The following is a 55,797-nucleotide window of genomic DNA, read 5'->3' on the forward strand; positions in this document are numbered from 1 at the left end:
CGCAGAACGTGCCGCATATTACCGCCGGCTGACGCTACAGCGCTTTAATTCCGCCGGAATTGAGCATTTAGTGCGCCGCGGACGCCACGTGTCCGGGCTCGCCGAGACCCGGCTGGCGCGCGCCGCCCTGCGGAGTGCGTGTTCCGCGTCTCCTAAAACCGAGGTTGTAGCTCAGTGGTAGAGCGCCCGGGATACCGGGAGGTCGGGGGTTCGATTCCCTTCAACTTAACCAGCGACTAGCTCATTGGTAGAGCACAAGACTTTTACTCTTGGTGTAGTGGGTTCGAATCCCACGTCACTCCCTTTCCAGGGACGCCCGCTCCGGCGGGCTCAACAATTGGGGAAGCTGGCCAGCTTCCCGGCCCGCGAGGGCGAGCGCAGCGGCGCCTTGTGCCGGAGCGGATACCGCCCGGCCGCAAAGCCGGAGCCCGGGCACCGGCACTCCCGTCTCCGGATGGGAGTGGACGCAGCCCGGCGTGTAAGGTGGCGCGGCCCGGCTGAAGCTGCGGCCCGCGTTCGCGGTGTGGGCGGCGGCCGGCGACCTTTTTTATGCGTGGAGCGCGTGATGCGTAAGTATGGATTTTGGTTCGACGTCGTTGTTAGGGACGACGAGCGCGGGTTTTTGAGCCGCGATGGCCGCTTTACACGCCTGCTGGCGCCCGGCCGCTTCATAGCTTTCGACCCCGGCTGGCAGCTCGCCGCGGAGGTGGTCAAGGTCGTGCGCGCCGAAATCGCGCCCGAGCGCGCGCTGCTCTTGCACCGTACGCACCGTCCCGTCGCGGAGCAGAACTTCGAGATCGTGCAGACGAGCCCCACCGAGGTTGCCATCGTCTCGTTCGACGGCGAGCCCAAGCACCTCGTCCCGCCGAACACGTCGCGCGCCTACTGGAAGACGCTGACCAGCGTCGACGTCGAGCAGATCGATACCGAGAACGAGCTGCGCGTCGCCAAGCGCTACCTCGACAAGCTCGATCCGGCCCGCAGCGCCGGCGTGATTGCCTTCGCGGTCGTCGAGGCGCACGAGGCGGGCCTGTTGATGATCGACGGCGAGCTGAAGGAGCGCCTGCCGCCGGGCCGGCATGCTTTCTGGCAGGTCGGCCGCACGGTGAGGATCGTCAAGGTCGACCTGCGCCCGCAGCCGCTCGAGGTAACGGCGCAGGAAATCCTTACCAAGGACCGCGTCGGCATCCGCGTGACGCTGACGGCCTTCACCAAGGTGACCGACCCGGAGAAGGCGGCGCTGGCGACGGCGGACGTTCCCGGCACGCTCTACCGGCTAGTGCAGTTCGCCATCCGCGAGGCGGTGGCGACGCGCACGCTGGATGAGATCCTCGCCGCCCGCGACACCATCGATCAGGAGGTGCGGGCGTTCGTCTCCGAGCGCGCGCGAGCGCTCGGCGCCGAGGTGGGCGAGATCGGCGTCAAGGACGTCATCCTGCCGGGCGACGTGCGCGAACTCTTGAACAAGGTCGTCGAGGCCGAGCGCATCGCCAAGGCGAACCTCATCCGGCGCCAGGAGGAGACGGCGGCCACGCGCTCGCTGCTCAATACCTCCAAGCTGATGGAGGACAACCCGCTGCTGCTGCGCCTAAAGGAGCTGGAAGCGCTGGAGAAGCTGGTCGAGAAGGTCGGCCGCATCGACCTGCACGCCGGCTCGGGCGCCGGCGGCTTCGAGGCGCTGCTGCAGAACCTCTACAAGCTCGGCCGCGACAAGGACGAGGCCAGCGGCTGATAAGATGGAATCAGCCCGACAGCATTTGCCGGGCTGATTGGTTTCACATCCTCAGTGAACCGGGAGCGGGGCTACGGCGCCGGCCTGCTTGGCGGGTTCGGCCGGATGCTTCGCCTTCACCGCCGTCTTCGCAACATCGGCAACCTCTCCCTCCAGCGCATCGGCCATCATGCGGCCAAGGCAGCGGTAGCTGAGATCGTTGGGATGAAACTGATCCGCCGCAAGCAGCTGTTGGGGTGTGTACTGCGCGCTGGTGACGAAATGCTTCATGATTGCGAAGCGCTGCAGAATAGGAATACGGCGCTGCTCGGCGATCTGGCGCATGGCGACGAGGAAGCGCGGGAAGTCGCGCACCTTTTCGGCCTTGGGGAAATACTGCATGTCGAGCAGCACCACATCGATGCCGGCGCGCTGAAGCAGGTCGATACCGGTAACAACGGTCTCGCGGAACTTGTCGACGGGAACGAAGCGCAGGGCGTCGTTGACGCCGGTCTGCCAGATCACCAGCGTCGGCTTGCGCGGGATCACGTCCTTCTTGATGCGCTGGAGCATATCTGAAGCGAGCTGGCCGCCGATGCCGAGGTTCTCGACTAAAATCTTGTTCTGCGGGAAGCGCTGTTGCAACTCGGCCTGCAGCTTCACGGGATAGCAGGCCTTGGGGCTCGAGGCCCCGATGCCTTGGGTGCTCGAGGAGCCGAGCGCTACGATGCGCACCGGGCGGCCAGCGGCGAGCGCGGCAGAGAACTTCGGTAGGGGGGCGTCAAAGCGCAAAAGCGCAGCCGGCGCCTGGCAGCGCGGGCTGGCTTCGGCTGAAACCGAGTTTAGAACGATAGCTAGGCCTGCAACTGCTGCACACCAGCACGCCGCTCGGCCAAGAACTTGCGCACCGACTGCGCAAGAGCCCAATCCGTGCCACGCCTGCGCAGAGCCAGTGCCCATGCCACCCCCAACAGAATCCCGATTCCAACCGAATTGACCAGGATCTGTAGTGCGAGTCCGGCACCGGCTTCAACCATGACAATCCAGCCGACGAACGAGAGCATCGTCCCGAGGCAGAAGATTTCCAGGGAGTGCCGGCCGCAGCGCCCTATTCCCGTGGCCCAGGCGCGAGTAAGCCACGGACTTTGGGGCGACAGTAAGATCATTGCCAGGTAGCCGAGCGCCATGACGTGAACAAGTCGCCAGGGCGACAGATAAGTCTTGTCGACGTTGCCGAGCAGGTCGGGGGCGAACAGGCGAGCCTTCTCCCAGCCGGGCACCTGGGTCCAGGGCGCCGCGAGTAGGAAGGCGAAGGCGACGTAGCCGATCGCCACCCACATCAGGGTGCGCGAAGCCGGGATCGCCCCCTTGCGACTGAAGTGAGCAGTCAGCGCGCCGATGGTGATCAGCAGCTGCCAGGCGAAGGGATTGAACACCCAGCCCTTCGGATGCTGCAGGCTCGGCAGGTTGGCGGCAAGCAGATTGGCGGCAGCCCACAGGCCGACCGACAGCACGAGCGCCTGCCAGGGGTTGCGCGGCATTAGCCACAGTACGAACGGCAGCCAGAACATCAGCAGCACGATATACAGCGGCAAAATGTTGAGCATGTTCGGCTGGTTGATAAGCAGGGCGGCGAGCACCGTCGATCGCGCCGGGCTATCGGCGAATACGTGCACGCCGATATTCTTCACGTAGGCGATATCGCCGAAATAGGTGGCAGCGAACGTCAGGCCGACGCCGCAGATGACGACCAGCGCCAGGTGCCAGAGATAGATGTCGCGCACGCGGTCGAAGACGCGGGCGACACCGGCCTTGAAGCCCTGCGCTTCGAACACGCGCCCGTAGGCAAGCGTGGCCGAGAACCCAGCCAGCAGCACGAAGACCTCGGCCGCATCCGCGAAGCCGAAATTGCGCAGCGTAAATCTGGCGAGCACGTTGTCGGGAACGTGATCGATGAAGATGAAGAGCAGGGCCAGACCGCGGAAGAAGTCAACTCGCAGATCGCGCTGTGCACCGGAGCTTGCAACGCTCATCGGCATTTCTTTTTCACCTGCCACTAGTGGGACATTAGGATGGCAAACGTGCCAATTTGCACGTTCTGACGCAGCGAACAACGCGACATGACAGTCGGCAGTTCCTGCATCGAAATGCGGCACGACGGGGGCTTTGGCATGCTTTTGCTTCTGCCTGCAGAGCGTTGCCGCCAGGATTCCGACTCGCCCTGGCGTCTTGGCCACACAGAAGCATCGGCCGCATGAACTGAAGCTGAACCTTACCGCGACACGTAGGACGCGCGGTGCTCAGAGGCCATAGACGACGGCTCCCCCGGTGAGGCCAGCACCGGCCGCACACATCAGCAGCCGCTTACCGCTCGTGATGCGGCCTTGGCCTGCCGCTAGAGACAGCGAGAGGGGAATGGTCGCCGCCGAGCTGTTGCCGTACGCCGCAACCGTCGAAACGACCTTCTCGGGTGGCATGCCGAGCTGCTGAGCAACCGCCGCGATGATGCGCCCATTGGCCTGGTGCGGGATGAAACAGTCGATATCGGAGACGCCTAGACGCGCCCGGGCGAGTGCGGCGCGCGATGATGCCACCATCATGTCCACGGCCCGCGAGAACACGGCTTGCCCATCGGCGATGGTCATCTGCGTATCCTCGACGGGGACGTCGGGTCCGAACGGCTGGCGACTGCCGCCAGCGGCAATTTTGATGAGGTCGTAGCCGCCACCATCGGCGGAGAGCTTGGCGCCGAGCACGCCCATGCCAGGATCCGAGCCAGGGGCCAGCACCACCGCGCCGGCGGCGTCGGCAAACAGGATGCAGCTCCCCCGCTCGGCCGGATTAATGCGTCGTGACAAGATGTTGGCGGCTACGACCAGCACCGGAACAGCGTGCGTGCGCACGAATCCGTCGGCCAGCGTCAGGGCATAGAGGAAGCCAGCGCAGGCCCCGGCGAGGTCGATGCCCCCCGAGTTGCGCAGGCCGAGGCGATGGGCGAGCAGTGGCGCCGAGGGGGGAAGGAGGTGGTCGGGCGTGCTGGTCGCCAGCACGGTAAGGGCGATGTCGCCGCGCTCGATGCCCGAACTCGCCAGAGCCATTTCGGCAGCCGGCGCAGCAATGTCCGTCAGCGCCTGATCGGCGGCGGCGTAGCGGCGCTCCTCGATGCCGGTGCGCCGCACGATCCAGCCCGGTTCGAGGCCGAGACGCTGCTCGATCTCGGCGTTGGCGACCCGCCGCTCGGGTACGTAGTGGCCGCAGCCGATGATGGTCGATCCGACAGCACTGCTCATGGCGCCTCCCGTGCCAGCGCATCGGGCGCCGCGGCGATGGCGGAATAAACGAGGTCGAGCTCGGCGGGCGTGATGCAATAGGGCGGCATGACATAGATGGTATTGCCGAGCGGGCGCAGCAGCACCCCGCGGTCGATGAACAACTGCATGAGGCGCGGGCCGACCGAGGCGAGGTAACCCGTCTCCGGGACCTCGAGATCGAGCGCCGCGATGGCGCCGAGCTGCCGCACGTTGGCGAAGCGGGCATCGGCGCGGAATGGCGCCAGCCGCTCGGTGTGCGCCGCAGCCAGCATAGCAATCCGCTCCGCGACCGGCTCGCTCCACCAGACCTCGAGGTTGGCGACGGCGGCGGCGCAGGCGATGGGATTGGCCGTGTAGGAGCTGGAGTGAAAGAAGGTCTTGGCGCGGTCGGTAGAACGGTGCGCCTCGAAGATCGGGGACGTGCAGAGGGTAGCGGCCAGCGGCAGCGAGCCGCCGGTGATCCCCTTGGCGAGACATAGAATATCCGGGGAGACCCCCGCCTTATCGCAAGCAAATAGCTTGCCCGTGCGGCCCCAGCCCGTCATCACCTCGTCGGCGATGAGGAGGGCGCCATGCGCTGCAGCGACCCGCTTGAGCTCGCGCAGCACACTCGTTTCGTAGATCAGCATGCCGCCAGCGCCGAGGATCAGCGGCTCGAGGATCAGCGCCGCGACCGGCGCGGCGGCGCACGCAGCGTCGAAGGCATCGATGGTCGCCTGCTCGCGTCCGGCGGCCGGGAAGGGGATGCGCACCACATCGAACAGCAGCGGCTCATAGGCGGCGCTGAATACGCCGCGCGCGCCGACCGACATGCCGCCAACGGTATCGCCGTGATAGCCATGCTCGAGGGCGACAATACGTTGGCGCTGCTCACCGATGTTGCGCCAGTATCCCAGCGCCATCTTCAGCGCCACTTCCACCGAGGTCGAGCCGCTATCGGAAAAGAAGACGTGTGCAAGGCCGGCCGGCGCGACGTCGATCAGACCGCGCGCCAGCGTCTCGGCCGGCTCGTGCGTGAAACCCGCAAAGATCACCTGGTCGAGCCGGCGCGCCTGGTCTTCGATCGCCCGCACGATACGCGGGTGGCAATGCCCATGCGTGACGACCCACCAGGAAGCGATGCCATCGAGGATGCGGCGGCCATCGGACATCACCAACCAGGCGCCCTCCGCCGACGCGATAGGAAGCATCTCCGGCTGCAGGCCATGCTGAGTGAAGGGATGCCAGACCGGGCTGCCGGTGCCCGTCGTCATGTCGGCACCGGAAGGAGAATGTCGGCGGCGCGGAAGTTGGCGGCGAACGCCGAGCGCAGCGAGTCGGCATCGAGGCGATCCAGATGCGGCAGCCGCCCGAGCCGGCGCACGCCACCCATTTCGGCAATCGTGCGCTCGGAATCGGCGTTCTCCTCGCCAACAAAAGCAATGCCGAGGAGCGGAATCTGCCGCCGCTTCAGCGCCTCGATGGATAGAAGGCTGTGGTTGATGGTGCCGAGGCGCGTCGATGCGGCGAGCACCACCGGCAGCCTCCAGCGTTCGAACAGCTCGATCTGCAGGACCTGGCGCGTGAGCGGCACCAGGAGCCCCCCGGCCCCCTCGATGATGAGCGGTGCGCCGCCAGGCACGGCTGGCAAGCGGGTCAGACGCTCGACATCGATCGCAATGCCGTCGCGCTCGGCGGCCAGGTGCGGAGAGGCCGCCGTCGTCAGCCGGTAAACTTCGGGCAGGATGCGATCGCTGGAAACGCCCGCCAGTCGGCGCACGACCTCGGCGTCGGTCTCGCCGGCAAGACCTGCCTGCACAGGCTTCCAGTAGCAACCGCCGAACGCTGCGACGAGACCGGCGGCGAGCACGGTCTTGCCCACATCAGTATCGGTGCCGGTGACGACAACAGCCGCGCTCATGTGTCGAGCCTTTTCATCTCCTCGGCGAGCACCGTCGCCATCGCTGCCACTTGCGCCTGATCGACGTTGAGCGTCAGAGACAGGCGCACACGCGCCGTGCCTTCCGGCACCGTCGGCGGACGCACCGCGCGGATGTCGAAGCCCCTTTCCTGCATGACAGCGGCCAGCCGCGTCGCCCGCTCGTCGGAACCGACGATGACGGGCTGGACGTGCGAGCCCGAGGCCTGCAACCCGCAGCTCTCCGCCAGCTGGCTGGCGGCGAAAGCGACGAGCGCCCGCAGCCTGTCGCGCCGCGCCGCGTCGAAGCGGCAGATGAGCAGAGCTGCGCGCACCACCGCCGCCACGAGCGGAGATGGCGCCGTCGCGTAGATGAATGGACGCGAGCGGTTGACGAGGTAGTCGCACAATACCTGCGGGCCGGTGAGCAGCGCACCCATGGCGCCGAGGGCCTTGCCGCAGGTATGCAGGGCAATGATGTTGGCGCGGCCTTCCAGATGCGCACCGAGGCCGCGACCCAATGGGCCGAGCACGCCGGTCGCGTGCGCCTCGTCGATGGCCAGCACCCCATCATGCCGGCTGGCAATAGCGGCGAGGTCGTCGAGCGGAGCGCGGTCGCCGTCCATGCTGTAGAGGCTTTCGACTGCAATCCACGGCGTGCCAGTCCCGCCAGCCGCACGCCAATCGGCTATGACGTCCTCGAAGGCCTGCGCATCGTTGTGCCGCGCCTCGGCGCGCTCGGCTTTGCCCATGCGCATGCCGTCGTGCACCGATGCGTGGATCAGCGCGTCATGCACGACGAGGTCGCCGCGCTGCGGCAGCGTCGAGAACAATGCAAGGTTGGCGATGAAGCCGCCACCGAAGAACAGCGCGCTCTCGGCCCCGAAGAAGGCCGCGGCTTCCGATTCCAGCGCCTCGTGCTCACGATGATTTCCACGCAACAGCCGCGAGCCGCCGGAGCCGATGGGCACCCCGCGCTCGATCGCAGCGCGGGCGGCATCCTTCAATTCCCGCGAGGAGGCGAGGCCGAGATAATCGTTGGAGGTGAAATCGATACCCGAGAAGGCGGTCAGCGCCCGGCGGCGGCCGCGTCGCGCCAAGGCCTCGAGGGCGCGCTCATGGCTCTTGTACATCATCCTGCTCGCCCGAGCCGGTCGCGAGCTCGAGCGGCCTCAGGCCGAGCTTATCGAAAAGGATGGCGTCGCTGTCTTCGCCCGGGTTATCGGCGGTCAGCAGCGTGTCGCCGACGAAGATCGAGTTGGCACCGGCGAAGAAGCACAGCGCCTGCGTTTCGTCGCTCATCTGCGTGCGCCCGGCGGAGAGCCGCACATACGAGGCCGGCATGAGAATGCGGGCGAGCGCGATGGTGCGCACGAAGGCGATACCATCGATCTTCTCGGCGTCGGCGAGCGGCGTTCCGGGAATGGCGATCAGCATGTTGATCGGCACGCTCTCGGGATGCTGGGGAAGATTGGCCAGCGTGACGAGCATGTCGACCCGGTCCTCGGGCTCCTCACCCATGCCGACGATGCCGCCGGCGCACACCTTGATGCCCGCTTCGCGCACGCGCGCCAGCGTCTGCAAACGGTCGGCGAAGGTGCGGGTGGTGATGACCTTGCCGTAGTAGCGCTCGGAGGTATCGATGTTGTGGTTGTAGTAGTCGAGGCCGGCGTCTTTCAGTTTGCCGACGTCGTCGTCCGATAGCATGCCGAGCGTCATGCATGTCTCCAACCCTAGCGCCTTGACGCCCTCGACCATGGCGCAAAGCACACCCATGTCCCGCCCCTTGGGCGAGCGCCAGGCCGCGCCCATGCAATAGCGGGTGGCGCCGGCGTCCTTGGCCCTGCGCGCCTCGGCGAGCACACGCTCCACGGCCATTAGCTTGCTGGCGGTCAGCCCCGAGGAATGGTGTGCCGACTGGCTGCAGTAGCCGCAGTCCTCGGCGCAGCCGCCGGTCTTGATCGACAGCAGCCGGCTGCGTTGCACAGTATTGGGCTCGAAATAGCGCCGGTGAATGGAGTGCGCCCGAAACAGCAGATCGTTGAACGGCGCGTCGTAGAGGGCCTGGGCCTCCTCGCGGGACCAGTCATGGCGCACGGAGCGGTCGGCCGATTGGCCTGTGGCGCCCGACCGAGACGTCCGCAACTCCATCATATGCAAAGGCTCCCTCACTGTGCGGCCATCGCGGCCGGCAGCCCGATGTTTGCACCGGCGCGGGGCGGCGCCGCAAGGCCTAACGGCGCGCGTATGCTCGGCTGCGAAAATCGAAGCCCCGCCAGGAAGGGGAGGATCTCCCGGCGGGGCTGGCTGACCAAGGGCTTGCGGAGGGGGGCAACGCGTACCGTGGCCAGGTTAATCAGCTCGGCGCTTGCTAATAATTAGCCCGCTTCTTACGTAATTCGCCTGCGGCTCGACATGACCATCATGCGCGCCCATGCCGCAGATTGAAGTGAAGCTGTGAAATAAGCGTGGACAAAGGGGCGGCCCACTTCGCCCAATCGTGCTATAGTTAACCAGTATTATTGTGCTCTACTGCGGAGTATCGACATATTTGAAGAAAGTGGCGTGTGCGTCATATGCAGTGCAAAGCATTGCTAGTGGGCACAGGTCCGACTGGCACGCGGCGAGGTCGGGTCGAGGCGGCAAGTCCTGGTTTCTCGGCGTGAAGGTGAGGTCTCCAACCTTCGAGGGCTCCCATGACAGCGGTAGGACGATTTTCCACTCGCCCCCTCTATCTTCAGGTCAAAGACATGCTGATCCAGCGCATCGCGGCGGGTGCCTGGAAGCCGGGAGCAGCGATCCCCAACGAGATTGAGCTGTCGCGGGAGCTTGGCATCAGCGTCGGCACGGTCCGCAAGGCACTCGACGAGATGGAGAGCGAGCGGCTGATCTCCCGCCGCCAAGGACGCGGCACCTTTGTCATCGACCAGACCTCCAACGAGTACGCGGTTCGCTTCAGCAATATTCGTGACCCCGACGGGATCAGGATTGCCGGCGACACCGAGAGCTGCACCGTGGTGGCGGCAGCGGCGAACGAGACTGAGGCGCGTCGGCTGCAGCTACGCAGCGGCGAGCCGATCTTTCGCATTCATCGTGTGCGCACCCACAACGACGTGCCGTTGATGGTCGAGGAATCGACCGTTCCGCAGGCGCGCTTCCCAGGGCTGGCGCAGGAAGGCGACGTATCGCCGAGCATCGTCGTGCTCGCCCATCACTACGGCGTGCTGCTGGGGCGTGCCGAGGAGAGGATTGGGGTGGCGGCGGCGAAGGGCGAGGTCGCTAAATCGCTCAAGGTAGCGGAGGGCACCCCCCTGCTGACCCTCGACTGCGTGGTCTATGCCATCGACGGACGGCCGATCGAGTGGCGCCTGGCGCGCTGCCACCTGCGCGAGAACCACTACCTGGCCGAGATGAACTGACACGAGGCGGTCGCCGCAGGCCTCGGCGCCGAGAAGCTCACTCGCGACCGTCGCGCGGCACAACGCCTCGCAGTAAGCCCTCGACAAAGCCGGCGGCGGCTGGCGCATCGGCGCCAAGACCGAGCGCGCGTGCCATGGCGCGAAACACGAAGGTGTTATCGACACGCCCGCGGAATACGTCTGCCCCCGGACCGGATGCCGTCAGCACCACGTCGTCCGCTGCGTGCACCCCGTTGCGTGCCGTGAACGGCAGGTTGCCGATCTTTCTCGCCGCGCCAGGCTTGCAGTAAGCCTCGTTGGCGACCGCAGGCTGTCTCTCGCCCTCCGACGCGGCCGGTGCCGTCAGCTGATTCTCACCCTCCATATATGGCTTGCCCGGGTCGCAATAGTCCGGGTACGCGGCGAACACCATGGCGAGCCGCCGCGTGACGTCGACCTTCCCCGGAAAGCCCTCGGCGTCCGGCGGCGGATAGTTGGGGAACCCGGCGGCTGCATACGTCTGCAGCCGATCGCGCAATTGCTCGCCCTTGGCGTCGTCATAGGTGCCGATGATCGACACGGGATGGGCGTGGTCGGGTACCACGACGATCAGCGTGTCGTTGCGTTTTGCCGCGAATTCCTTGGCCAATCTGACGACATTGTCGAACATGATCGTATCGTAGGTGGCGCGCTCCCAATCGAGCGAGTGACTATATTTGTCGATGCGGCCGGCCTCGACCATCAGCAGGAAGCCGTGCTCCGCGCGCGCCAGAACTTCCAGCGCCGCACGCATCTCGTCGGTGAGGTCGGGCTGATCGGCGAACTTTCCGACCGTGCCCTTCTTGAGAAGCTTGCGGTCGAGCGCGCCGTCGATGTTCTTGTCGTTGAAAAGCCCGAGCAGCTTCGTCGTTTCGGGCCTGGCTGCCGCAGCAGCGAGCTGCATGGCCGTATCGACGAACGTGTATCCCGCCTCCTCGAACTTGCTGATGTAGTTCTGATTGTCCTCCCGCTTGGCACGCGGTTCGCCCTTGGGGAGAAAGTGCGGCGTGCCGCCGCCCAAGATCACCTCCGGCTGCACCGCGTAGAACATGCTCACGATATTGTTGTAGTCGGTGCGCCGCCGCGTATGCGCCACCATGCCGGCGGGCGTAGCATCCTCGATCTCCGTGTCGGTCACGATGCCGACCGCCATGCCCAGCCGCCGCTTGGCGAGCTCGGCGATGGTCTCGACCTTGGGATGCCCGAGCATGCCGCTGTTCTGCGCACAGTAGATGCCGAGGGCATTGACGCACGACTTGTGCCCGGTCGTGTACGCCGTCATGGCGTTGGCGCTGTCGGTGACGATCGAATCCGTGCCGGCGGTGGAGACGAGCGCCATATGGGGCATGTCGTCCATGGCGAGATCGCCGCCGTACGTGCCTTGCGCGATACCCTTCGACAGCATGCGCGCGGCAGTGCGGTGCGCCAGCGATAAGCCGTCGCCGACGAGCAGGATGACGTTCCGTGCCAGACGCCCCTCGGGGGTGCTGTAGGCGTCCCACACCACGCTGGCGAGTGCCCCGCCGGCGCGAGCTTCGACCGTGAGGCTGCCGGGCCGCGAAAGATGCGCACCGCGAATCCAGTAGGCCGTGCGTTCGACCCCGTCCTCGCGCTCGATGATCTGGGGTGCCTTGCCGAGCACCTTGGCGGCGTCCTCACCGTTGATCGTCACCTTGATGTCGGCAGCAGGTGGCGCGCCGGGGAACTCGACCTTCAAGTCGAACGTGGCACCGGTGAGGATCTGCGCCCGGTCGATGGGATAGATCGTCTGGCCGACAGCGGCAGTCGCTAGAGCGCTCAGCGCCAACACGGCGCGAATGATCGACGGCATGCAGCTCGCCTGTCCTAAAAAGTCTGTGCAGGCGATGGCCTTAGCGTCGGGTCGTGAAGTGCATGTGACAGCATGCACCCGCGGCCTGCACCGGCCATGGCAAAAAGTCCGTTAAGAGGGAAGACGGCCGAGTGGACCGTGGAGTATTCGAGTAGCATTTTGCTAACGAATAGTACCGGCAATTATTGAAATTGTGCTTGTTTCATCTCAACTCTTGCACATCGCGCCAACGGGGATTGGGCGCGACGTTCGAACTGCAGAAGCAGGCGTTGAGCCAGGGATCCGTTGCTGATGTGCGTGGGGGCTACGATGAAAGAGGCACAGAATCGTCAGTTGTTCGGGCTTCTAACGAAGAATCCAATACTTAAGACAAAGGGCTACTCGCTCGCCTACGATCGGAATGGCGGCATCGTCATCGATCGCGCTGGCCATGTGCACGGCATCTGGAACCACGACTCTCGCAACTATACATGGGTCTCGCCGGGCAGCAGCGAGCCCAAATTCCGAACAGAAGACGTGAAATCTGCTGTTCTCTATACTGTCGTAGTCTTGGCGCAGGACTGAGATCGCCGAAAACTAGTTGGCGTCTTCGGGCAGGCGGGGCAGGGCCATGATCTCGACGCCCTCCTCGACCAGCGCGCGCGCCTCGTCCGGCGAGGCGGTGCCGCGAATAGCGCGCTGCTCCACCTCGCGGTAGTGGATTTTGCGCGCCTCTTCCGGGAAGCGGGCGCCGACGTCCTCAGACCCCGAGACCAGCACCCGTCTCACCTCGCGAACGAGGTTGCGGTAGCGCGCCGGCGCTTCGTCGTCGGGGATGGCGACTTCGCCGCGCGCGCGCAGGGCCACGTTGGGCGCCATGATCGACTTGCCGACCTCGCGGCTGTTGCACTCCGGACAGGTGATATGGCCGCCTGCCGCCTGCGCGTCATACGACGCGCTCGAGGCGAACCAAGCCTCGAACTCGTGGGCATGTGCGCATTGCAGGCGGTACCTGATCACGACGCGACCTCATCTGGCAGCGTATCAACGGCATATACCACGTCGAACGGCCGATCGTGCCGTAGGGACGGGACCTGGCGACGAACATCCTCCAGGCGTTGCAATTCAACATCGGCGAAGGTGACTGCAGGCTGAACGCCGCCCTCGGCCAGAACTTCGCCCCAGGGCGAGATGACGAGGCTATGGCCGAAGGTTTCACGGCCGATCTCGTGGCGGCCGCCCTGGGCGGCGGCGAACACGTAGCACTGGCATTCGATGGCCCGGGCGCGCAGCAGCGTATGCCAATGCGCGGTGCCGGTCGGCTTGGTAAACGCCGCCGGCACGGCCAGGAACTGTGCCCCGGCCTTGGCCAGCGCCCGATGCAGGTGCGGAAAGCGCAGGTCATAGCAGATCGTCATGCCGAGCTGGCCCCACGGCAACGTGGCCACGACCGCCTCGCGGCCCGGCTGATAGTTGGCGCTTTCCCGGTAGGTCTCCCCGCCGGGAAGGTCGACGTCGAACATATGAATCTTGTCGTAGCGCGCGGTGATGCGCCCCTCGGGCGAAATGAGCAGCGAGCGGTTGACGGGCTTGCCCCCTTCGCCGAGCAGGGCCAGCGAGCCGACGTGCAGCCACAGGCCAAGCTCGCGGGCCAGGAAGCGGAACTGCGTCACCCCCGGATCGTCAGCTTCCAGCCGCAGCGCCGGCAGCAGCCGCTCCCGCTCGAGCTCGAGGATGTTGGTCATCTCCGGCGTCTGCACGTACTGGGCCCCACCGCGTGCCGCCGCGCGGATCAGCTCGCTTGCCGCGTCGATGTTGCGCGCGACGCTGCGCCCGGCGCACATTTGCACCAGGCCGACGCGAAACGACTTTGGTGCGTCCGCCATTCTGGATGCCACCTCTCTGAACAGCCTGGCGCGTCGGGCGTGGCCGGCCTACGCGGCAAGCAGAAGATCGAGCTTGCCTTCGCGGTCAAGGGCGTAGAGGTCGTCGCAGCCGCCGACGTGGCGGTCGCCGATCCATATCTGCGGCACGGTGTGCCGGCCACCCGCCTTGGCGCTCATTTGGGCGCGCAGCTCTCGCTGGCTGACGTCGATCTCCTCGAAGGTGGTGATGCCCTTCTTGCGCAGCAGCTCTTTGGCCATGTGGCAGTAAGGGCAAAATCGCGTGGTGTAGACCGTAATCTTGGGCATGGATGTAAGGAACGTCCCCTTTCCCGCGTCCCGCCTCAGCCGCGGCGGCGCAACGTCATAACTTAATGCCTCCTGAGGGCGGAGCAAAGTGTAGCGACGGCGCAGCGGGCCTTATTCACCGCGGTTTTCAAGGCGACAGGAAGGCGGCGTCGGTAACCAAAGCCAGCGCCAGCACGTCGACGCGAGCGGCGCCGGCACGCTTGAGGACGCGCGCACAGGCCCGGGCCGTCGCGCCGGTGGTAATCACATCGTCGACGAGCACCACCTTGGCGCTGGCAAGCTCCTGGCGCTTGCCGTCGGCGATGGCAAAAGCGCCAGCGACGTTGTCGCGCCGCTGCGCGCGGCTGAGCCCTACCTGGGGTCGCGTGCGTCGCCTACGCAGCAGGGCCAATGGCTCATAACGCCGACGGCTGAGCTGGGCCACCTCTTGGGCCAGGATGGCCGACTGATTGAAGCGACGGCCCGCGAGGCGGGTGCGGGTCAGCGGCACCGGCACGACGATATCGGCATCGGCGAGAAGCTCACCGCCGGCATCCACCAGCCACTGCCCGAACAGACGCCGCCCGTCGTGGCGGTCGCGGAATTTCAGATCGTGCACCAATTCGCGCATGACGCCGTCGAAGCGGGCGACGGCACGCGCGCGATCGTAATCCGGCGGATCGGCGGCGGCTGCGGCAGAGATCATCGGGCCGCCGATATCGAAGGGAAGCGGGATGCCGAGGCAGTCGCACAACGGGGCACGGATGAAGTCGATCTCCGCCCAGCAGCGGGCGCAGATGGCGCTGTGCGCGGCCAGTGGCCGATGGCAGGCAAGGCACAGCGGCGGCATGATGAGGTCCGCCGCCGCGACAGCGGCCGCTCGCATGAGCCCGGCGGTGTATTTCCCCCACGGAAGCATGTCACTCGATCAGCTGGCCAAGAGCCGCCTGAACGAGCATGTTAGCGCGCTCCTACGGCCGCCGCGAGCATACACCCTGCAGGAAGACCTCGGCTTGTCTGCGACGCCCGACCCCCTCCGCATTTTCGACCGCGCCCTGCTGGCACGGCGGCGTCGTCGCGTTGCCGCCACGGCGGTGGAGCACGACTTCCTCTTGGCGCGCGTCGCCGACGAGCTCGCCGAGCGGCTGGAGATCATCAAGCGCCGCTTTCCGCTGGCGGCCAATGTCGGCGCCCACCACGGACTCCTCTCGCGCCGCATCCGCGGCTTGGCGGGCGTCGAACGCATCATCGACGTCGATGGCACGGCAAGGCTTCTCAGCGATGCGGGGGATATGCGTGTCGTCGCCGACGAGGAGGCCCTCCCCTTCGCCGATGCCTCGCTCGATCTCGTCGTCTCGGCGCTGGCGTTGCAGCTCGTCAACGACCTACCCGGCGCGCTGGTGCAGATCCGCCGCGCCCTGAAGCCCGACGGGCTGCTGCTGGCCTCGCTGCTCGGCGGCGCGACGCTCCAGGAGCTGCGCGCGGCGTGGATCGCAGCTGAATCCGAGATCAGCGGCGGGGCCTCCCCGCGCGTTGCCCCGTTCGCCGATGTGCGCGACTTGGGCGCGCTCCTGCAGCGCGCCGGCTTTGCGCTGCCGGTGGTCGATTCAGAGACGGTGACGGTAACCTACGCCAACCCGCTCGACCTAATGCGGGAGGTCAAGGCGATGGGTGCCAGCAACATACTCGCCGCCCGACGGCGACAGCCGGTGACGCGGCGGCTACTCATGCGCGCCGCCGAGATCTACGCCGAGCGCTTCGCCGGCAAGGGAGGGCGCGTGCCGGCGACCTTCGAAATCCTGACCCTCACCGCCTGGGCGCCGGACCCCAGCCAGCCGAAACCGCTGCGGCCCGGATCGGCGCAGGCGCGACTCGCCGACGCGCTCGGCGTGAGCGAACGGAAGCTCAAGCAGTAGCGGATCAGCCGAGCAGGTCGCGCAGCGGCGCGATCAGCGGCGCATCGGCCGGCGGCATCGGATAGTCCTTCAGGCGCTTGACGCGCACCCAGGCCAGCTCCTGCGCTTCGCGCGGCGTGATCACCCCGTCCCACTGGCGGCACAGGTAGAGTGGCATGAGCAGGTGAAAGCCTTCATAGGTGTGGCTGGCGAAAGTCAGCGGGTGCAGGCACGTCGGGCACACGTCGATGCCCAGCTCCTCGTGGAGCTCGCGCCGCAGAGCCGCTTCCGGCGTCTCGCCCGCCTCGACCTTGCCGCCGGGGAACTCCCACAGGCCCGCCATCGACCGCCCCGGCGGGCGGCGCGTGATGAGGACGCGGTTGTCGACGTCGACGAGCGCCGCGGCAGCGACGAGCAGTATGGGCTGGCTCATGGCCAGCCCATAGCCGAGGTTGGCGCCGCTGGGTAGAGCCCCAGTGGCGAAACTCAGGCGTAACGTGACCGTAGCGCCTCGAACCTCGCCACCTGGTCAGGCAACAGCTCGCGCGCCTCGTCGCGCCCTACGAAGATCTTGAACATAGCGTCGCCCGCCGCGTTGAAGAACTGCACCGACATCGAAATGCGCTTGGCGCCGCGCGCCACGAAGGCGATCGACTTGCAGTTGTCGGCCTTGAGGTGGCCGCCGATCGGGCTTTCGCCGTGGATGTTGAAGTAGCCGTGCGCGAAGCTTCCCGGCGGCAGCCTGCCGGTGCACTCCAAGACGATGTCGGCGTTGTGAATCAGAAACAGGATCTCGCCCCAGGTGGTGATGTCCTGCATGATGTCGGCGAACGCCTCGCCCGGTGCAATTGTCCCCTGTTCGGAGGGAAGACTGCGCACCACCTCGAAGGTGCTGACGCCGTACTCGCGCGCGATCTGCTCGAGCAGCTCTCCGGGGCTGGCGGCGACGCGCGCCGCCAGCGACGGGCGATCTTCGACGGTTGAGCTCATGTCGACCGCACCTATTCCGCCGCGACGGGACGCGCAGAGCCGTCGGCCTTCTGCTCCTGCAGCACCGTGAAGCCCTCGAAGTCGGGATGGCCGAGATAGAGCGGCTTGTTGCCGCCGGCGCGTGCGTGCGCTTTGCGGAACTGCTCCGACTTGGTCCACGCCTCGAAGTCGGCATGCGAGCGCCACATCGTGTGCGAGGAGTAGAGCACGTGGTCCTCGCGCTCCGGGCCCTTCAAAAGATGAAACACGATGAAGCCCGGGACCTCATTCAAGTGCGAATCGCGCGTGAGCCAAATTTGCTCGAAATCGTGCTCCGAGCCCTTTAGCACCTTGAAGCGATTCATGGCGATGAACATGCTGCTTTCCTTCGCTGTCTGCGACCGCACGCCGGCTGGCGGGGTCAAATGAGCATCGGCGGATGCTGCCATCCGCCGACGCCGGTTTCCATTAACGCGCCGCCGCCCGTGCGGCCACCTGACCACCCGCCGCCCCTCTTGTTGCGCGCGCTCAAAACTGCGCCCGGGTCGTGAGCAGGAACGTGCGGCCGCGCCCCGTCTCCAAGCCGGCGGGATTGCCCGTCGGCACGGTACTCAATGCCGGCGTATAGGCACGGTCAAACAGGTTGGTCACCGTCAAACCGAGGTCAAGGCCCTCGTATGCCTCATAGGTCGAGAAGAAGTCGGCGAGGCTATAGGATTCCTCGAAATTGCCGCCGCCGATGTCGGTCTGCGAGACGAATGTTCCACGCATGCCGATAACGAGCTTCTCGTCGAGGAAGCGCAGGCCGCCGGTGATCGAGAAGACATGGTCGGGTAGATAGCTCTCGGCGCCGAGACCATTTTCCTGCTGTGGCAGCTCGCTATGCGTATACGTGTAAGCCGCGTGTGCAAAGGCATAGCCGACGTCATACTCACCCTCGACCTCGACACCCTGCAAATCGGTCGTACCGAAATTGTTGCAGAAGTATGCATAGTCACGTTGAGAGAACGGCGGCGTAAATGTACTTACGATGCATGCGGTGATGTAATTCTCCACCTTCTGCGTGTAGTAGTCAGCCTTGATCCGCACCTTGTCTTTAGGTGCGAAGACGCCGTCTTGCTTCAAGTTGAAGCCGAATTCCCAGCCTTTCTGGCTCTCCGGCACCAGGAACGGGTTGGGCACGAACTCCAGCACGTAATAAGGCGGGAAATATGGGTGCGTCGCCGTCATAAGCGTTTCGCTGACGGTCGGCGCGCGCATCGACTGCGAGTATGTCACATAGGGCTGCAGCCAGGGCGTAACCTGTGCCGCGAGGGTCACCTTCGGATCCCAACTCGATTCGCTGTTGTCGATGCTATAGGCGCCCGCTGGTAGCCCAAAGGGATTGCCGCTGGTCAGGGCCGTCTCGCCCTCGAGATTGAACTTCTGATAACGCAAACCGCCGATCAGATCCCAGATCCCATACGAGAAGGTGGTCTGCGTAAAGCCGCTGGCAAGGTCGGACCTGCCCATTGGATTGACGCCGCCGTTAGAGGTGTCGACATCGTCGCTGAAATACTCGAAGCCGTAGTTCGAGGTCACGACGACGGAGCCCAGCAGGAAGCGCGAGGTGTTCGATGCATCGACGCCGACTCCTCGGTCCTCGATCACACGCCCTTCCCCGTTCTCGATGCTCGGCGGCGCGCCGGTGTAGTACGAGCCGTATTTCATCTCAATATTGCTCAACGACACGTTCGCGCGGAAGTCGACAAGCGGATTATCCGCCGGCCGCAGCACGTAGCTGGCCTTGTAGATGTCGGAGGTCAACGTCTGATCGTAGGAGTTGGCGACGAAGTCATTGTTGTATCGCATCGCCTGGATCGAAAGCCGCTCGTCCGACGCCAGATCGAAGTGTGCCTTGAACAAGCCGGACCACAGATCCTCGCCAGTGAAGGGTACCGTCTGCCCATCACCGTTCTCATAGTTTGATTCATCGTGGTGGCTGACGGCGCCAATGATGCTAACGTTGCCGCTGCGCATCGCGGCAGCTCCCATCTCGGCCCAACCGAGGCCGTTGCTGCCCCAGCTAAGCGTCGTAAGGCCACCGCTATCGGCACCGGGTTTCAAGACGTCCTGCACATCTATAGTGCGGAAGTTCGCAGTGCCGGCGAGCGCGCCGGCACCACCCACCGTCGAGACGGCACCGCGCTGGATCTCGATGCCGGCGAGAAGCTGTGGATCGACATATGCAAAGCCGCCTGCCTCATGGCCGGTGAAGCGAAAATTCTGGCGCACGCCGTCGACCATCATGTTGACGCGCCCCTGTCCCTCGAAGCCCCGGATGTTGACGGCAATTCCGGGGTTGCTCGTGCTCTCGCGCGTGAACGTGCCAGGCATGCTACGCACGACGCTGTCGAGCCGAGCCTGCCCAAAGGCTTCGATTTCGCCCGAGCCGACCACGCTGATACCGGCGGGGACCGTGTAGGGCACATCGGACGGCTCCACGGCCTCAACCTTGGCAGGGGTCGGGCTGGCCACGGGGGTTGCCGCCGGAGCAGGCGCGGCAGCCGGTGCCTTTTTCGCCGCTGCCTTCTTCTTGGCAGCCGGCTTGGTGCTTTCGACCGTCAAGGGGGGCAGTTGGGTATCTTGTGCGAGGGCCTCGTTCGCTGCGGCTACCGCGACCGCCGAAACGCCGAGAAGAAGCAGTGCCCTAGCAATCGGTCCCTGGCCTGATGCGCCGGGAGTAAGGGGACGCTCAGGCTTTCCGTTGCTGCTCTTCCTTCGATCGTGACGCTCGGGCTCCGGAGCTCGGAACTCGAGCCCGGCGCGCGGACTTACGCATACGCAAACGCTACGCACAAACATAACTCAACCACCCCCCAATTGGTACTCAAGGGCTGGCTGGCTCACGCACGACACGCGTACTTGGCGGGCTTGCCTTACACGTCGCCTCGACAGGAGGCAGACGCAGATCAACCCGGCGTCACCGGGCTTGTGCAAGGTAGGCTTTTATGACTATTAAAGTCAACAATGTGATTGCGCGCGCCGCTGTCGCAAACGCCGCAGTCTGACGCCGACAGCGCCGCACATTCGATGCCAGCATAAGAAGAATGGAGCGCAGGTCATGACGACCGCCGCCGAAGAACGTCATCACGCCAACCCGCCTGCCGAAACCGCCGCCGACACGCACGACAGGAGGGTGCGCGTGCTCGTATCCGATATCCTGCAAGGGGGGCGCGAAGCCATCCTCGAGCACGATGGACAAGACTATCGGCTGCGCATCACGGCCAACGGCAAGCTCATCCTGACCAAGTGAGGACCGATGAATCTTCAACGAGTAATGCGCTCCTGCGCAATCTGCCTCTTGTTTGCAGCTTCCACAGCCGTTTGCGCCGGCAGCGCCCGCGCCGAGCAGACGATCGTAGATGCCAGCGGCCGGAAGGTGCAGATCGCCGACACCTCGCGCATCCTGTCCATCGGCGGCGACGTCACCGAGATCCTCTATGCGCTCAAAGCCGACGACAAGATCATCGCCATCGACTCGACCAGCCAGTTCCCCGGCGACGCCCTGACGAAGAAGGCGAACGTCGGCTACTTGCGCGCACTGTCGGCCGAGGGCGTGCTGTCGACCAACCCGACGCTGATCATTGCCGCCAGTGACGCCGGGCCACCGCCGGTCGTCGCCGTGCTCAAGGCATCGTCGATCCCCTACGTCGAGGTGCCGGACGACAAGACGCCCGCAGGCGTCGCGGCCAAGATCCGCTTCATCGCCTCCGTGATCGGCGCCGATGCCGCCGGCGATGCCCTGGCCAAGGATGTCGAGCGCGATTTCTCGCTGCTCGCCGAGCAGCGCGCCAAGATCGCCAAGCCGAAGCGGGCGCTGTTCGTACTCAGCGTGCAGAACGGCCGCGCGACGATCGGAGGGGCGGGCACGAGCGCCGATGCAATGATCAAGCTCGCCGGCGCCCAGAACGCTGCTGCCGGGGCGCAGGGCTACAAGCCGATGGCCGATGAAGCAGGCGTCGAGCTGGCACCCGACGCCATCGTCACCATGCAGCATAGCCGGTCCGGGCCGCCGTCCGACCACATCGCGACGGTCAAGGCGCTGGCGGCCAGCCCGGCGCTGCAGAACCAGCGCGTCATCGAGATGAACGGCCTCTATTTGCTCGGCTTCGGACCACGCTGCGCGCGCGCCGCGCGCGAGCTGATGACCGCCCTCTATCCGGAGCTGGCGCACAGGCGCGCGAGCAACGGCAAATGACCAGCGAGGTGCTTCCGCTTCCGGCACGGCGCATCGGCAGTGCCCATCGCCTGCCACCGACTCAGGTCATTGTCGGCTTGGCGCTACTGCTCGGCCTGGCGGCGCTCGCCTCTCTGTCGCTTGGGCCAACCGGGATCACGCTGTCGTCCTTGCCGCGCGCGCTCGCCTCCGCATTCGGCACCCCGGTCGATAGCGCCGCCGCGCGCGAGCAGCTCGTGCTCATCGACATCCGACTTCCCCGCACGCTGCTCGGCATGTTCGTCGGCGCCAGCCTGGCGATTGCCGGTGCCATCATGCAGGGCCTGTTCCGCAATCCGCTTGCCGATCCGGGGCTCATCGGCGTGTCGTCGGGCGCTGCACTCGCAGCGGTGGCGACGATCGCGCTCGGCAACGGTATCGTCGCGCCGCTACTGGAGCCGATCGGCGTCTACGCGTTGCCGGTCGCCGCGTTCTTCGGCGGCATCATCACCACTGCTATACTCGTCGCGGTGGCCGGCCGCCACGGACAGCTCATGATCGGCACGCTGCTGCTCGCCGGCATAGCGCTCGGCGCACTGTCAGGCGCGCTGACCGGCCTCATCGCCTATGCGAGCGACGACCGCGAGCTGCGCGACCTGACGTTCTGGTCGATGGGCAGCCTCGGCGGGTCGAATTGGCCCAAGGTCTTTGCCGTGCTGCCGTTTGCATTGCTGGTAGCCGTCATGACGCCGTGGCTGATCCGCGGCCTCAACGGCTTTCTGCTCGGCGAGGCGGAAGCATTCCACCTCGGCATCAGCGTCGAGCGAACCAAGCGCGCCGCCATCGTGACCACGGCCGCCTCGGTCGGTGCCGCCGTGGCCGTGGCCGGCATCATCGGCTTCGTCGGGATTGTGGTTCCGCACGTCGTGCGGCTCCTGGCCGGCCCTGACCATCGCGTCGTCCTACCGGGAAGCGCGCTGCTCGGGGCGGTGCTGATGCTTGTCGCCGATATCGTCGCGCGGCTCATCGTGCGCCCCGCCGAGCTGCCGATCGGCATCGTCATGGCCGCGATCGGAACGCCTGTGTTCCTGCACCTGGTGTTGAAGCGCGGCATCGGCGGAATGGAGTGAGGCCATGCTGCAGGCGCGCGCCGCTACGTTTTGCGTCAACGGCAAAGCGTTGGTGTCCAACATCGACCTGTCGGTGCCGCCGGGGAAGCTCATCGCGCTGGTCGGCCCCAATGGCGCCGGCAAATCGACGCTGCTGCGGCTCCTCTCGGGAGAGCTGGCCGCGACGTCGGGCACCATCGAGCTGGACGGCCGCGCGTTGTCGAGCTATTCCGCCGCCCAACTTGCACGCCGGCGCGCTGTCGTTCCCCAGTCGACGGCGCTGTCTTTTCCCTTCACCGTGCGCGAGGTCGTCCTGCTGGGAGCCACGGTTCCGGGCTTCGTCACGCCTCCGGCGCATATCGAGCGTGCCGCTTCCGAATGCATCCGCACCGTCGGACTTGCGGCCTTCGAGCATCGCCTGTTCACGCATCTTTCGGGCGGCGAGCGGCAACGGGTGCATATTGCGCGCGCGCTGCTGCAACTCGCCATCGCCGAGCGTCCGAGCACCGAGCCGGCGATACTGCTGCTCGATGAGCCCACCGCCAGCCTCGATCTCGCCCACCAGGGAGTCGTGCTCGATGAGGCGCGGCGGCAGGCACGCGATGGCCGCGCGGTGCTGGCCATCCTGCACGATCTCAACCTCGCTGCCGTCTACGCCGACCAGCTCGTGCTGCTCAGCAAAGGGCGGCTGGCGGCCCAGGGATCGGCGCGCGAGGTATTCCGCGACGATCTTCTCTCACGTGTCTACGGCTGCGAGGTGCGCACCAACGTGACGCCGCCACAAGGCGGTCCGTTCGTGCTTCCACACACGCTGGCACGCCATTGACGCTGGTGACGCGTAAACGCGCCGCACGACCGAGTGCCGGTGACTACTTCACCTTCTCGGTGCGCGCGCCGCGCTTCGTACCCCTGGCTCGGGCCGCGGGCTCCGCTACGACTGACGCCGTCTGCCCGAAGAGGATCTTCTTCGCCTCCTCGGACATCCTCGCCTCCGCGTTGACCTTCTTCGCCAGCTCGTAGGCGCGGCGCACAGCAGGCCTTGCCGCGATCGCTGCGAACCAGCGCTTCAGATGCGGGAAATCGTCGAGGTTCTGGCGCTGCCGCTCGTAAGGGACAATCCACGGGTAGCAGGCCATGTCGGCGATCGAATACTCCCCGGCGACGAACTCGCGGTCGGCGAGGCGCCGGTTGAGCGCGCCGTAGAGCCGGTTCGTCTCCTTCACGTAGCGGTCCACGGCGTAGGGAATCTGCTCCGGCGCATACTGCACGAAGTGATGGTTCTGACCTGCCATGGGCCCCAGCCCCGCGACCTGCCAGAACAGCCACTGCATAACCTCGGCGCGGCCGCGCACGTCGAGGGGCAGGAAGCGCCCGGATTTCTCCGCGAGGTATTGGAGAATAGCGCCCGATTCAAAGACGCTGATCGGTGCACCGCCGTCAACCGGCGCGTTATCGACGATAGCCGGGATACGGTTGTTGGGCGCGTAGCGCAAGAATTCCGGATTGAACTGCTCGCCCTTGCCGATGTTCACCGGAATGAGGCGATAGAGCAGGGCGGTTTCCTCGAGGAAGATCGTGATCTTGTGCCCGTTGGGCGTGGTCCAATAGTAGAGGTCGATCATCGCCATCTCGAAGTGCTCGGGGTTCGCGGCAGCGCCCGCTTACTATCTATTGACTGCCGCCCCAGCTCGCGACTGGAGCAAAAGGTCTCAGCGTGCAGCGGCAACGCGAGCGTCTCACGCCGCCCTTGACGCCGGCGCCCCGACTCCCGACGATGCGCCCGCATAGAGCCGATCCGCGCGGAGCTTTGCATGCTGGTCGTTGAGAAAAATGGCCGGACGACCGTCGTCTCGGGATGGCGGGCATGGCTGCTGGCCTTTGGCGTGGTACTGGGGGCCGTCGCAACGCTCGTCATCCTTGGTTTTGTCTTTCTCGGCATCGCCCTCACCATCGGTGCGGTGCTGCTTGTCGCCGTGCCGGCCATAATTATCCTGGCAGTTTTCGGGTCGTTGTTCAGTCGCCGCCCCTAGCCCGTTGCCGGCGGCGTTGTCCATGTCGAACGCTCCCGTTTTTGGGGTTGCAGACGCGGTGTATGCTCGCCCCCTTCATAAGGGGATTGAGGCATGCAGCGCGTATTATTCATCTTGCTGTTTGCCACCTGTGCGGCGCTTTCCGCCCCCACGGCCGGGCGCCGAGGACTGCACCGGAAACGTGCTGTTCGACGAGCCTTTCCAGACGCTTGACGCCTCGTGGGGCCCGGCCAGTGACAACATCCCGGCCAGCGAGGGCAAGGCGACGCTCAAGCCCGGCATCAACAACTTCTATTGGGCGTGGAACACCGCTTTCAGCCTGCCAGAAGGCGAATTGTGTGCCGACGTCACCCAGGCGAGCGATACGGAGGATCCGAGACTTCGACCGCCGGCCTGATGTCTTGGGTGAAGGACAACGCCAACTTCTACATGCTTCTGATCGACCCCAGCGGCGAATACGGGGTGGGTAGATATCTCGATGGCAAGTGGGCGCCAAAAACCCGTTGCCGAGCACCGCATCCCCCGACCTGCGCACCGGCAACGGCGAGACGAACAGCTTGGCGGTGCGCTTCGCAGGATCGACGGTGACAATCGTCATCAACGGCAGCGAGCAGGCCAGTCTGCAGATGCAGGCGCCTGAAGGCGCGACCTGCGTCGCCATCTATGCACAGTCGGCGAAGGATTCCTCAGACACCTGGGAGTTCGCCAAGCTGCGCGTGAGCGACCTCAAATAGGATCGCAGGCTGCCCGAAAGAGTTCTGGCGCCGGACCCGCGGGGATCCGGCGCCAGCGAAGGCTGGGGAAGGGAACGTGCCAGCCTAATCGTGGAACTGCTCGCCGTGCAGCGCCAAGTCGAGCCCTTCCTGCTCTTGCTCCTTGGTCACGCGCAGGCCGATCGTGAACTTGATCAGCAACAGGACGATCAAGCTGACCACGCCGCACCAGGCGATGGTGACGCCAACGCCGTACAGCTGGGTGATGACCTGATCGGGATTGCCGTCGAGCAAGCCCTTCTTCCCAGCGCCACCGATGGACTCCATGGCGAACACGCCGGTGAGCAAGGCGCCGAGGATGCCGCCCATGCCGTGCACCCCCCACACGTCGAGAGCATCGTCGTAGCCGAACATGCGCTTGAAGCCGGTGACGCCCCAGTAGCAGATGATGCCGGCGGCAAGTCCGATGATCAGCGCGGCGTTGACCGAGACGAAGCCGCAGGCCGGGGTGATGGCGACGAGGCCGGCGACAGCGCCCGACACCGCACCGAGCAGGCTCGGCTTGCCCTTGAACAGCCACTCCGTCAGTGTCCACGACACCACCGCCGCGGCGGTTGCAAGGTGCGTGTTGATCATGGTGATGCCGGTGCCGACACCCGCACTCAGCACCGAGCCGACGTTGAAGCCGAACCAGCCGACCCATAGCAGCGAGCCGCCGATCATCGTCAACGCGAGGTTATGCGGCACCATTTCGGCGGTTCCGGCGCCAGTGCGCTTGCCGATGATGATGGCGGCGAGCAGACCGGCGACGGCCGAGTTGATGTGCACCACGGTGCCACCGGCGAAGTCGAGCACGCCGGCCGCCGAAAGGAAGCCGCCGGGACCCCAGACCATGTGGGCGACGGGCGCATAGACGAGCACCACCCACAGCGACACGAAGATCATCGCCGCCGAGAATTTCATGCGATCGGCCGGACCGCCGAGCGCAATAACCGGCGTGATGATGGCGAAGGTGAGCTGGAACATCACGAACACGAACTCGGGGATCGTGGGCGTGAGCGGACCAGGTGTGCCCGGCTCGATACCGGCGAGCATCACCTTCGAGAAGCCACCAAAGAACGGGTTGCCCTCGGTGAAGGCCAGCGTGTAGCCGACCGCGATCCAGATCACCGACAGGATGCCGGCGGCGAACACGCACTGCATGAGCACGGAGAGCGCGTTCTTCTTGCGCACCATGCCGGCGTAGAACAGCGCCAGGCCAGGAACGAGCATGGCCAGCACGAGCACCGACGAGGTCAGCATCCACGCCGTGTCGCCGGTGTCGATGGCCGGCGGTGGTGGTGCCGCGGCGGCGTCCTGAGCCAGCGCCGTGGCGCAGCCCGCTATTACGAGACCGACGCTGACCAGCGCGGCCTCGGCACATCTTCTTAGCCGAGATTGCATACATACCCCCGAGTTGATGAGACGGCCTCCCTGCGTTTCTTTTCCCGACAAGAAAGACCATTTCTGCGAGGGCAAGTTCTATGCCAGGGCTACAAGCCTGATTTCGCGGGATTTCAGGCTCAACAATCGGGCAGCGGCGCCCGATAACCCGGCATTTGCCTAAGCCACGGGCAGCTCGGATTGGGCAGCAATTGGGCGAGAGGGAAATGGTGACCCCGACAGGATTTGAACCTGTGACCCTCAGATTAGGAATCTGATGCTCTATCCAACTGAGCTACGGGGCCGAGGAGCGAGCATCGCTAGGTACTCCGCGCGCAGCGGCGAGGCAACGAGGTAAGTGCGGCGTGCCAGTGGCGACAAAAAAGTAAGCCCGGCCGAAGCCGGGCTTAAAGAGGAATTCGGATGCGCAGCTACAACGCCGTGGCAAGAAAATTACGTGCAGCCGGCAGTCCTGGTTCCGTCTAAACACGGTTAATGGCCGAAGTCTGTCACTCCCGCAAGCCAGCCGATGCAACTGTCAGCGGCGCTGCGCAAGAATCTTTCCCTAGCTTCCGCTTTGAAGCTCGCCATGCGTGTGGGGAGACGCTCAGCAAATCTATGGTTGCAAATTGGCAGGACTTCCGCCTATGCGGAATGGTTGATGCTGGGAGGTGCCATGCCGCGCGTGCGCATCGAGTGGGTGCCGGTGCAGATGTATGGCCTCGGACACCTCGGGTTCGACCATCTGCAGCTCGTCTTCGAGCCGGGCGAGGGTGGCGATAGCGCGCAAGACGACTGGTTCGTCATGGAGGGTGTGCGCGAGGCTACCAGCGATGGCACCTTCCTCGGCATCGAAGGCGCCGATGGCCGTACGACCCTCGCCGTCGCCAATCTCGCCGCGCGCGCCGACCTCACCAGCAAAATCGGCACGCCCGAGCATCGTGGCAGCCGCGCGCTGCCCTACGCGGGCGATGAGTTTCGCGCATGGGAGACGATGGCGAGCTACGCGCGCGACATCGAAGCGGAAGACTATCCCTACATCGCCCTCGGACTGCCCGGCTCGCCGACGCCGACCATCAACTCGTCCTCGGCGATCGCCTCCCTCGTCCACTACTCGGGACTCGACCCGACGCGGACGCTGCCCCACGGAATACATCTGTCACCGGGGACATCCACGCTACTCGGCACCAGCGGCGATGACCGGTTGCGCGTCGAGCACGGCTTTACGACGCTGGTGGGCGGACGCGGCGATGACTCGTTCGCCGGCAGCTCGAAACCGGGGCAGATCGAAAAGTTCTACGGCGGCGAAGGCGACGACATCTTCCGCTGGTCGCCGGGCTTCAACATCGTCCACGGCGGCCAGCCGCAGCTCCGCTACGCCGCCGACGGCACCGACGTCATAGACTATTCGGGCGCCGGGGAGGTGACCATCACCTTCAACCGGCACTGGGTTCCGCACAGGTCGCCGAGCTTCGTGGCGGAGTTCGAATCGGGGCTCGACCACCTCTACTCGATCGAACGCGTCCAGTGGAATGCCAAGAGTGACCGCATCGTGCTCGGCAAAGGAATCGACTTGCTCGAGGACGACATGGTGCTGCAGCCGAGCGCGCAATTGGATGGCGCCGGCGTGCACGCGGCCACCATCGTCGCCCACGACATGGCAACGATCGGCGATGTCTCCAGTGGGAATGGCGGCAACAACCGCATCGTCGGAACGTGCGTGGACGATGTGATCGATGCCAAGGCTGGCGACGACACGCTCTATGGCGGGGAAGGGAACGATGCGCTCCTTGGAGGCGTCGGTAGCGATGGATACGTCTACCTGCCGGGCGATGGCTATGACGTCATCGTCGACATCGCGAGCGATAGCGACGTCGATGAGCTGGTGCTGGGCGGCGGACTCGGTCCAGGCGACGTCGCAGTGCTCCGCACCGGCGATGGCGATTTGCTGCTTGCGGTCCCTGGCGGCTCCATCCTCGTCAGCGGCTTCTTCTTAGCGCCCGGTGTTGGGATTGAGCGGGTGGTGTTCGACAGCGCGCCAGCCGCCTGGACACGCGATGATCTCGAGCTGCGCGCTGTCGATGCGCCGCCTCCCATCCCGCCCGATAGCGAGGCCGCCCTAGTATCCCTTTGGCCCGCGGCTCTCGACATGGCGAGGGGGTCCGCGGAACCTTTCGAACCTTACGTGTTCGGCTTGTTCTGAGGGAGATTTCCGCATCGATTGCCCTTATGCTGAGCGGGGGACTTCGTCGATGCGTCTTGCATCCCGCTTCACTCTGCCTACCGCCGCCGTTGCGGCGCTCGCCGTCGTTGTTGGCGTTGCCGCCGCGACGGCGCAGCAGGACCTCGGCGGCGAGCCGTCCTGCACCCTGCAGGCCGGTCCGACGCGCTCGGTTGTGCGCGTGATCGATGCCGAAACCGTGCTGCTCGACGACCATCAGGAGGTGCGCCTTATCGGTGCACTGGCGCCACGCTCGCCCGACCTCAGTCCAAGCGCGCAGCCGTGGCCGCCGGAGGACGCGGCCATCGCTGCATTGCGCGCGCTCGTCCTCGGCCGCAGCATTTCGCTCGCGACGTCCGGGCGAGCACGCGACCGCTATGGGCGCAGGCTCGCGCATCTCTTCGTCGAGCGCGACGGCGAGCGCATGTGGGTGCAGGGCGAGATGCTCGCTGCCGGGCACGCACGCGTCTACGGCCTGCCGGGCAGCTATGCCTGCATGCGCGAGTTGCTTGCCCACGAGGTCGTAGCGCGCGAGGCCGGCAGCGGGCTGTGGGCGAGCGCCGCCTACGCCGTGCGTTCCGCCCGGCGCTCGCGCGAGCTGATGCGGCGGCGCAATTCCTACGAGATCGTCGCCGGCAACATCGTCAAGGTGGCTATGACGAAGGCACGGACCTACATCAATTTCGGCCGCGACTGGCGTCGCGACTTCACGGCCGGCATCGAGGCGCGGGTGCTGCGCGCGCATCCTGAATGGGCCAAGCAGCTCGCCGCCCTCGAGGGCAAGCGCGTCGAGGTGCGCGGCTGGATTCAGTACCGCAACGGGCCCTATATCGATATTGAGGATCCGAGCCAGATCGCTCCCGTCGACGAGCGACTGCCGGGGCGTTCGCCACCCTCGTCCGGCGCCATGACCAGCAGCGATCGTGACATGCCGCCGCCCCCCGAAAAAGAACAGCGCCTGGCACCGAGGGTACCAGGCGCTGTTGATCTTTAGGTGCGCCGCCTTTATCAGGCGGCGCGCGTCTCTGCGTCACCGCCATCGGCCTCGGCGGCAAGTCGGCGCCCACGCGCGCTCTTGGCCAGCACGTCGGTGATGCGCTGCACGGCACCGCGCTCGTCGAGCTTCTCGACAGCGGCGATTTCGCGCGCCATGCGATCGAGCGCGTCCTCGTAGAGCTGACGCTCGGAGTAGGACTGCTCGGGCTGCGCCTCGGAGCGATAGAGATCGCGCACCACCTCGGCGATTGACACGAGATCGCCGGAGTTGATCTTGGCGACGTACTCCTGCGCGCGGCGGCTCCACATCGTGCGCTTGACGCGCGCGCGGCCTTTGAGGATCTCCATCGCCTTCTTGACGACAGGCTCCTCAGACAGCTTGCGCATGCCGACGCTCGCCAGCTTGCCGGTGGGCACGCGCAGCGTCAGCTTCTCCTTCTCGAAGTTGATCACGAACAGCTCGAGAGCCATGCCCGCGATTTCCTGCTCCTCGATGCCGATGATGCGGCCGACACCGTGCGCCGGGTAGACGATGAACTCGCTGGCCTTGAAGCCGTGGCGCTGATTGACCGGCTTCTTCTGCGCAGTCATGAGCTGACGCGCGGCGGCGGCCTTCTCGGCGACCGCTTTCGGCGTCATCTGCTGCTGAGAAACCGGCGCCGTGATCTTCTGGCCGGACGGCTTCACCGCGGCGGCAACGGCACGCATGGGCGCAGCCGCGGCAGGCTTGGCTGCCACAGTCTTATGGGCCACTTTGACGGCCGGCTTCGCCACATGCTTGACGGGCGCAGCGGTTCCTGCTGTCTTCGCAACGGGCTTCTTGCCCCTCGTGGGCAGATGCCCCTTGGCAACTGGCTTCTTCGCGACAAGCTTCGCTTCCGAGCGGCCCGGCTTTTTCGCAGCAGTTAGGTTGCGGCCAACCTTCTTTGCGCCGGCAGTCGTGGACTTCGCCGAACGGGCGGCGGGCGCCTTTTTCTTCTCAGCCATAGGGGTCGTCTCACTTTCTCGTCGGATTTATGAGCCGTACTCGCAGCGATGCACGTCGGCCCGGCACGTCAGCGTCATCGCTGCCGCTCCGAGCTCATATCCATATGGTGGATCGGTCTCGCGGTGGGGAGCGGGCGCCGGTCCGGTCTTGTGCTCTGAAATGATCAAAACCGCTTCCTGATCGGACCAGAAGGCAGGTCCGATCATTGCCAAGACGGCAAAGCGGATGCTCTTTGTTCGCTCCTGTTCCGACTCTGTACCCGGTTTTTGGCATCATCTAAAAACAGCATAACATAAAGTTCATTGAAAATGAAGGGCGGCCCGTCGGCACGGTGTGGCGCCCCTTACTCGTCAGGCCCGAATCCTAAGCATTCTGAAAAGGGTGCGAAAAGGTTGCGCATTTTGCCGCAACAACCCGAAGATGCGCCCCTCGCCTAGTCGCCGGCGCCGGGCTCGGACGAAAAGTACTTCTCGAACTTGTCCGCCTCGTCCTTGTGCGCGTCGGCGTCGGGCAGGGCCTCCTTCTTGGAGGTAATATTGGGCCAGCTCTCGGAAAACTTCCGGTTGAGCTCAAGCCACCTCTCCAACCCCGGCTCGGTATCCGGCTTGATGGCGTCGACCGGGCACTCGGGCTCGCACACCCCGCAGTCGATGCACTCGTCGGGATGAATGACGAGCATGTTCTCGCCCTCGTAGAAGCAATCGACCGGGCAGACCTCGACGCAATCGGTGTATTTGCACTTAATGCATTTTTCATTGACGACGTAGGTCATTACTTGGATCCAGGATCGGTTCCCGTTGCCGCTGCGACGCGGGCGCTGCTTCGTTGGGGGAGGTGCCGGCCGAGGCTTCCGGCCACCACCCGCTGCCAATCAGCGGGCCTTGCCGTTCAGCCGATCAATCTCGCGACGCTCTTTCTTGGTCGGCCGCCCGCTCCCCGCCGGCCGCCTGACCGGGCTTACCTCGCTCGGCTGCCGGCCGGCGCCAGGGGGCGAGGACGGCGAATGAGGTTTGATGACATCGCCCTCGGCTGTCAATTCCTCATAGAGCGCACGCGCCGCGGCAGAAGGGCCGCGCCGCTCGGCAATCCCCAGAACTCGTACCAACTGCACCCGGCGATTGATGACGATAGTCAGCACGTCACCGCGGCGAACCGTTTGCGCCGGCTTCTCGGCCCGCACACGGTTGAGCCGGACCTTGCCGGCGCTGACCAGGTCGGCTGCCAGCGTGCGCGTCTTTACAAAGCGAGCGAACCACAACCACTTGTCGAGCCGCTGGGTGCCCGAGGCCGTCGCCTCGCGTGCCGCACCGCCGCTCAAGTGCTCGACTCCTTGCCACGCTTGGCGAGCTCATCGCGCAGGGCGCCGAGGGCGGCAAACGGAGAATCAGGATCAATGCCGCCGCGTCGCGGTGGTGCCGCGGTGTGGACCTCGGCCTTGCGGCGATCGTCCTTGCGCCGGTCGTCGCGGCCGCGACGATCGCCCTGCTGGGCGCGCCGGTGGTGAGACGCGTCGCGGCCCCGTTCGCCGCGGCCCTTGCCGTGCGCACGCCGGTCCTCGTTGCCGGAACGTCTCGTCTCGCGACCTGGTGCCGGGGTGGCCTCGCTCGGTGCTGCAGCGGGAGCGGCAGCGTCCGTCGTTGCCGGCGGAGCCGATGCTGGCGCACCCTCGCGCTGGCGATGGCGCGGCGCGCGGTCCGGTCGCCGCTCGGCGCGACCATGGCGGCGCGGACGCCAGATATCCTCGAACTTCGGCTCGTCGACGGCGTCCCCTACAGGGTCGCTTGTGACGGCGGCGGCCTCGGACGCCGCTGGCGATGGTTCCGAAGGCGGGGCTGCCTCGGCAGCTGTGCCCTCGGCGCTTGCCGCGTCGCCGTTCGTAGCTGTCGGGGTCTCGGAGATGGGCGCCGGAGATGCCTCAGAAGTGGAGGGCGGAGACGCCGGCGCCTTGATCGGACGGCGGTCGAGGCGGAAGCCCAACGCCTTCAGCACTCCTCCGAGCTCGTCCGGCGAGCACCCGAGCAGCGACATCATCTCGGGGACCACGGTAAAACCGCCGTCGCCCGTGGCTCCCTTTGGGGGCGTCGCTCCGTTGCTCGAGCGCCAGCCGAGCAGCGGGCGGATGAGATCGGCGAGGCGCTCGAGCATGTCGAGGCGCACGGCGCGGGGGCCGCACACATGATAACCGTAGGCGCGATAGAATGCCTCCGGGCATGCCGGATCGGGATTGAACGAGGTGAGCCCGGCGCGCGGCGGATCGGGCAGGGCATCGACCGACAAGCCAATAGCACCGGCATTCTTCAACGACCACAGGGTGAGGATCAGCTCCGCGGCAGCCGGCTTCAACAGGATCGGGAAGTAGATATTAAAGGCGCCGAAGCGGACGCCATACTTGCGCAACTGCGCGCGGGCGTTCTGGTCGAGCGACTTGATCTCCTCGGCGACCGTCTCGCGCCGCAGCACACCGAGGTTCTCGCGCAAGCGGAAAGCAATGCCGCGCGCAAGGCCGGTGATGTCCTCGGCTTTGCCGATGTCGACCAGCGGCTTCAACTTGTCGGAGATCAGCTGCGTCAGCCACGCTTCGAGCCGCGCCTGCACCTTCTCGCGATCCGGGGCCGACAGATGCTCGTCGATGAGCAGTGACACGGTCGGCTTCAGCGGATCGTCGGTCGCCTCGATCTGCCCGATCTCCTCATCCCGCCATAGGATGCGGCCGCGACGATCGAGCTGCAAAGCATCAGGCTGCGCGGCGGCGACGCGACGGGCGCGCATCGACAGCTCGCGGGCCAGCACCTGCGCGGCGGCATTGCGCGTGGCCTTGCCATGAATGCCGTCCGCCGCCGGATCGAGCTGGAAGCGGAAGCCTTTGAGGCGGCCGACGAAATGGTTCTCGACGTGAATGGCGCCGTCGGCGGCGATCTCGGCGTGCAACTCGTCCTTGTCGCGCATGCCCTTCATCAGCGCGCTGGTGCGCAGATCGACGAAGCGCTGCGTCAGCTGCTCGTGCAACGCATCCGACAGCCGGTCCTCGATTTCGCGCGTCTTGCCCTGCCAGTGCTCGGGGTCCTTGAGCCAGGCCGCGCGGTTGGACACGAACGTCCAGGTGCGAATGTGCGCGATGCGGTTAGCCAGCGTATCGATGTCGCCGTCCGTGCGGTCGGCGAGCGCCACCTGCTTGGCGAACCAGTCTTCGGGGATGCGCTCTTCGGAGCTCATTAGATACCCAAAGATCGAGGCGACGAGCTCGGCGTGGTTCTGCCCGGAAATCTTGCGGTAGTCGGGGATCTGGCAGACCTCCCACAGCTTGCCGACGGCGGCCGGCGCCGAGGTGATGGCAGCGATGTCGCGGTCGGCGCTGACCGTCTCCAGCGCGATGACGTCGTCGGCTGCGCGGGCGCGCACGAGGCGGGTGATGTTCGGCGTCTCGCGCAGCGAGTGCTTCAGGCCCTCGAGCGTGCGAAGGTCGAGATCGCGGTTGCGCCACTGCAGAGTGCGCACGCTCTCGAAGTTGTGTGTTTCCAACCGCTCGATGGTGTCGCTTTCGAGCGGATCAGCGGAACCGGTGACGCCGAACGTGCCGTCGTTCATGTGGCGCCCGGCGCGGCCGGCGATCTGGCTGAGCTCCGCCGGGGTCAAGTTGCGGTGGTTCTGGCCGTCGAACTTGCGCGTCGCCGAGAAGGCGACGTGGTCGACATCGAGGTTGAGGCCCATGCCGATGGCGTCGGTGGCCACCAGGAAGTCGACGTCGCCAGACTGATAGAGCGCCACCTGCGCGTTGCGCGTGCGCGGCGACAGCGCGCCGAGCACGACGGCGGCGCCGCCCCGCTGGCGGCGGATGAGCTCGGCGATGGAATAGACTTCCGCCGCCGAAAAGGCGACGACGGCCGAGCGCTGCGGCATCCGCGTGATCTTTTTCTGCCCCGCGTAGGTCAGCTTCGATAGGCGCGGGCGTGAGATGAAATTGGCGCCGGGGATTAGATCGGAGATCGCCTCGCGCATGGTCTGCGCGCCGAGCAATAGGGTCTCGGAGCGCCCGCGCGCGTGCAGCAGGCGGTCGGTGAAGACATGGCCGCGCTCCGGATCGCCGGCGAGCTGGATCTCGTCGATGGCGAGGAAGTCGACATCGGCGTCGCGCGGCATCGCCTCGACCGTGCACACCCAGTAGCGCGCCCGCTCCGGCTTGATCTTCTCCTCGCCGGTGATCAACGCGACTTTGTCGGCGCCCATGCGATTGGCGATCTTGTCGTAGACTTCGCGCGCCAGGAGGCGGAGCGGCAATCCGATCATGCCGCTTTCGTGGCCGACCATGCGCTCGATCGCGAGATGGGTCTTGCCGGTATTGGTGGGTCCGAGCACCGCGGTGACGTGGCGGATGCGCGTCTCGAGGTCACTGGCCATCTGGCCTCCTCACTCTCTCTGGCGATGGCATCGCAGAGACGTTCGCCGAGATCAAGGGCATGATTACCGATGGCACGCGCGAAACGACGTGCATTGTAATCTTCTTCCTGCCGGCTGGCGATGCTGCGAGGTTGGTTGCGCGCCGGTTATCGACGCAGTGCGATGCGCTGCTGGTCGGGCATGGTGATGTCGACCCGCTCGGAGTTGAGCTCGGCCGTGCCGATGATGGTCGGCACGGTGACGCGGTAGGGGATGACGACGTTGGCCTTCGGCACCGGGCGCAAGACGAGTTCGATGTTGCCCTTGATCACCGAGGCGGCTCCCTCTCCCGGCTTGTGGCCCGAGATCGGCACTAGCCGCACGCTGCAGACGTGGTCGGCACCGGCGCGGCGCAAGGGTGCAAAGACGACATCGAAGCGCTGCTTGCCGTCATAGATCGGCAGCTTCTGGGCGCAGGGATTGGCGGCATTGGCGAGCGACAGGGCCATGACGCCGCTTAATGGATCAAGGACGTTCCTGAGCTGCTCGGGTGTGACCGGGACGGTCTTGGGAGAGGGCTCATCGGCTGGCGTCACCTTGCTGACCGCCGGCCCCGTGAAGGCGATGTTGAGCGTCTTGATCTTCTTCTTCTTGAGGAATGTCTTCTGCCGGTAATGGAACGCGTAGTCTGCCGGCCTGGCGCTGATCCCGGCAGAGGTCACGACGCCCCTGCTGCTCATGTTGCCCTTGTAGTCGAAGATCGCCGTGTCGATCTTGGCGTCAGCCGCCAGCGTGTAGCCATCGCCGTTGATCGCGGAGTTGAAATGAAAGTGCCCGATCTTGCCGAGCCCCGTGAAGCTGATGCGGTAGACGGCATCGACATTGGCGGGAAGCGGGCCGCTGCCAGCGCGCTGTGCCGCGCCGCCCGGAGCGGTCCCAAGAACGACGAGGGCGGCCGGAACGAACGCCGCGAGCATCCTCCTGGCCGCTGGCCGAACCCGGTACGTCATGATGCCCCGTTGCCCTTGACGACGCGCACTCTCTTAGGCCTGCGGATAGTGGCGTTTTACGTCGAATCTGTGGCCCATTAGGCACTCGCCGCTGACCGGCCCCGTCAAGCATCAGGACACCCCAGGGCACCCGCGACGCCTTGACGAGATGGGGGGCGTCGGGCATAGACACCGCCAAATCTCCCACCGGCGCGGCCGGCGGGGGACATTTTGTTTCCCGCAATCCCTTGCACGACGCCCGCCGCACGGGAGCGGTGGCGAAGGAGCTTTACGATGACGAGGCGCTGCGAGCTGACCGGCAAACTGCCCCTTTCCGGGCAGCTGAGGAGCCACGCCGAGAACAAGACCAAGCGGAAGTTCCGCCCCAACCTTTGCGACGTGACGCTGATCAGCGACGCGCTCGGCCGCAAGTTCCGGCTGCGCGTCTCGGCGCACGCGCTGAAGTCGGTGGAGCACCGCGGCGGCCTCGATGCCTTTCTCTTGAAGGCGAGCGACGAGGGCCTTTCTGAGCGCTGCCTGAAGATGAAGCGCGAGATTCAGAAGGCCGCCAAGACCGCTAGCCCCGCCGCCTAGGGCTTAGCCGCCTCCGGACCGCTTCCCGACGCCGCCAGATCGCCAGCGCTGAGGGCGAACTGCAGCAGGATTGTCCGCTGCAGTCGGCGGTTGAAATTGTCATCCGAAATCATCGTCACGATGATTTCGCCGCCCGCTCCCACATGCGCGGCGAGCCCTTCCATATTGTCGATCTCGCGACCGCCGTCGGCGGCCAGAAGCGTCTCGGCGTCGATCGTCTCCCCGGCACGCAGCTGCTGCTGCCTGACCAATCGCAAGCGGATGCGCACCCCCTCGCTGGCGCGGAAACGCCGCTCGAGCACCAGCAGGCTGCCGTCGGGCAGCGGCGCAGCGTCGGTAACGTTGTAGTCGCCGCCATTGGTCAGCTTGAAGCGCCTGGGGCGATCCTCTTCCTCCCAAAGCCAGCCCACGTGATTGCCATCGTCGTCGCGCAGTCGCTCGGAGAAGGCGACGAGCTTGCCCCTGTTGGGCCCGCCGCGCAGCACGGCAATGGCCTCGATGCCGCCGTTCTTCGGCATTTCCTCGGCCGAATTCGGCAGCGCTATCTTCGCCGCGGCCGGCGACAGCTCACCCGCCTCGATGTCGAAGCGCACGATGCGGTGCTTGCGCTCGAAGGAGACGAGCACGCCGCCCTCTTGGGTCGTGCCCTCCAGCAATGCCAGCGCCTCGGCGTCGCGGTCGCGCGAGCGCGACAGCGGATCCCCGGACTTCGACTGGATGGCGCCGAGCCGAACCGAGGTCAGCGCCGTCGGTCGTTGCCGATCGTCATAGGCGATGGCCCCCGACATCCACGCCCCGGCGTCGGAGATGGCGAAGAACCCTTTACCATCGGCATCGACGGCAAAACCCGACCAGCCGCCGAAGGTCTTGGCCGGCGACGTGAGGACGAGACCGCCGCGCCACGTCAGCTTGCCGAATTGCGTCTTCTCGCGGTCCAGGCGGTCGAAACCAGCGAGTGCGCGTGCCTCGACGTCGATGGGGCCAGTGCGCAGATCGGTTGTTGACGGCTTGTTGTCGCCAAGCGCCATGCCGGCACCTGCGGCGATCACCAGGGCGGCGATGGCAGCAAACCGCAGACGCCGGCCCTGCTGCTTGCCCCGCAATACGCGCGCGCTCAATGGAGATGCCTCCGCCGTCGGCCGGCGCGCGGGCGCTGTTCGCGCGCCTTCTCCTCGAACAGCTCGACGAGCTTGTCGGTCATGGCGCCGGCGAGTTCGCTCGGATCGGTGATCGTCACCGCCCGCCGATAATAGCGTGTCACGTCGTGGCCGATACCTATGGCGATGAGCTCGATGGGCGAGCGCATTTCGATCTCGTCGATCACCTGCCGCAAGTGCTGCTCCAGGTAGTTGCCGGAGTTGACGGAAAGCGTCGAGTCATCGACCGGCGCTCCATCGGAGATCATCATCAGAATGCGGCGCTGCTCGGGCCGCGCCAAAAGCCGCCGATGCGCCCAGGCGAGCGCCTCGCCGTCGATGTTCTCTTTCAGCAGCCCCTCGCGCATCATCAGTGCCAGCGAGCGCTTGGCGCGCCGCCATGGCGCATCCGCCGTCTTGTAGATGATGTGACGCAGATCGTTGAGGCGTCCGGGCCCCTGCGGTTTGCCGGCGGCGAGCCACTGCTCGCGCGCCTGCCCGCCCTTCCAGGCGCGCGTCGTGAAGCCGAGGATCTCCACTTTCACGCCGCACCGCTCGAGGGTGCGGGCGAGGATATCGGCGCAGCAGGCGGCGACCATGATCGGGCGGCCGCGCATAGAGCCGGAATTGTCGAGCAGCAATGTGACGACCGTATCGCGGAAATCGGTATCGCGCTCGCGCTTGAAGGACAGAGCATGCATCGGATCGATGATGACGCGCGGCAGGCGCGCGGCATCGAGCGTGCCTTCCTCCAGATCGAAGTCCCAGGCGCGGTTCTGCTGTGCGAGTAGACGCCGCTGCAGCCGGTTGGCGAGGCGCGCAACGGCGCTCGACAGCGCGCGCAGCTCGCGATCGAGGTAGGCGCGCAACCGCTCCAGCTCCTCGGGAGAGGACAGCTGCTCGGCGGCGATCTCCTCGTCGAACTCGCGCGTAAACACCTTGTAGCCGAAGGCTTCCGGGTTATCGAGCACCGACAAGTTGGGGCGCCACGACTCTGGCGTCTCGAACTGGCCGAGCTCGTCGAGCATATTGTCAAGCTCATCGGCGCTCGCCGTCTCGGACGATTCCTGCGTCTCGTTGATGTCGCCGTCGACGCTGCCTTCCTCGCCCGTCTGATCGCTTCTGCCCTGCTCGCCGTCCTCGGCAGTCTCGGTCTCGCCGTCGCTGCCCTCTTGTTGATCCTCTTCCTCGCTCTCGTTCTCCTCGCGATCAGCCTGTACGCTGTCCTCGGTGAGCTCGAGCGCGCGCAGCAGATCGCGCAGCAGACGGCCGAAGCTCTCCTGATCCTCGGCCAGCGTATCGAGCCGCTTTAGTACCTTGGCGCCACGCTGCTCGATCGAGGCGCGCCACACGTCGACGAGGGCCTTGGCGCTGTCAGGCGGCGGCAACCCGGTCAGGCGCTCGCGGATCATCAGCGCTAGCGCGTCCTCGAGGGGGGCATCCGCCCGCGTCTTCACCTGCGCGAAGCGGCCGTGCGCGTACTGGTCCTCGATGCGTGCCGTGAGATTGCGCGCCATGCCCGGCATGCGGTTGGCCCCCAGCGCCTCGATGCGCGCGCGCTCTGCCGCCTCGAACACCAGCCGGGCAGGACCGGCGCTTGGCGCCAGCTTGTTGTGCAGCTTGACGTCGTGGCAGCCGGCGGTCAGCGCAAAACTGTCCGCCCAGCCGCGGATGACGGCGATCTCGCGCTGCGAGGGCACGCGCGAGGGCTCGGGAAGCTGCACGTGCTTGGGCGAATACTCCGGTGCGCCGGGGGCAAAGCCCACGTCGAGATCGGAATGGCCGGCGATGGCCCGCACGCACAGCCCTATGGCCCGCTTCAGCGGCTCGGTCGGTGCTTCCTTGCGCTTCGGGCCACTCAACATGCGTCCACTAGCTCAGCGCGACGTTGGCCGCACTCTCGGGCAGCTCCTCGCCGAAGCTGCGCTGATAGAACTCTGCCACCATCGGTCGCTCGAGCTCGTCGCACTTGTTGAGGAAGGTGAGGCGGAAGGCGAAGCCGATGTCACCGAACACCTCCGCGTTCTCCGCCCACATGATGACCGTGCGGGGGCTCATCACCGTCGACAAATCGCCGTTGATGAAAGCGTTGCGCGTCAAGTCGGCAACGCGCACCATGTTGGCCACGGCCTTGCGCTTGCCGTCGCTCTTGCCGAACGATTTCACCTTCGAGAGGACGATCTTCACCTCGTCGTCGTGCGGCAGGTAGTTGAGCGTCGCGACGATCGACCAGCGGTCCATCTGCCCTTGGTTGATCTGTTGCGTGCCGTGATAGAGCCCGGAGGTGTCGCCGAGGCCGATCGTGTTGGTGGTCGCGAACAGGCGGAAGGCGGGGTGCGGGCGTATCACCTTCGACTGGTCGAGCAAGGTCAGCTTGCCGGAGACTTCGAGCACGCGCTGGATGACGAACATCACGTCCGGCCGGCCGGCGTCGTACTCGTCGAACACCAGCGCCGTGTTGCTCTGCAGGGCGTACGGCAGGATGCCCTCGCGGAACTCCGTCACCTGCATGCCGTCCTTGAGGACGATGGCGTCCTTGCCGACGAGATCGATGCGGCTGACATGACTGTCGAGGTTGATGCGGATGCACGGCCAATTGAGGCGTGCTGCGACCTGCTCGATGTGCGTCGACTTTCCGGTACCGTGGTAGCCCTGCACCATCACGCGCCGGTTGTGCTTGAAGCCGGCGAGGATGGCGAGCGTCACCTCCCGGTTGAAGAGATAATCGGGATCGAGGTCGGGAACGTGCTCGTCCGCCTTCGAGAAGGCCGGCACCTCCAGCTCGGTGTCGATGCCGAACACCTGGCGCACCGAAAGCTTCATGTCCGGAAGGTTCGCCGGCTTGCCGTCGGCACCCGGCTGGGTTTGCGCACGCATTGTCGCGGTGTCCTCGGAATGGGGCGGGGCGAAGAAATCGGCGCGGCGGCAATGCCGGATTTCAGACGAGGCCCGCCTGCTTCAGATAGTTATAGGCTTGGATTATCTCGCGCAACTTGTCGCCGGAGCGCGCATCGCCGCCGTTCGCGTCGGGATGGTAAATCTTTACCAGCTCCTTGAAGCGCGCCTTGATCTCGACGCGCGTCGCCTCACCCGACAGGTCGAGCGTCTGGAAGCTCTTTTTCTCGAGCGGCTTGAGCTGTCGGCGGCTTTCTGCCGGCTGAGCGCGCGCGGTCTTGGCACGGCGCGCGAAGAAGGCGTGCGGATCGAGCGTGCGGAAGCTGAACCCGGCTGCGCCGTTGGCAGCCGCCGGTTGCGCCGAGGCGGCCCCGGGCGCTGCCGCGTTGACTCCCACCTTCCAGGTCGGGCGGTGGCCGGTCATGGCATCTTTCTGGAAGTCCTGCACCTCGGCGTCGTTCATGCCGTCGAAGTAGTTGTAGGCCGCGTTGTATTGGCGGACATGCTCCAGGCAGAACAAGTAGTACTGGCCGTCCTTGCCGCGCCCTCGCGGGGCACGGTGATCGCCGGCTCCCTCGCAGCCTTTCCACTGGCAGCGCGGGTGGCGCTCCTCGCGCGCGGGCTCGCTGCGCTCGCGCTTGGGTGCGACGCGGATGCTGTCGAAGTATTTGGAGTCGAGCTTCATTGTACGTGAAGTATGATCCGCCCGCCGTTTCCACACAAGCCGATCGAGGGCAACGGCAACGCACTTATTTTTCATACCCGCATGAGGCGATCCCTAATGAGCTTGCAGACACGCATGCGCGAGAAGCTGATGGTCGCCCTCAGGCCGGCGCACCTCGACGTGGTCAATGAGTCGCACTTGCACGCCGGCCACGCCTCCTCGCCCGAAACAGGCGAAAGCCACTTCCGCCTACTGATCGTCTCGGAAGCCTTCGCCGGCAAGTCGCGCGTCGAGCGACACCGCATCGTCAATGATGTGCTGCGGGATGAACTGAAAGATGGGGTGCATGCACTGGCAATCAAGGCGTTGGCCCCGGGAGAGCCGGCCTGAGTGAAAAAAATCTCGCCCCCGCGAGACGCGAAGGCGAGATCTGGTCATCGGCGCTAGCCGCCGTCCCCAGCCGTTAGTGCCAGTGATGACGGCGGTGATGATGATGACGCCGGTAGTGGCGCTTCTTCCACCACCAACGGTGATGATGCCAACGGCGATGATGGCGGTAGCCAGCCTTTTCGACGCTCGTACCAGCTTCGCTGGCCGTCGTCAGCTTGCCGAGAATGTTGCCGGAGGCCGGCGCGGCCTGGGCACTACCGACGGCGACGACGCAAGCGAGCGCGCCCGCGACGGCAGCAAGGGGGAGAAACTTCTTCATGTTAGCTCCTTTTTCTCCGTGCGCTGCCGCAACATTTTTTGCCGTCGGCAACGCAGGTCCTGGATCCTCCTGAAAGATCCATGCCCAGGTTTGTAGCCGCCACCTGAACCTAATCTGAACAGACTGAGAGCGGCGCAGCTTAGGACGCTCGCGAGTGCTTGACCGCCCGCGCTGCAATCGTTGCTGCGGGGCTTATGCGCAGCGCAGTGATTTTGTTGCGCGTCTTGCGCAGGATCTCGAAGCGGTACCCGTAGAACGTGAACACTTGGCCCGGCTCGGGGATGGTCTGCGCCTCGTGGATGACGAGACCTGCAACGGTCGTCGCTTCCTCGTCGGGCAGGTTCCAGCTCATGTGACGGTTGAGGTCGCGGATGGCGACGGTGCCGTCGACGTTCACGGTCCCATCCGCCTGCACGCGAATGGCCGCCTCCTGCGTATCGTGCTCGTCGGCGATCTGGCCGACGATCTCCTCGAGAATATCCTCGAGCGTGATGAGACCCTGCACCTCGCCGTACTCGTCGACGACGAGCGCCATCTGCGCCTTGCGTTTCAGGAACTGGTTGAGCTGACCCTTGAGCGGCGTCGTATCGGGCACGAACCACGGCTCGACGGCGAAGCTCATGATATCGAGCTTGGTCACATCCCAGCCGGAGCGGCCGAGCGCCGACAGCAGATCCTTCGTATGCAGCACGCCGACAATGTTCTCCGGCTCGTCCTTCCAGATCGGCACGCGGGTGTACTGGCTGCGCAGGAGCTCATCGACCACCTTCTGCGGTGGGTCGTCGGCGTCGATCGTCTCCATCTTCGTCCGGTGCACCATGATGTCGGCGACCTGCAGATCGCGCAGGTCGAGGACGCCGCCGAGCATGTCCGCATCGTGGCGGGCGACGGCGCCTTCGATCTTCTGCAGCTCGATGGTGCCGCGGATCTCCTCGTGCGCGGCGAGGATGTTCGCCTCGTCGTCCAGCTTGCTGGGCGTGAGCTTCAAGACCTGCCGCACAACGAACCCGACGCCCATAGTCAAGGGCCGCAGTACGACGATCAGCCACTGCATAAGCGGGGCCACCGCAAGCGATACGCGGTCGGGGAAGGCGAGCGCGTAGGTCTTGGGAAGCACCTCGGCGAAGATCACGACCAGCGCCGTGACGACAATGGTGGCGTAGACCACACCAACTTCGCCAAACAACCCGATCAACAGGCTCGTGGTCAGCGCCGAGGCAAGGATGTTGACGAGGTTGTTGCCGAGCAGGACGGTCCCGATGATGCGCTCGGGCGCTGCCAGCAATTGGTTCACCCGGCGCGCGCGCTGATTGCCCTCTAGCTCGAGCGTGTGCATGCGCGCACGCGAGGCAGCGGTCAGGGCGGTCTCAGATCCCGAGAAGATCGCCGATAGGACGATCAGAATGGGAACGGCGAGGAGTGTCAAAGTGATCTCGAGGGACATGGCGATTTCTAGGTGTGATGGGCATTGAAGCGGCCCTGCCAACGCGATGCGGACTGCGGATTGGCGTCAAAGCCCGCATTAGCAGCGGACCCTAGCACAGGATGGGCTAGAGAAAGTTAGCGGCGCCCAGAAGCGCCGATCTCGCCCGCGAGGAAGGCACGCACCTTGTCGGCCGGCACGTCGCGGGCAATGAACGCCTCGCCGATATCGCGCGCGAGGATGAAAGTGAGCTTGCCCTGACGCACCTTCTTGTCCTGCGCCATGAGCTTCATCAGCGTCTCGATATCCGGTTTCTCGCCCGGGATGTCGCCGATGCGCGTCGGCAGACCGACGGCCGCAAAATGCGCACGGACGCGGTCGGCGGCGGCCGCGTCACAATACCCAAGCGCGGCCGAGAAGCGGAACGCCAGGCACATGCCGATGGAGATCGCCTCGCCGTGCAGGAGGCGATCGGAGTACCCGCACCATGCCTCGAAGGCGTGCCCGAAGGTGTGCCCGAGATTGAGCAGCGCGCGCTCGCCCTGCTCGGTTTCGTCGCGGCCAACGATGTCCGCCTTGGCCCGGACGCTCGTTTCGACCGCGCGTGTCAGCACCTCCGCCTCCAGCGCGAACACGGATGGATGGTGGCGCTCTAGCCAGGCGAAGAAGGGCGCGTCGCCGAGCAGGCCGTACTTGGCGACCTCGGCGTAGCCGGCGCGCAGCTCGCGCTCGGGCAGCGTGCGCAGCGTGTCCGTGTCGGCGAGCACTAGGCCCGGCTGATGGAAGGCGCCGATGAGATTCTTGCCTTGTGGGGTGTCGATGCCCGTCTTGCCGCCAACGGAGGAGTCCACCTGCGCCAGCAGCGAGGTTGGGATCTGCACGAAGCGCACGCCGCGCCGCAGGATCGCCGCCGCGAAGCCGGCCAGGTCGCCAATGACGCCGCCACCCAGCGCGACGACGAGATCGCCACGTTCCAGCCCCAGCTCGAGCAGGCGCTCGCACAGCGGCTCCAGCTGGCGAAAGCTCTTCGTCGCCTCCCCTGGCGGGAGGGTGATGGATCCGACCAGCCGACCGCTCTCACCGAGCGCGGCTTCCAGCGCGCCCAGATGGAAGCGGGCGACGTTCTCGTCCGTGACGATGGCACAGCGGGCCGTGCCGAGGCGCGCGCCGATCAACGCGCCGGCGCGTCCGATGAGGCCCGGCCCGATCAAAACCTCGTAGGCGCGGCTTCCCAGCGGCACGTTGACGGTGCGCACCTGCGCGAGACTCGCGGTCACAGCGCTCATCGGGCGAGCTCCGGCGGCGCGGCGAGCGCCTGGCCCAGGCTCTCGATGATCTCACCGACGATCATTTCATGCGGCACGTCGCGGCTCTCCACTGTGATGTCGGCCTGGCCATAGATGGGATAGCGCGTCGCCATGAGATTCTGCAGCACCGCCTCGGGGTCGCCGGCCTTGAGCAACGGGCGGTTGCCGCGCTTGCCGACGCGGCGCACCAATAGCGGCAGCTCCGCTTTCAGCCATACCGACACACCGCTCTCGGCAATGGCAGCGCGCGTTTCCTCGTTCATGAATGCGCCTCCCCCGGTCGCCAGCACCTGCGGGCCCGAGCGCAGCAGCCGGGCGAGCACCTTACGCTCCCCCTCGCGGAAATACGGCTCCCCGTGGTCGGCGAAGATATCCTCGATGCTCTTGCCGGCTGCCTTCTCGATCTCCTCGTCGGCATCGACGAACGGCAACGAGAGCTTCGCCGCCAGCCGCCGCCCGATCGCCGACTTGCCGCAGCCCATCAGTCCGACGAGCACCACCGATCGCTGCCCGAGGGCAGCGCGGATCGCCTGCAGCGATGGCGCGTCTGACATCTACTTTCTCTTCCGGTCGCAGCCGAATCGACGGATGACCGATAATCTGGCTCCCCGTCGCCCACAGCCTGCATCCTGGCCATCGGCGGCGAGAATTGCCCGCGTCGTCTGCGCCGCCTACTTTGGATCAGCGCAGAGTGCAAGTCATAATGGCGCCAACTTGCGAAGTGACCAAAGCCGAGGGGGACGGGATAGCCAATGCCTAGCTTGTTCCGGTTTCTGTTCATCGTTGGCACCGCCGGCGCCATCATTACCGGCACGCTTTATGTTCTTGCCACCAAATTCGAGCCCGAGCCGCGGACCGTCACCAAGCCTGTTCCCGGCGTAAAGGTGCGTACAGAGTGATCCCCCGCCGCCATGCGCAAGCGCCTCCCCTTAGCAGCCCTGGCCGCCCCAGCCCTCGGTCTATTGAGCATCGGGCTGCTCGCCGACGTCGCTACAGCGCAGGACTGGAGCCCGTTCGATCCCTTCAAGAACCCGGCCCGGGGGCCGGCGCGGCAAGCCCCCACGCAGGAGCGGGCGCCTGGCTCGCCCGCCGGGGGGACCGACGGCGTCATCCGCCCGCTCGGGGATAGTGCCAGCAGCGCCGTCGAACGTGGCGACCTCGCCCCCGTCATGGCTGATGACGGCTCCGGGCTCCCCTATGAGCTCTGGCGGGGCCTCGACGTCCGCACCCTCGAGCGTCTCATCTCCGAGATCGATATTCCGCCGCGCTCCTCGGCACTGCATCAGTTGTGGCTGCGCCTCATAACGTCGAACGTGACGCCGCCCGAGGGCGGCGTCACCGACCAGCAGTTTCTCGCCCTCCGCCTCGAGGTTCTTTACCGCTCGGGTTTGCTCGAGGATGCCGCGCGTGCACTCTCGGCCATGCCGGCGGGCGATGCCACCGTCGCCATCCTCGCCGCTCGCAACGAGATCGGGCTCGGCGCTCAGGATCGCGGATGCGAGACGATGAAGGCCGGTGGCGGCGCGCCGGCGCAGCTTCCGCAACCGGTCAAGGCCGACGCCGCGCTCATCTCCGGCTTCTGCGCGGCCGTTGCCGGCGATGCTGCGGGCGCCGGACTGGCCGCCGAGCTGGCGCGCGAAGCGGGTGTCAAAGAACGCCCGGGGCTACAGGCGCTCGATGCCATGGCGATGGGCGTCAAGCCGCAACTCGCGCCCGACCAAGCCATCTCGCTGCTCGACTACCGGCTCATCGAGGCCGCGGGGGGCGCTGTCGATGCGGCGAACGTCCTGAAAAGGGCCGAGCCATCGCTGCTGGCGGCATTGGCGCTCGATGCGCAAGGCGATGCAGACGGGAAGCTGGCAGCCGCCGAGGCTGCCGTGCAAGTCAACGCCATCTCGGCGCAGCAGCTTGCCGAAATCTATCGCAGTCTGTCCGAGGCCGCAGCCGTCATCTCGGATGCCGCCGGCACCGATACGCCAAGGCGGCGCGCAGGGCTGTTCGTCGCCGCCGAGCGCGAGCGCACGCCGCAGAAAAAGGTGCGCCTCATCCGCGCCTTCCTCGATGAGGCGCGGCGCGCCGGCTTCTACCTCACCGCCCTGCGCATGGCGGCGCCGGCTTCCGACACGATCGTCGCCGCACCAGAGATCGGCTGGTACGCGGAAACCGGCGTCGAGGTGGCGCTGGCCGCGGGCAGCTACGCCAAGGCACGCGAGTGGACGGCATTCGGCTCGGCGAATAGGGCGGGCGACGGTGTTCTCGGTCACTGGCTGGCGCTGATCGATATCGCCGAGGGTTCGACGTCGACCCGCGAGGACGATCTGCGCCACGTCGAGGAGCTCGCCGTACGCGGCCGCCTCGATGCTACGCTGCTGCATCGCCTGGCGACCGTCCTCGATGCACTGCACTATAGCGTGCCCATCCCGCTGTGGGAGGCGGCCAGCCGCACGCCGCAGCCGGCCGGCGGCTATCTGCCGGAGACCGGCGTGCTCACCGAGCTGCAGGATGCGGCTAAGAAGCGCGAGTTCGGACGCACGGTGTTGCTCGCCATGAGGACGCTGGGCCCCAACGGGGCCGAAGGCGCGCATATGATCGCCCTCGGTGATTCGATCCGCGCCTTGCGCCGTGCAGGACTCGAGGCGGATGCCCGCAACCTCGGCTTCGAAGCCTTGTTCGCCACCTGGCCGCGGGCGATCAGCAACTAGTGTGATGATCGAGAAGTCCGCCCAGATCGCACTCGGCTGGGTGGGTGAGGCGGACTTCTCGATCTGAACCACACTAGAATCATAAAGTTGGCTAGTGTCCTGATCGCGAAATTCGTCTCAGTGTGCGGCAATGTCGGAACGAATTTCGCGATCTGAAGGACACTAGCGCCGGCGCCCACCCGCCGGCCGAGGCGAGCATGAGCGCAGCGCAGCGGCACATCGATGCGTTCTTAGAGATGCTCGGCATCGAGCGCGGAGCGTCTGCCAATACCATCGAGGCGTATCGGCGCGATCTGGCGCAATACAGCGCGTTCCTTACAGGGCGGCACACCGACCTCGTTGCCGCCCGAGCGAGCGACATTGCCGGCTGGCTCACCGCCGCTTCGACCGCCGGATTGAGCGCGGCGACGCGCGCCCGCGGCCTTTCCGCAGTGCGCCAACTCTACAAGTTTCTTGTTGCCGAGGGCCACGTCGCCGCGGATCCGACGCACGGTCACGCTGGCCCGCGCAAGCAGCGCCCGCTGCCGAAGACGCTCAGCGTCGCCGAGGTCGATCGGCTGATCGCCGCGGCCGCACGCCGTGCCGAGACCGGCGAAGGCATCGAGCACCTGCGCGCGCTGCGGCTCTACTGTCTCATCGAGATGCTGTACGCCACCGGCATGCGCGTATCCGAGCTCGTCTCCCTGCCGCGCTCGGTGCTCGCGGGCGATGCGCGCGTGCTTACCATCAAGGGCAAGGGCGGCCGCGAGCGCCTCGTGCCGCTCAACGCCGCGGCGCGCTCAGCGCTCGACCGCTATCTCGCGGCAACGACGGGCGAGGGCCGCATCTCTACCACGTGGCTGTTTCCCTCCAAGAGCGCGCAGGGCCATCTCACCCGCCAGCGCTTCGCCCAGGACTTGAAGCTTGTCGCCGAGGAGGCCGGCCTCGATCCCGAGCGCGTCAGCCCGCACGTGCTGCGCCACGCCTTCGCCAGCCATTTGCTCGACCGCGGCGCCGACCTGCGCTCGGTGCAGCAGCTGCTCGGGCACGCCGACATCTCGACCACCGAGATTTATACGCACGTGCTCGAGGAGCGGTTGAAGAAGCTCGTTCATGAGCACCACCCGCTGGCCAAGAAGCGCTGAGCCACGGCAAGCCACGTAATGCCGCATTAAGACGCTCCTCAGCGTCGCCTTGACAGATCGGAAGCGGCGGCGCGATTGTCCGGGCCAATCCCCTGGAATTGCGACGCGAGGATCCCTTTGGAGCGTTCCCCCATCCGCACTTACCTCGATTTCGAGAAGCCGATCGCCGAGCTCGAAAGCAAGGTGGCCGAGCTGCGCGCGTTGGAAGGCGAGGACCGCCCCGTCTCAATCGCGGATGAGATCAAGAAGCTGGAGCAGAAGGCGCGCGCGGCCCTCGTCGACACCTATTCCAAGCTCACGCCCTGGCAGAAAACGCAGGTTGCACGCCACCCCGAGCGCCCGCACTGCCTCGACTTCGTGAACGCGCTTATCGAGGACTTCACGCCGCTGGCCGGCGACCGCTACTTTGCCGAGGACGAGGCCATCGTCGGCGGTCTCGGCCGCTTCCGTGGCCGCTCCGTCATGGTGATCGGCCATGAAAAAGGGTCGGACACCGAAAGCCGCATCCGCCACAACTTCGGCATGGCCAAGCCCGAAGGCTATCGCAAGGCCGTGCGCCTGATGCAGATGGCGGAGCAGTTCAATCTACCCATCATCACGCTTGTCGATACCGCCGGCGCCTATCCGGGCATCGGCGCCGAGGAGCGCGGCCAGGCGGAGGCCATCGCCCGCTCCACGGATTGCTGCCTGAACATCGGCGTGCCGCTGATTTCGGTGGTCATCGGCGAGGGCGGCTCGGGCGGCGCCATCGCCATCGCCACGGCCAACCGCATCCTGATGCTGGAGCACGCGATCTATACGGTCGCCTCGCCGGAGGCCGCCGCCTCCATCCTCTGGCGCGATTCCGCCAAGGCGATCGATGCCGCCACCAACATGAAGATAACCGCCCAGGACCTCGACCAGCTGGGCGTCATCGACGTCATCATCACCGAGCCGGTGGGCGGCGCTCACCGCGACCGCGAATCAATTATGAAGGCGACGGGCGATGCCATCGCGCGGGCGTTGTCCGAGTTCGACGGCAAGACACCGGCCGAGATCCGGCGGCAGCGGCAGACGCGGTTCATGGAAATCGGCCAGGCGTTATAAGGGCTTACCCTCTTCGGCCTCCACTGAAAAAGCGGCTGCCGCCAAATTCCGGTCCAATCCTCGGGGTAGTTACCAAAAGTCCTCGCGGTACGTGCAAGTATCCGTTCCCGCTAAGAATCCCGTAACGTTAACCCATTCTTAAGGTCTACAGCTTGATCGTTGGTCACCGTGCGCCAGGGGCACTGCGTATACGTTTGATCATCCTTGGCTCGAGCTTGAGAGCCCGCTTTCTCGCTGCCGTGGCGGTGACCGCTTGTGCCTGCGCGCTCGCCGGCTGCGGCGGCAGCGCCCCCACCATTCCCGCCGCCGAGCAGCCGCTGAGCAAGGAGACCATGTCCATGCTCGGGCGCAAAGGCATGGACGCCGGCGCACCGATCTTCGTGCGCATCTTCAAGGAAGAGTCCGAGCTCGAGGTCTGGAAGGCGCGCGACGACGGCCGCTTCTATCATTTCAAGACGTATCCGATCTGCAACTGGTCGGGGAACGTCGGGCCGAAGACGGCGCTCGGCGACAAGCAGGCACCGGAAGGGTTCTATCGCGTCGGCGCCTCGCAGATGAACCCGAACTCCCAGTACTACCTTGCCTTCAACCTCGGCTACCCCAATGCCTATGACCGTGCGCTGCAGCGGACGGGCGATGCGCTGATGGTGCACGGCAAGTGCAAGTCGGTCGGCTGCTACGCGATGACCGACGCGCTGATGGAAGAGATCTATTCGCTGGCGCGCGAAGCTCTGAAGAACGGACAGTCGAGCTTCGAGGTGCACGCCTTTCCGTTCCGCATGACGGAAGCGAACATGGTGCGCTATCAGGGCGACCCGAATGTTCCGTTCTGGAAGACTCTGAAGCAGGGTTACGACTTCTTCGAGAAGTATCGCCTGCCGCCGACCGTTGCGGTGTGCGAGCGACGCTACGTCGTCAACGTCAAGATGCCAGCCAACGCGTCGATCCGCCCGGACGGTCGCTGCCCACGCTTCCAGCGTCCGACGTTCGAGCCGTTCTCGCCGAAGCCTTTCGAGCAGCAAATCGCCGAGGAGCGCATCACTGCCCCCGGGCCGAAGACGCGCCAGTTCGCCAACGTGGCGCCGCCACAGCCCTCGCCGGCGTCGGCGACCGCGCAGACCGCCTTCCAACCCTCCTACGGACTTGGCGCACCGATCGAGACGGGCAGCACGCCGGCACTTGGCCTCGCGCAGTAGTCATGCTTCTTCCTGACATTGCGCGGGCAAACGCGCACACGAGCACGTTGCGCGCGCGAACAAAGCCCGGCATGCTTGCCTGATGGTTGCCCGCCACAGACGCCGCTGGCCCGTCGCGATCACGATCCTCGGCGTGCTCGCCGCCGTGGCCGGCCTCACCTATCTCTTCTGGCCGCAGATCTTCGCAATGATCGAAGACGAGCTGATCTATGCGCAGAAATCGAGCAACTGGGCCAGATATTCGGCTGGAGAGTCGCTTCCCGGCACGCCCGACCTGAAAAATCTGCCGGCGCGACTCGCCAGCCGGAACCTCAAGCTCGGTGCGCCCGTTTTCATGCGCATTTTCAAGCGTGAATTCGAGCTGGAAATGTGGATGAAACGCGGCGATCGCTTCGAGCTGTTCGCCACCTATCCCATCTGCATGTGGTCGGGGAATTTGGGACCCAAGCTCAAGCAGGGGGATCGTCAGGCGCCGGAGGGCTTCTATACCGTGGATAGCGCGGCGCTCAATCCCAACAGCCAGTACCACCGCTCGTTCAATCTCGGTTTTCCCAACGCATTCGATCGCGCGCACGCGCGCACGGGATCGCTGCTGATGGTGCACGGCGACTGCCGCTCCATCGGCTGCTATGCCATGACCGACCGCGTTATTGATGAAGTCTGGTCGATGTTGACTTCGGCCCTCGCTGGTGGCCAAAAGCGCGTACAGGTGCAGGTTTTCCCGTTCCGCATGACGGAGACAAATATGTCACGCCATGCAGCAAACCCAAACATCGGCTTTTGGCGGCAATTGCAGGCCGGACACGACGCCTTTGTGCGCGATCATGTCCCACCTCTCGTCCGCGTCTGCGATGGACGCTACGCAATTCGGCCTGCAACTGGGGACAGCGACGGCAGCGCGCCCATCGAAGTGAGCTGCCCTGCGACGTGAGTCGCAGTTGACATTCGCTGCTCAATTTTTCACCTGCCAAACCTTCGCCAGCTAGAAGAAGTAAGAGAGTTCAACATGCTAACACTTTCCGAAGCAATTCGCGCATGGCGCGAGCCCTTCGCCACCGGGGTGGTTGGCACGCGCTATGCAGAACCGGCGGCATGACGAAGTCGATCGCTTATATTGGGCGCGCCGCTCTCACCGTGTGCGCCGCTGCCGCCGTCCTGGGACAGGCCGGGAACGCGTCAGCGCTTTCGCTGGACATCAAGGACATCACCGAGCTGCGCCTGGAACGCAAGCGGGCGAATTCGGACGGCAATCTGCCGCTTCCCGGCACGCCGGACCTGAAGCGGCTCGAGGCTCGCCTCGCCGAGCAGAACGTCGCGTCCGACGCGCCGGTCTTCATCCGCGTGTTCAAGGCTGAATCCGAGATGGAGGTGTGGACGGGCGACGAGGACGGAAACTACTCGCTCTTCGCCACCTACCCGATCTGCTACTGGTCGGGCACGCTTGGGCCGAAGCTGAAGGAGGGCGACAAGCAGGCGCCCGAGGGCTTCTACACCGTCACGATGGAGCAGAGCTTCCACACCGGAACCCGCTGGCCCAAGTCGCTCAACATCGGCTACCCGAACCCGTTCGACAAGGTCAACCTGCGCTCGGGCTCGCACATCCTCATCCACGGCGGCTGCGCGTCGATCGGCTGCTTCGCCATGACCAACGCCGTCAGCCTCGAAGTCCACAAACTCGCGACCAACGCCCTGGAAGCCGGCCAGCCGAACATTCCGGTGCATGTGTTTCCCTTTCGCATGACGGAAGGCAACCTCGCCAAGTACGAAGCTCCGCAGTGGCACGGCTTCTGGCAGAACCTGAAGGAAGGCTACGACCTCTTCGAGCGCACCCGGCGTCCGCCGCGCGTCAGCGTATGCGGCACACGCTACGGCTTCGCTCCCGCCAGCCGTCTCGAGGGATTCAACCCTGGCCCGATCGAGGTGTGTCCGGAAACGGCACAGGTGATCGCCGATCTTTCCAGCATCAACAAGCGGGTCGCCGAGCAGCCGAAGATCGAGCCGCAGACGGCGGAGATCAAGACCGCGTCGATCGCCGGCACGGCCTCCTATTTGGGGGGACCGGCGGCGGCCGCGATAATCGTCAACAAGCTGGGCGAAAACTTCGAGAAGCAGGTTGCGCCGCAGACGCAGCGCCCGGGTGTCAGCCAGACGCTGACGCGCCCGCTGCCGTGCTCGCTCGCCTTGGCGAGCTGCCGCAAATACGCAGCGCTGCGCGAGCAGCTCGCCCACAAGGCGACGCTCAAGATCGAGGAACCCGAGCGCGAGAAGGCGCGCGCACCGAAGAAGATGAAGAAATCCACGAGCAAGAGCGCGAAGAAGAGCAAGAAGCGCAGCCGTCGTGAGCACAGCGAGTACCGCGGCGAGGCGCGCGTCCATCGCGAAGCGCGCCACACCGAAGACGATCGCAAATGGCGCGAGTTCCGCAGCTCGCGCTACGAATAGTGCGGTAGCGCCCGGCGGCCGAAGACGGCTCCGGGCCGCTCGCTTGCGGATGCTTCCCGCTGCATGTCATACACGCTTCGGCAATCGACAATCAGCGGGTCTTCGACATGTTGCGCACCATCCCCCGGCAAACCGAGCGTCTGATCGAAACGGCAATCTTCGCCAGCCGGTGGATATTGGCGCCGTTCTATCTCGGCCTCGCGCTGTCGCTGTTCGTGCTGCTCATCAAATTCGTCTTTGAGCTGGTGCACATCGCGGAGACGGCATTTAGCGCCACGGAATCGCAGGTCATCCTCGGGCTGCTGGCGCTCGTCGATCTCGCCCTGACGGGGTCGCTGGTCGTCATCGTGATCTTCTCGGGCTACGAGAACTTCGTCTCCAAGATCGATCACACCGGCCACCGCGACTGGCCCGAGTGGATGGGCACCATCGATTTCACGGCTCTCAAGATCAAGCTGCTGGGGTCGATCGTCGCCATCTCGGCCATCCAGCTGCTGAAGCAGTTCATGTCGATCAGCACCGTGTCCGACCGCGACCTCTTCTGGCTGGTCATCATTCACGTCGTGTTCGTCATCTCCAGCGTGCTGCTCGCCCTGTCGGATCGCATCTCGGCCAGCAACCACGCACCGGCCGAAGCGGTGCCGACGCCGGCGGTGCCCGCCAGCCAGGTCAGCGCCAAGAAACACGCCTAGCCGCGGCGCGGTGCCGTGAACCGCATCGTCATCGTCGGCGGCTACGGCGCGTTCGGGGCGCGCGTGGCCGAGCGCCTGGCGCGCGAGCCGCATCTCGAGATCGTCATCGCCGGACGCGCGGCCGACAAGGCGCACGCACACGCATCGGCGCTCGCCGCTACGGCGCGTGCACGCCTCGAGTATGCGGCGCTCGACGCAACGCGCGCGGATGCCGCCGTGATAGCGGCGCTGGCTCCGGCCGTGCTGATCAACGCCTCCGGGCCATTCCAAACACAGGACTACCACTTGGCGCGCGCCTGCATCGCGACAGGCTGCCACTACATCGATCTCGCCGATGCACGCCCCTTCGTCACCGGCATCGCCATCCTCGATGCGCCGGCGCGGGCGGCGAACGTCACCGTCGTCAGCGGCGCCAGCTCGGTGCCCGGCCTGTCGTCGGCAGCCGTGCGCCACATGGCGGAGAGGCTCGCCCGGCTCGAAGAAGTGCACATCGGCATCTCGCCCGGCAACAGCTTCGATCCGGGCGTCGCCACGGCGGCGTCCATCATCGGTGCCGCCGGCAAGCCGATCCTCGTTTGGTCGCAAGGGCGATGGATCACGACCTACGGCTGGCAGCGCCTCCACCGTCATCGCTTCCCGGAGATCGGCGCGCGCTGGATGAGCGACGTCGAGGTTCCCGACCTCGATCTGCTACCGCTCAACTATCCGCAGCTGACGACGGCGCGCTTCTCGGCCGGGTTGGAGGTCGGCTTGTTTCACCTGGGGCTGTGGGCGGCATCGTGGCTGGTGCGCGCCAAGCTCGTGCGCGATCTGAGCCCGCTCGCACCTGCCTTGCTCGCCGCCAAGCGGCGCTTGTCGATGCTCGGCAGCGACGCGGGCGGCATGTTCGTGCGCATCCTCGGCCGCAACGGCCAGCGCGAGCGCCGCACGCTCACCTGGCACCTGATCGCGCGCAGCGGCGATGGCCCCTACGTGCCGGCCATGGCGTCGGTGATCCTCACCAAGCGGTTGGTCGCCGGGGAAGGGCCTCCACCCGGCGCCATGCCATGCTTCGGACTGTTCGCGCTTTCAGATTTCGCAGCCGAGGTCGCCGACCTCGACATCACCTGCACGCTCGAGCGCGACTGACGTCTTCCTAGTCGGATCAGTCGGCCCTGCCGTGGCAGTGCTTGTACTTCTTGCCGGAGCCGCACGGGCACGGCGCGTTACGGGCGACGCGGCCCCAGGTCGCGGGATCGGACGGATCGAGCGAGGTCGTGCTCTTGCGCGTCTGCAGCGGCGGACGCCGGTCGGGCGCGCCGCCCACGGGCCCGCGCACTTCCGCCGCGATGGCCGCGTCCGCCATCGCCAGCTCATCCATGCCCGAGAACGGATCGATGTGCGAGGCGTGCATTTCCGGCAGCTCGATTTGCTGCATGTCGGGCCGCGCCTCGGGCGAAGCCAGCTCGACGTGCATGAGCTGGCCGGTGACCGCCTCGCGCAGGTTGCCAAGCATCGCTTCGAACAGCACGAACGCCTCGCTCTTGTACTCGTTGAGCGGGTCGCGCTGGCCATAGGCGCGGAAGCCGATCACCTGCCGCAGGTGC

Annotated in this window: 56 protein-coding genes and 2 tRNA genes (1 of these 58 only partly in view); 25 read left to right on the forward strand and 33 right to left on the reverse strand. The window is 65.8% G+C overall.

Annotation, left to right across the window (positions count from 1 at the left end):
• The first annotated feature begins 159 nt into the window (after window positions 1-159).
• Together F9K20_RS00270 and F9K20_RS00275 are read left to right on the forward strand one after the other, a co-directional pair.
• A tRNA-OTHER gene (locus F9K20_RS00270) sits at window positions 160-232 on the forward strand.
• A gap of 333 nt (window positions 233-565) precedes the next feature.
• The gene (locus tag F9K20_RS00275; RefSeq protein ID WP_290996802.1) at window positions 566-1,732 is read left to right on the forward strand and encodes a slipin family protein; all 1,167 of its coding nucleotides are present in this window, start codon (window positions 566-568) and stop codon (window positions 1,730-1,732) included.
• A gap of 51 nt (window positions 1,733-1,783) precedes the next feature.
• On the opposite strand, the gene F9K20_RS00280 is transcribed toward F9K20_RS00275, so the two are convergent.
• From F9K20_RS00280 to bioB, 7 genes are all read right to left on the reverse strand, one after another.
• Window positions 1,784-2,503 (reverse strand): SGNH/GDSL hydrolase family protein, encoded by a 720-nt coding sequence (locus tag F9K20_RS00280; RefSeq protein WP_290996803.1) that lies wholly within the window; start codon window positions 2,501-2,503, stop codon window positions 1,784-1,786.
• 62 nt (window positions 2,504-2,565) lie between these two features.
• On the reverse strand, window positions 2,566-3,948 hold the full coding sequence (locus tag F9K20_RS00285; RefSeq protein ID WP_290996804.1) for an OpgC domain-containing protein: 1,383 nt from the start codon (window positions 3,946-3,948) through the stop codon (window positions 2,566-2,568).
• A 63-nt stretch (window positions 3,949-4,011) separates the two neighbouring features.
• Window positions 4,012-5,001: a beta-ketoacyl-ACP synthase III gene (locus tag F9K20_RS00290; RefSeq protein ID WP_290996805.1), complete on the reverse strand. Its 990-nt coding sequence runs from the start codon at window positions 4,999-5,001 to the stop codon at window positions 4,012-4,014.
• A complete protein-coding gene (locus tag F9K20_RS00295) occupies window positions 4,998-6,275 on the reverse strand; it encodes an adenosylmethionine--8-amino-7-oxononanoate transaminase (RefSeq protein WP_290996807.1) in 1,278 nt (425 codons plus the stop codon). The genes F9K20_RS00290 and F9K20_RS00295 overlap by 4 nt, the downstream gene beginning before the upstream one ends.
• Window positions 6,272-6,922, reverse strand: coding sequence for a dethiobiotin synthase (gene bioD / locus F9K20_RS00300; protein WP_290996808.1), 651 nt, complete (start codon window positions 6,920-6,922; stop codon window positions 6,272-6,274). The genes F9K20_RS00295 and bioD overlap by 4 nt, the downstream gene beginning before the upstream one ends.
• The gene (locus F9K20_RS00305; protein WP_290997117.1) at window positions 6,919-8,052 is read right to left on the reverse strand and encodes an 8-amino-7-oxononanoate synthase; all 1,134 of its coding nucleotides are present in this window, start codon (window positions 8,050-8,052) and stop codon (window positions 6,919-6,921) included. Before F9K20_RS00305 ends, bioD begins: the two co-directional genes overlap by 4 nt.
• Window positions 8,036-9,070 carry a biotin synthase BioB gene (bioB, locus tag F9K20_RS00310; protein WP_290997118.1) on the reverse strand — a complete coding sequence of 345 codons (1,035 nt, stop codon included), beginning with the start codon at window positions 9,068-9,070 and terminating at the stop codon, window positions 8,036-8,038. Before bioB ends, F9K20_RS00305 begins: the two co-directional genes overlap by 17 nt.
• A gap of 545 nt (window positions 9,071-9,615) precedes the next feature.
• Between bioB and F9K20_RS00315 the strand changes: the two genes are divergently transcribed.
• Complete coding sequence (locus F9K20_RS00315; protein WP_290996810.1) at window positions 9,616-10,338, forward strand: GntR family transcriptional regulator; 723 nt, start codon at window positions 9,616-9,618, stop codon at window positions 10,336-10,338.
• 37 nt (window positions 10,339-10,375) lie between these two features.
• Here F9K20_RS00315 and F9K20_RS00320 read toward each other — a convergent pair whose 3' ends face one another.
• A complete protein-coding gene (locus tag F9K20_RS00320; RefSeq protein WP_290996812.1) occupies window positions 10,376-12,187 on the reverse strand; it encodes an alkaline phosphatase in 1,812 nt (603 codons plus the stop codon).
• 309 nt (window positions 12,188-12,496) lie between these two features.
• On the opposite strand from F9K20_RS00320, the gene F9K20_RS00325 reads away from it, so the two are divergent.
• On the forward strand, window positions 12,497-12,751 hold the full coding sequence (locus tag F9K20_RS00325) for a hypothetical protein (RefSeq protein WP_290996813.1): 255 nt from the start codon (window positions 12,497-12,499) through the stop codon (window positions 12,749-12,751).
• Window positions 12,752-12,763: 12 nt separating this feature from the next.
• On the opposite strand, the gene F9K20_RS00330 is transcribed toward F9K20_RS00325, so the two are convergent.
• The 4 genes from F9K20_RS00330 to F9K20_RS00345 form a co-directional block, all read right to left on the reverse strand.
• Entirely contained in the window at window positions 12,764-13,186 is a 423-nt protein-coding gene (locus tag F9K20_RS00330; RefSeq protein WP_290996814.1) for a DUF1178 family protein, read from the reverse strand.
• Window positions 13,183-14,052, reverse strand: coding sequence for a carbon-nitrogen hydrolase family protein (locus tag F9K20_RS00335; RefSeq protein ID WP_290996815.1), 870 nt, complete (start codon window positions 14,050-14,052; stop codon window positions 13,183-13,185). The genes F9K20_RS00330 and F9K20_RS00335 overlap by 4 nt, the downstream gene beginning before the upstream one ends.
• Window positions 14,053-14,100: 48 nt before the next feature.
• Complete coding sequence (gene grxC / locus F9K20_RS00340) at window positions 14,101-14,358, reverse strand: glutaredoxin 3 (protein WP_290996816.1); 258 nt, start codon at window positions 14,356-14,358, stop codon at window positions 14,101-14,103.
• Window positions 14,359-14,485: 127 nt separating this feature from the next.
• Entirely contained in the window at window positions 14,486-15,256 is a 771-nt protein-coding gene (locus F9K20_RS00345) for a ComF family protein (protein WP_290996818.1), read from the reverse strand.
• Here F9K20_RS00345 and F9K20_RS00350 point away from each other — a divergent pair.
• Entirely contained in the window at window positions 15,255-16,253 is a 999-nt protein-coding gene (locus tag F9K20_RS00350) for a methyltransferase domain-containing protein (RefSeq protein ID WP_290996819.1), read from the forward strand. The genes F9K20_RS00345 and F9K20_RS00350 overlap by 2 nt on opposite strands.
• Window positions 16,254-16,257: 4 nt before the next feature.
• On the opposite strand, the gene mutT is transcribed toward F9K20_RS00350, so the two are convergent.
• From mutT to F9K20_RS00370, 4 genes are all read right to left on the reverse strand, one after another.
• The gene (gene mutT / locus F9K20_RS00355; protein ID WP_290996820.1) at window positions 16,258-16,665 is read right to left on the reverse strand and encodes an 8-oxo-dGTP diphosphatase MutT; all 408 of its coding nucleotides are present in this window, start codon (window positions 16,663-16,665) and stop codon (window positions 16,258-16,260) included.
• 53 nt (window positions 16,666-16,718) lie between these two features.
• A complete protein-coding gene (gene hutX, locus F9K20_RS00360; RefSeq protein WP_290996821.1) occupies window positions 16,719-17,222 on the reverse strand; it encodes a heme utilization cystosolic carrier protein HutX in 504 nt (167 codons plus the stop codon).
• Between the two features lie 11 nt (window positions 17,223-17,233).
• Window positions 17,234-17,578: an antibiotic biosynthesis monooxygenase gene (locus F9K20_RS00365; protein WP_290996822.1), complete on the reverse strand. Its 345-nt coding sequence runs from the start codon at window positions 17,576-17,578 to the stop codon at window positions 17,234-17,236.
• A gap of 151 nt (window positions 17,579-17,729) precedes the next feature.
• The gene (locus F9K20_RS00370) at window positions 17,730-19,808 is read right to left on the reverse strand and encodes a TonB-dependent receptor (protein WP_290996823.1); all 2,079 of its coding nucleotides are present in this window, start codon (window positions 19,806-19,808) and stop codon (window positions 17,730-17,732) included.
• 496 nt (window positions 19,809-20,304) lie between these two features.
• On the opposite strand from F9K20_RS00370, the gene hemP reads away from it, so the two are divergent.
• From hemP to F9K20_RS00390, 4 genes are read left to right on the forward strand one after another with little or no spacing between them, the layout of a single operon-like run.
• Window positions 20,305-20,496 carry a hemin uptake protein HemP gene (hemP, locus tag F9K20_RS00375; protein ID WP_290996824.1) on the forward strand — a complete coding sequence of 64 codons (192 nt, stop codon included), beginning with the start codon at window positions 20,305-20,307 and terminating at the stop codon, window positions 20,494-20,496.
• A 6-nt stretch (window positions 20,497-20,502) separates the two neighbouring features.
• On the forward strand, window positions 20,503-21,441 hold the full coding sequence (locus F9K20_RS00380; protein ID WP_290996825.1) for a hemin ABC transporter substrate-binding protein: 939 nt from the start codon (window positions 20,503-20,505) through the stop codon (window positions 21,439-21,441).
• Window positions 21,438-22,529 (forward strand): iron ABC transporter permease, encoded by a 1,092-nt coding sequence (locus F9K20_RS00385; protein WP_290996826.1) that lies wholly within the window; start codon window positions 21,438-21,440, stop codon window positions 22,527-22,529. The genes F9K20_RS00380 and F9K20_RS00385 overlap by 4 nt, the downstream gene beginning before the upstream one ends.
• Window positions 22,530-22,533: 4 nt before the next feature.
• Window positions 22,534-23,334, forward strand: a complete 801-nt coding sequence (locus F9K20_RS00390) for a heme ABC transporter ATP-binding protein (protein ID WP_290996827.1) — start codon at window positions 22,534-22,536, stop codon at window positions 23,332-23,334.
• A 43-nt stretch (window positions 23,335-23,377) separates the two neighbouring features.
• On the opposite strand, the gene F9K20_RS00395 is transcribed toward F9K20_RS00390, so the two are convergent.
• Complete coding sequence (locus F9K20_RS00395; protein WP_290997119.1) at window positions 23,378-24,130, reverse strand: glutathione binding-like protein; 753 nt, start codon at window positions 24,128-24,130, stop codon at window positions 23,378-23,380.
• A gap of 189 nt (window positions 24,131-24,319) precedes the next feature.
• On the opposite strand from F9K20_RS00395, the gene F9K20_RS00400 reads away from it, so the two are divergent.
• The 3 genes from F9K20_RS00400 to F9K20_RS00410 all read left to right on the forward strand — a co-directional run bounded on the left by F9K20_RS00400 (window position 24,320) and on the right by F9K20_RS00410 (window position 25,272).
• Complete coding sequence (locus F9K20_RS00400; protein WP_290996828.1) at window positions 24,320-24,538, forward strand: hypothetical protein; 219 nt, start codon at window positions 24,320-24,322, stop codon at window positions 24,536-24,538.
• A 181-nt stretch (window positions 24,539-24,719) separates the two neighbouring features.
• The gene (locus F9K20_RS00405) at window positions 24,720-24,935 is read left to right on the forward strand and encodes a hypothetical protein (protein WP_290996829.1); all 216 of its coding nucleotides are present in this window, start codon (window positions 24,720-24,722) and stop codon (window positions 24,933-24,935) included.
• Between the two features lie 106 nt (window positions 24,936-25,041).
• Complete coding sequence (locus F9K20_RS00410) at window positions 25,042-25,272, forward strand: hypothetical protein (RefSeq protein WP_290996830.1); 231 nt, start codon at window positions 25,042-25,044, stop codon at window positions 25,270-25,272.
• Window positions 25,273-25,356: 84 nt separating this feature from the next.
• On the opposite strand, the gene F9K20_RS00415 is transcribed toward F9K20_RS00410, so the two are convergent.
• Both F9K20_RS00415 and F9K20_RS00420 read right to left on the reverse strand, forming a co-directional pair.
• Entirely contained in the window at window positions 25,357-26,694 is a 1,338-nt protein-coding gene (locus tag F9K20_RS00415; RefSeq protein ID WP_290996831.1) for an ammonium transporter, read from the reverse strand.
• A 207-nt stretch (window positions 26,695-26,901) separates the two neighbouring features.
• Window positions 26,902-26,978: transfer RNA gene (locus F9K20_RS00420), tRNA-Arg, on the reverse strand.
• Window positions 26,979-27,334: 356 nt separating this feature from the next.
• Here F9K20_RS00420 and F9K20_RS00425 point away from each other — a divergent pair.
• Window positions 27,335-28,876, forward strand: a complete 1,542-nt coding sequence (locus tag F9K20_RS00425) for a hypothetical protein (RefSeq protein ID WP_290996832.1) — start codon at window positions 27,335-27,337, stop codon at window positions 28,874-28,876.
• A 49-nt stretch (window positions 28,877-28,925) separates the two neighbouring features.
• A complete protein-coding gene (locus F9K20_RS00430) occupies window positions 28,926-29,888 on the forward strand; it encodes a thermonuclease family protein (RefSeq protein WP_290996833.1) in 963 nt (320 codons plus the stop codon).
• A gap of 14 nt (window positions 29,889-29,902) precedes the next feature.
• On the opposite strand, the gene F9K20_RS00435 is transcribed toward F9K20_RS00430, so the two are convergent.
• The 5 genes from F9K20_RS00435 to F9K20_RS00455 form a co-directional block, all read right to left on the reverse strand.
• Window positions 29,903-30,877, reverse strand: a complete 975-nt coding sequence (locus F9K20_RS00435) for a CarD family transcriptional regulator (protein ID WP_290996834.1) — start codon at window positions 30,875-30,877, stop codon at window positions 29,903-29,905.
• Between the two features lie 434 nt (window positions 30,878-31,311).
• Window positions 31,312-31,650 (reverse strand): ferredoxin FdxA, encoded by a 339-nt coding sequence (gene fdxA, locus F9K20_RS00440; RefSeq protein WP_290996835.1) that lies wholly within the window; start codon window positions 31,648-31,650, stop codon window positions 31,312-31,314.
• Window positions 31,651-31,749: 99 nt separating this feature from the next.
• Complete coding sequence (locus tag F9K20_RS00445) at window positions 31,750-32,196, reverse strand: RNA-binding S4 domain-containing protein (RefSeq protein ID WP_290996836.1); 447 nt, start codon at window positions 32,194-32,196, stop codon at window positions 31,750-31,752.
• Window positions 32,193-35,273, reverse strand: coding sequence for a helicase-related protein (locus tag F9K20_RS00450; protein ID WP_290996837.1), 3,081 nt, complete (start codon window positions 35,271-35,273; stop codon window positions 32,193-32,195). Before F9K20_RS00450 ends, F9K20_RS00445 begins: the two co-directional genes overlap by 4 nt.
• A 146-nt stretch (window positions 35,274-35,419) precedes the next feature.
• On the reverse strand, window positions 35,420-36,262 hold the full coding sequence (locus F9K20_RS00455; RefSeq protein WP_290996838.1) for a DUF3108 domain-containing protein: 843 nt from the start codon (window positions 36,260-36,262) through the stop codon (window positions 35,420-35,422).
• Between the two features lie 273 nt (window positions 36,263-36,535).
• Between F9K20_RS00455 and rpmB the strand changes: the two genes are divergently transcribed.
• Window positions 36,536-36,835: a 50S ribosomal protein L28 gene (gene rpmB, locus F9K20_RS00460; protein ID WP_290996839.1), complete on the forward strand. Its 300-nt coding sequence runs from the start codon at window positions 36,536-36,538 to the stop codon at window positions 36,833-36,835.
• Here the strand turns inward: rpmB and F9K20_RS00465 are convergent.
• The 4 genes from F9K20_RS00465 to F9K20_RS00480 all read right to left on the reverse strand — a co-directional run bounded on the left by F9K20_RS00465 (window position 36,832) and on the right by F9K20_RS00480 (window position 41,551).
• On the reverse strand, window positions 36,832-37,953 hold the full coding sequence (locus F9K20_RS00465) for an esterase-like activity of phytase family protein (protein WP_290996840.1): 1,122 nt from the start codon (window positions 37,951-37,953) through the stop codon (window positions 36,832-36,834). The two genes, rpmB and F9K20_RS00465, sit on opposite strands and share 4 nt — an antisense overlap.
• On the reverse strand, window positions 37,950-39,836 hold the full coding sequence (cobT, locus tag F9K20_RS00470) for a cobaltochelatase subunit CobT (protein ID WP_290996841.1): 1,887 nt from the start codon (window positions 39,834-39,836) through the stop codon (window positions 37,950-37,952). The genes F9K20_RS00465 and cobT overlap by 4 nt, the downstream gene beginning before the upstream one ends.
• Before the next feature lie 7 nt (window positions 39,837-39,843).
• A complete protein-coding gene (gene cobS / locus F9K20_RS00475) occupies window positions 39,844-40,848 on the reverse strand; it encodes a cobaltochelatase subunit CobS (protein WP_290996842.1) in 1,005 nt (334 codons plus the stop codon).
• Between the two features lie 61 nt (window positions 40,849-40,909).
• The gene (locus F9K20_RS00480) at window positions 40,910-41,551 is read right to left on the reverse strand and encodes a DnaJ domain-containing protein (protein ID WP_290996844.1); all 642 of its coding nucleotides are present in this window, start codon (window positions 41,549-41,551) and stop codon (window positions 40,910-40,912) included.
• Window positions 41,552-41,647: 96 nt separating this feature from the next.
• Here F9K20_RS00480 and F9K20_RS00485 point away from each other — a divergent pair, with 96 nt between their 5' ends.
• A complete protein-coding gene (locus F9K20_RS00485) occupies window positions 41,648-41,920 on the forward strand; it encodes a BolA family transcriptional regulator (protein ID WP_290996846.1) in 273 nt (90 codons plus the stop codon).
• A gap of 73 nt (window positions 41,921-41,993) precedes the next feature.
• Here F9K20_RS00485 and F9K20_RS00490 read toward each other — a convergent pair whose 3' ends face one another.
• The 4 genes from F9K20_RS00490 to F9K20_RS00505 form a co-directional block, all read right to left on the reverse strand.
• A complete protein-coding gene (locus tag F9K20_RS00490; protein WP_290996847.1) occupies window positions 41,994-42,239 on the reverse strand; it encodes a hypothetical protein in 246 nt (81 codons plus the stop codon).
• Between the two features lie 139 nt (window positions 42,240-42,378).
• Window positions 42,379-43,683, reverse strand: a complete 1,305-nt coding sequence (locus tag F9K20_RS00495) for an HlyC/CorC family transporter (protein ID WP_290996849.1) — start codon at window positions 43,681-43,683, stop codon at window positions 42,379-42,381.
• Between the two features lie 116 nt (window positions 43,684-43,799).
• A complete protein-coding gene (gene aroB, locus F9K20_RS00500) occupies window positions 43,800-44,948 on the reverse strand; it encodes a 3-dehydroquinate synthase (RefSeq protein ID WP_290996850.1) in 1,149 nt (382 codons plus the stop codon).
• Entirely contained in the window at window positions 44,945-45,523 is a 579-nt protein-coding gene (locus F9K20_RS00505; RefSeq protein ID WP_290996851.1) for a shikimate kinase, read from the reverse strand. Before F9K20_RS00505 ends, aroB begins: the two co-directional genes overlap by 4 nt.
• A gap of 198 nt (window positions 45,524-45,721) precedes the next feature.
• On the opposite strand from F9K20_RS00505, the gene F9K20_RS00510 reads away from it, so the two are divergent.
• From F9K20_RS00510 to F9K20_RS00550, 9 genes are all read left to right on the forward strand, one after another.
• On the forward strand, window positions 45,722-45,868 hold the full coding sequence (locus tag F9K20_RS00510) for a hypothetical protein (protein ID WP_290996852.1): 147 nt from the start codon (window positions 45,722-45,724) through the stop codon (window positions 45,866-45,868).
• A gap of 12 nt (window positions 45,869-45,880) precedes the next feature.
• Window positions 45,881-47,671 (forward strand): hypothetical protein, encoded by a 1,791-nt coding sequence (locus F9K20_RS00515; RefSeq protein ID WP_290996854.1) that lies wholly within the window; start codon window positions 45,881-45,883, stop codon window positions 47,669-47,671.
• A gap of 197 nt (window positions 47,672-47,868) precedes the next feature.
• A complete protein-coding gene (locus F9K20_RS00520) occupies window positions 47,869-48,795 on the forward strand; it encodes a site-specific tyrosine recombinase XerD (RefSeq protein ID WP_290996855.1) in 927 nt (308 codons plus the stop codon).
• A gap of 132 nt (window positions 48,796-48,927) precedes the next feature.
• Window positions 48,928-49,881 carry an acetyl-CoA carboxylase carboxyltransferase subunit alpha gene (locus F9K20_RS00525; RefSeq protein WP_290997120.1) on the forward strand — a complete coding sequence of 318 codons (954 nt, stop codon included), beginning with the start codon at window positions 48,928-48,930 and terminating at the stop codon, window positions 49,879-49,881.
• Between the two features lie 215 nt (window positions 49,882-50,096).
• Entirely contained in the window at window positions 50,097-51,077 is a 981-nt protein-coding gene (locus tag F9K20_RS00530; RefSeq protein WP_290996856.1) for a murein L,D-transpeptidase family protein, read from the forward strand.
• A gap of 82 nt (window positions 51,078-51,159) precedes the next feature.
• Window positions 51,160-52,008, forward strand: a complete 849-nt coding sequence (locus F9K20_RS00535) for a murein L,D-transpeptidase family protein (protein ID WP_290996857.1) — start codon at window positions 51,160-51,162, stop codon at window positions 52,006-52,008.
• Window positions 52,009-52,169: 161 nt separating this feature from the next.
• On the forward strand, window positions 52,170-53,519 hold the full coding sequence (locus F9K20_RS00540; RefSeq protein WP_290996859.1) for a L,D-transpeptidase family protein: 1,350 nt from the start codon (window positions 52,170-52,172) through the stop codon (window positions 53,517-53,519).
• A 107-nt stretch (window positions 53,520-53,626) separates the two neighbouring features.
• A complete protein-coding gene (locus F9K20_RS00545) occupies window positions 53,627-54,211 on the forward strand; it encodes a TIGR00645 family protein (RefSeq protein WP_290996860.1) in 585 nt (194 codons plus the stop codon).
• A 15-nt stretch (window positions 54,212-54,226) separates the two neighbouring features.
• On the forward strand, window positions 54,227-55,339 hold the full coding sequence (locus F9K20_RS00550; protein WP_290996861.1) for a saccharopine dehydrogenase family protein: 1,113 nt from the start codon (window positions 54,227-54,229) through the stop codon (window positions 55,337-55,339).
• A gap of 16 nt (window positions 55,340-55,355) precedes the next feature.
• Here F9K20_RS00550 and secA read toward each other — a convergent pair whose 3' ends face one another.
• A protein-coding gene (secA, locus tag F9K20_RS00555) for a preprotein translocase subunit SecA (protein WP_290996862.1) crosses the window boundary here: on the reverse strand, window positions 55,356-55,797 show its end. 2,567 nt of this gene lie beyond the right edge of the window; the window shows 442 of its 3,009 coding nt (coding positions 2,568-3,009); its start codon lies off the right edge, out of view; its stop codon occupies window positions 55,356-55,358.

The sequence above is a fragment of the Hyphomicrobium sp. genome (assembly GCF_009026145.1).
GTDB lineage: Bacteria > Pseudomonadota > Alphaproteobacteria > Rhizobiales > Hyphomicrobiaceae > Hyphomicrobium_A.

Bases quoted from the DNA above. Each gene is read 5' to 3' on its own strand.
- F9K20_RS00275 (WP_290996802.1), top strand. From the start codon at position 566: ATGCGTAAGTATGGATTTTGGTTCGACGTCGTTGTTAGGGACGACGAG.
- F9K20_RS00290 (WP_290996805.1), bottom strand. From the start codon at position 5,001: ATGAGCAGTGCTGTCGGATCGACCATCATCGGCTGCGGCCACTACGTA.
- F9K20_RS00295 (WP_290996807.1), bottom strand. From the start codon at position 6,275: ATGACGACGGGCACCGGCAGCCCGGTCTGGCATCCCTTCACTCAGCAT.
- bioD (WP_290996808.1), bottom strand. From the start codon at position 6,922: ATGAGCGCGGCTGTTGTCGTCACCGGCACCGATACTGATGTGGGCAAG.
- F9K20_RS00305 (WP_290997117.1), bottom strand. From the start codon at position 8,052: ATGTACAAGAGCCATGAGCGCGCCCTCGAGGCCTTGGCGCGACGCGGC.
- bioB (WP_290997118.1), bottom strand. From the start codon at position 9,070: ATGGAGTTGCGGACGTCTCGGTCGGGCGCCACAGGCCAATCGGCCGAC.
- F9K20_RS00315 (WP_290996810.1), top strand. From the start codon at position 9,616: ATGACAGCGGTAGGACGATTTTCCACTCGCCCCCTCTATCTTCAGGTC.
- F9K20_RS00320 (WP_290996812.1), bottom strand. From the start codon at position 12,187: ATGCCGTCGATCATTCGCGCCGTGTTGGCGCTGAGCGCTCTAGCGACT.
- F9K20_RS00325 (WP_290996813.1), top strand. From the start codon at position 12,497: ATGAAAGAGGCACAGAATCGTCAGTTGTTCGGGCTTCTAACGAAGAAT.
- F9K20_RS00335 (WP_290996815.1), bottom strand. From the start codon at position 14,052: ATGGCGGACGCACCAAAGTCGTTTCGCGTCGGCCTGGTGCAAATGTGC.
- grxC (WP_290996816.1), bottom strand. From the start codon at position 14,358: ATGCCCAAGATTACGGTCTACACCACGCGATTTTGCCCTTACTGCCAC.
- F9K20_RS00350 (WP_290996819.1), top strand. From the start codon at position 15,255: ATGTCACTCGATCAGCTGGCCAAGAGCCGCCTGAACGAGCATGTTAGC.
- F9K20_RS00345 (WP_290996818.1), bottom strand. From the start codon at position 15,256: ATGCTTCCGTGGGGGAAATACACCGCCGGGCTCATGCGAGCGGCCGCT.
- mutT (WP_290996820.1), bottom strand. From the start codon at position 16,665: ATGAGCCAGCCCATACTGCTCGTCGCTGCCGCGGCGCTCGTCGACGTC.
- hutX (WP_290996821.1), bottom strand. From the start codon at position 17,222: ATGAGCTCAACCGTCGAAGATCGCCCGTCGCTGGCGGCGCGCGTCGCC.
- F9K20_RS00365 (WP_290996822.1), bottom strand. From the start codon at position 17,578: ATGTTCATCGCCATGAATCGCTTCAAGGTGCTAAAGGGCTCGGAGCAC.
- hemP (WP_290996824.1), top strand. From the start codon at position 20,305: ATGACGACCGCCGCCGAAGAACGTCATCACGCCAACCCGCCTGCCGAA.
- F9K20_RS00380 (WP_290996825.1), top strand. From the start codon at position 20,503: ATGAATCTTCAACGAGTAATGCGCTCCTGCGCAATCTGCCTCTTGTTT.
- F9K20_RS00385 (WP_290996826.1), top strand. From the start codon at position 21,438: ATGACCAGCGAGGTGCTTCCGCTTCCGGCACGGCGCATCGGCAGTGCC.
- F9K20_RS00390 (WP_290996827.1), top strand. From the start codon at position 22,534: ATGCTGCAGGCGCGCGCCGCTACGTTTTGCGTCAACGGCAAAGCGTTG.
- F9K20_RS00395 (WP_290997119.1), bottom strand. From the start codon at position 24,130: ATGATCGACCTCTACTATTGGACCACGCCCAACGGGCACAAGATCACG.
- F9K20_RS00400 (WP_290996828.1), top strand. From the start codon at position 24,320: ATGCTGGTCGTTGAGAAAAATGGCCGGACGACCGTCGTCTCGGGATGG.
- F9K20_RS00415 (WP_290996831.1), bottom strand. From the start codon at position 26,694: ATGCAATCTCGGCTAAGAAGATGTGCCGAGGCCGCGCTGGTCAGCGTC.
- F9K20_RS00425 (WP_290996832.1), top strand. From the start codon at position 27,335: ATGCTGGGAGGTGCCATGCCGCGCGTGCGCATCGAGTGGGTGCCGGTG.
- F9K20_RS00430 (WP_290996833.1), top strand. From the start codon at position 28,926: ATGCGTCTTGCATCCCGCTTCACTCTGCCTACCGCCGCCGTTGCGGCG.
- F9K20_RS00435 (WP_290996834.1), bottom strand. From the start codon at position 30,877: ATGGCTGAGAAGAAAAAGGCGCCCGCCGCCCGTTCGGCGAAGTCCACG.
- fdxA (WP_290996835.1), bottom strand. From the start codon at position 31,650: ATGACCTACGTCGTCAATGAAAAATGCATTAAGTGCAAATACACCGAT.
- F9K20_RS00450 (WP_290996837.1), bottom strand. From the start codon at position 35,273: ATGGCCAGTGACCTCGAGACGCGCATCCGCCACGTCACCGCGGTGCTC.
- F9K20_RS00455 (WP_290996838.1), bottom strand. From the start codon at position 36,262: ATGACGTACCGGGTTCGGCCAGCGGCCAGGAGGATGCTCGCGGCGTTC.
- rpmB (WP_290996839.1), top strand. From the start codon at position 36,536: ATGACGAGGCGCTGCGAGCTGACCGGCAAACTGCCCCTTTCCGGGCAG.
- cobT (WP_290996841.1), bottom strand. From the start codon at position 39,836: ATGTTGAGTGGCCCGAAGCGCAAGGAAGCACCGACCGAGCCGCTGAAG.
- cobS (WP_290996842.1), bottom strand. From the start codon at position 40,848: ATGCGTGCGCAAACCCAGCCGGGTGCCGACGGCAAGCCGGCGAACCTT.
- F9K20_RS00480 (WP_290996844.1), bottom strand. From the start codon at position 41,551: ATGAAGCTCGACTCCAAATACTTCGACAGCATCCGCGTCGCACCCAAG.
- F9K20_RS00485 (WP_290996846.1), top strand. From the start codon at position 41,648: ATGAGCTTGCAGACACGCATGCGCGAGAAGCTGATGGTCGCCCTCAGG.
- F9K20_RS00490 (WP_290996847.1), bottom strand. From the start codon at position 42,239: ATGAAGAAGTTTCTCCCCCTTGCTGCCGTCGCGGGCGCGCTCGCTTGC.
- F9K20_RS00495 (WP_290996849.1), bottom strand. From the start codon at position 43,683: ATGTCCCTCGAGATCACTTTGACACTCCTCGCCGTTCCCATTCTGATC.
- aroB (WP_290996850.1), bottom strand. From the start codon at position 44,948: ATGAGCGCTGTGACCGCGAGTCTCGCGCAGGTGCGCACCGTCAACGTG.
- F9K20_RS00505 (WP_290996851.1), bottom strand. From the start codon at position 45,523: ATGTCAGACGCGCCATCGCTGCAGGCGATCCGCGCTGCCCTCGGGCAG.
- F9K20_RS00510 (WP_290996852.1), top strand. From the start codon at position 45,722: ATGCCTAGCTTGTTCCGGTTTCTGTTCATCGTTGGCACCGCCGGCGCC.
- F9K20_RS00515 (WP_290996854.1), top strand. From the start codon at position 45,881: ATGCGCAAGCGCCTCCCCTTAGCAGCCCTGGCCGCCCCAGCCCTCGGT.
- F9K20_RS00520 (WP_290996855.1), top strand. From the start codon at position 47,869: ATGAGCGCAGCGCAGCGGCACATCGATGCGTTCTTAGAGATGCTCGGC.
- F9K20_RS00535 (WP_290996857.1), top strand. From the start codon at position 51,160: ATGGTTGCCCGCCACAGACGCCGCTGGCCCGTCGCGATCACGATCCTC.
- F9K20_RS00540 (WP_290996859.1), top strand. From the start codon at position 52,170: ATGACGAAGTCGATCGCTTATATTGGGCGCGCCGCTCTCACCGTGTGC.
- F9K20_RS00545 (WP_290996860.1), top strand. From the start codon at position 53,627: ATGTTGCGCACCATCCCCCGGCAAACCGAGCGTCTGATCGAAACGGCA.